Genomic DNA, 57,671 nt, shown 5'->3' with positions numbered 1-57,671 from the left:
CGTGGTGGCCGCGGCCGTGGTCGGCGGCGGCGCCCTCCTGCTGACCGGTACGGCGAACGCGGCCGGGGTCGCCGCCGCCTACACGAGGACGAGCGACTGGTCGACGGGCTACACCGCGCAGTACGTCGTCACCAACAACAGCGGCCGGACAGAGAAGACCTGGACGCTGGAGTTCGACCTGCCCGCCGGGGCGAAGCTCGGCTCCCTGTGGAACGCGGAGTCCAGCGTCAGCGGGCAGCACGTCACCGTCAAACCCGCGAAGTGGGACACCGACGGCCTGGCCGTGGGCAAGTCGGTCACCATCGGCTTCGTGGTCAACGGCACGGGCGACCCGACCGGCTGCCGCGTCGACGACGCGCAGTGCTCCGTCGACGGCGGCGCCACCCCGGAGCCGAGCGGCCGCCCGACCCAGACCCGGACCCCGGTCCCCAGCGCCACGCCGAGCCAGAGCGCCACCCCCACCCGGAGCGCGACCCCGACCCCCTCGCAGAGCACCGGCACCGGCACCGGCACCACCGCCTCGGCCGGCTTCGCCCCCTACGTGGACACCTCCCTCTACCCGGCCTTCGACCTTCTCGCCGCGGCCGACGCGACGGGCGTGAAGAACTTCAACCTCGCCTTCGTCACCGACGGCGGCGGCTGCACCCCCAAGTGGGGCGGCGTCACCGACCTCACCGGCGACGCGGTGGCCGCGCAGATAGGCGCGCTGCGCGCGAAGGGCGGCGACGTCCGGGTCTCCTTCGGCGGGGCCTCCGGCTCGGAGCTGGCCACCACCTGCTCCTCGGCGGACGCGCTGGCGGCGGCCTACGGCAAGGCCGTGGACGCCTTCAAGCTGACCAAGGTCGACTTCGACGTCGAGGGCGGCGCGCTGCCCGACACCGCGGCCAACACCCGCCGGGCCCAGGCCATCGCCAAGCTCCAGGCCCAGCACCCGGGCCTCGACGTCTCCTTCACCCTGCCGGTGATGCCCGAAGGACTGACCCAGGACGGCGTGAACCTCCTGTCCAACGCCAAGTCCAACGGCGTGCGGATCAACACCGTCAACATCATGGCGATGGACTACGGCGCCTCCTACAGCGGCGACATGGGCACCTACGCCGAGCAGGCCGCCACCGCCACCCAGGCCCAGATCAAGGGCGTGCTGGGGCTGTCCGACTCCGCCGCGTGGAAGACGGTCGCGGTCACCCCGATGATCGGCGTCAACGACGTCTCCTCCGAGGTCTTCAAGGTGGACGACGCCACCCAGCTCGTGAACTTCGCCAAGTCCAAGGGCCTCGGCTGGCTCTCCATGTGGTCCGCGACCCGTGACAAGCAGTGCGACGGCGGCGCCAAGCCCACCGCCGACGCCACCTGCAGCTCCATCACCCAGGACCGGTTCGCCTTCGCCAAGGCGTTCGGCGCCCTCGGCTGACCGGCGCCATCGAGCCTCACGCGCACGCGGCACGACGCGGGCGCGGCACCCCCTATCCAGGTGCCGCGCCCGCGCCGCCCCCCACGACCGGACGGTGGGTCAGGTCACCGGCCGGTCGGCCAGGGCTCCGGACGGCGCCGTCAGGCCGCCGGCTCCACCGCCGCCGGCAGCGCACCCGCCCGGGCCACCTCGCCGTACCAGCGGGCGCTCGACTTCGGGGTGCGCTCCAGCGTCGAGTAGTCCACGTACACCGCGCCGAACCGCTTGTCGTAGCCGTACGCCCACTCGAAGTTGTCCAGCAGGGACCACAGGTAGTAGCCGCGGACGTCGGCGCCGTCGGCGATGGCCCGGCGGACCGCCGCCAGGTGGCCGTGCAGATAGGCGATGCGCTCGGGGTCGTGCACCCGGCCGTCGGCGTCGGGCTTGTCGTCGTAGGCCGCGCCGTTCTCCGTGATGTACAGCGGCAGGCCCGGCGCCTCGCGCGAGTAGCGCATGATCAGCTCGTGCAGCCCGGTCGGGTCGATCGTCCAGCCCATCTCGGTGCGCTCGCCCGGCGTCTGGTGGAACAGCACGTCGCCGGCGGCCGGCCAGGGGGAGTGCTCACTGGCGCCGTGACCGTCCGCCCGGGGGCCCGTGGCCCTGCCGTCCGCCGCCGAGACCAGGACCGGCGTGTAGTAGTTCAGGCCCAGCGCGTCCAGCGGCGTCCTGATCGTGCGGAGGTCGCCGTCGAGCACGAACGACCAGTCGGTGACCGGGGCGGTCTCGGCGAACAGGGTCTCCGGGTAGGCGCCGTGCAGGACCGGGCCGTGGAAGACGCCGTTGGCCAGGTTGTCGATCCGCCGGGCCGCCGCCAGATCGTCCGGGCTCTGCGAGAACGGGCGAACCACCTGGGAGTTGAGGCTGAGCGCGAGCTGGTGGCCGGCCGGCAGCACCGAGCGCAGGGCCGCCGTGCCCAGGCCGTGCGCCAGGTTGAGGTGGTGGGCCGCGCGCAGGGCGGCCGCCGGATCGGTGCGCCCGGGAGCGTGCACGCCCGAGCCGTAGCCCAGGAAGGCGCTGCACCACGGCTCGTTGAGGGTGATCCACTGCTCCACCCGGTCCCCGAGCGCCTCCCCGACCAGCCGCGCGTACTCGGCGAACCGGTGGGCGGTGTCCCGCTCCGGCCAGCCGCCCGCGTCCTCCAGCTCCTGGGGCAGGTCCCAGTGGTAGAGGGTGATCGCCGGCTTGATGCCGTGCGCCAGCAGCTCGTCCACCAGGCGGCGGTAGAAGTCCAGGCCCGCCTGGACCGCCGGGCCCCGGCCGGTCGGCTGCACCCGGGACCAGGAGACGGAGAAGCGGTAGGCGGTCAGGCCCAGCTCCGCCATCAGCGCCACGTCGTCGCGGTAGCGGTGGTAGTGGTCGACGGCGATGTCACCGGTCTCACCGCCCGCCGTCCTGCCGGGGGTGTGGCTGAAGGTGTCCCAGATGGAAGGGGTTCGGCCGTCCTCCCGTACCGCGCCCTCGATCTGGTAAGCGGAGGTGGCGGCACCCCAGAGGAAGGCAGGGGGGAAGGTCGCGGTCGGCAAGGGCTCTGTCATGGAAGGACTCCCCGGATCGGCTGCGACCCATTGTGCATGGGAGCGCTCCCACGGGGAAGCCCTTTCCCCTCCCGATACGCGTTCTCACAGCTTGGGAGGCGACTCCGGGCGCCGCACAAGGGCAGCCGGTGTGCGGCCGGGAGCCGTCCCGGCGCGCCGCCCGAGCGGCGCGCGCACGACCCTGGGCCGTCCCGGAGACCGTCCCGGTGCGGAGCCTGGGGAGGGCGGGGACCGCAGCTCGCGGCCGGCTCGTGGTGAAGCCCCCGCGCGGTTCCGGTTCGCGGCCCGCCACCGGTTCCGGTTCCCGGCCCGAGGCGGGTTCCGGTCACCGGCCGGACGGCGCGCCGTCGACGTCGCCGAGGCAGTCGCCGGGGTTGTCGCCGAGGCCGTCGCCGGCGCCGCTCAGGCGGACTCCCGTACGACCAGCCGGGTCGGCAGGACCACCTCGCGGCGGCCGGCCCGTCCGGCGATCTCGTCCAGCAGCAGGTCCGCCATCGCGCGCCCCATCTCCTCCATCGGCTGGCGGACGCTGGTCAGCGGCGGGTCGACGTGCCGCGCCACGATCGAGTCGTCGAAGCCGACGACGGCCACGTCGTCCGGCACCCGCCGGCCCGCGGCGCGCAGTTCCAGCACCGCCCCGGAGGCCATCACGTCGGAGGCCGCGAACACCGCGTCCAGGCCGGGGCGCCGCCGCAGCAGCTCCCGCATCGCCGCGCGCCCGCCCTCCTCGGTGAAGTCGCCCTGCTCGATCAGCTCCTCGTCCACCGTGACCCCGGCGGCCCGCAGCGCCTCCCGGTAGCCGTCGAGCCGGGTCCGGGCGGCGTCCATGTCCAGCGGCCCGGTGATGGTGGCGACGGTGTGCCGTCCCCTGTCCAGCAGGTGCCGGACCGCGCTCCGGGCCCCGCCGTCGTTGTCCGCGCGGACGTGGCCGAGCGGTTCCGGATCGCCCCGCCGCCCGGCCAGCACGGTGGGCACGGACAGCTCGTCCAGCAGATCCGGCAGGGTGTCGTCGCGGTGGACCGCCACCATCAGCACGCCGTCCACCCGTTGGGCGGTCAGGTACGAGGCCAGGCGCCGGTGCTTCCGCTCGTCGCGCGCGAGCACCAGCAGCAACTGCATGCCGGCACGGGTCAGCCGGGCGGAGGCGCCCCGGATGATGCCCGAGAAGTACGGCTCGGCGAACAACCGGCTCTCGGCCTCCGGTACGACCAGCGCCACGGCGTCCGTACGGCGCGTCGCCAGGGAGCGCGCGGCGCGGTTGGGGACGTAGCCGAGTTCGGCGATCGCCTTCTCCACCGCGGCCCTCGACCGGTCGCTGACCTTCGGGGAGCCGTTGAGCACCCGGGAAACCGTGCCACGGCCGACACCGGCCCGAGCGGCCACGGCGTTCAGCGTCGGGCGCCGGACGCCGAGTGCTTCCGGCGGCTGGGCGTGGCTCATCGTTCACCTTCCGGTGTGCGGCAGGGGGTTGCCTCATTGTGACCCAGCGTCTTCGCCGGCCGACCGCCCTGTCCGGGCCGTAAGCCGGGCATGAGCGAAGATCACCACTGTGACCAGCGTGAATCCGTCGGGCGACGGGCCGGTGTCCAGACTGCGACAGGGGATTTCGTGACACGTTCACGTGACGTACGGGACACGCTCAGGCAACAACGCTGTTTTCAAGTCTTGACACCCGACCCCCACAGCAAGGAGTCTTCCGGCATGCCGCGTGGGAGCGGTCCCACGGAGGGGTCCGGGGGGTCGGCCCGCGCGGGTCAAAGCACTGATGGCCTTTCCCTCTACCTCGCACGACACACCGTTGACCAGCGCCTTTGCACTGCACACCGCGTGCTGTGAGCCGGCCGCTGCTCGAACTCGAGAGGGCAGGTCCGGATCGCCGACCCTTGGCGGTCTGTTTCCTGGGGTCCCGTTTCCCACCGGAACAAGGAGTAGTGGAATGCGCATCACCGGTACCGACGGCGGAGGCGGTCGCCGTCGCAGAGCGGCGGCCCTCGCCACCACGGTTCTGACGGCATCGGCCCTGCTGCTGACGGGTTGCAGCACCGACGACGGCTCGGACGCCTCCGGGTCCGACGGCTCGATCACCCTCACCGTGGCCGACTTCGGGCAGTTCGGCTACAAGGAGGCCGATCTGTTCGCCAAGTACCACAAGCTCCACCCGAACATCACGGTGAAGGAAGAGGTCACCGCCAACGAGCAGGACTACTACCCCAAGCTCCTTCAGCAGCTGAACACGGGCAGCGGCCTCGGAGACGTCACCGGTGTCGAGGTCGGCCGCATCAAGGAGGTCGTCGACACCCAGGCGGACAAGTTCGCCGACCTGAGCAAGTCGATCGACGTGAAGAACTGGGTGTCCTGGAAGGAGTCGCAGGCCACCACGAAGGACGGCAAGGTCATAGGCGCCGGCACCGACATCGGCCCGATGTCGCTGTGCTACCGCCGCGACCTGTTCGAGAAGGCGGGCCTGCCCACCGACCGCGAGGACGTGGCCAAGGCCATCGCGGGCGGCTGGGAGGACTACCTGAAGCTCGGCGAGCAGTACAAGAAGAAGGCGCCGTCCGGCACCTACTTCATGGACTCCGCGAGCGCCATGTTCAACGCGGTCGTCAGCTCCTCGGACAAGCAGTACTACGACACCAGCGGCAAGCCGGTCTACAAGGACAGCGCCTCCGTGCAGCAGGGCTGGAACCTGGCCGCGGAGGCCGCGTCGAAGAAGCTGACCCACGGTCTGCCGCAGTTCACCGACGCCTGGACGGCGGCGCTGCGCAAGGGCAGCGTGGCCACGGTCGCCTGCCCGGCCTGGATGGCCGGCCAGATCTCCACCAACTCCGGTGACGCCTACAAGGGCAAGTGGGACATCTCCCGCGCGCCCGGCTCCACGGCGGCCAACTGGGGCGGCTCCTTCCTCGCGGTCCCGCAGAGCGGGAAGCACGTCAAGGAGGCCACCGAGCTGGTCAAGTGGCTGACGGCGCCCGAGCAGCAGGCCGCCGTGTTCAAGGCGATCGGCGTCTTCCCGTCCAACAAGGGCGCCTACGAGCTGGCCGACGTGAAGAGCGCGAAGCTCCCGTACTTCAACGACGCGCCGATCGGTCAGATCTACGCCGACGAGGCCAAGTCCATCCCGCAGGCGGTGCTCGGCCCGAAGGACGCCACGATCAAGGACACGATCTCGACGCAGATCAACAACATGGAGCAGCGGGGCACCAAGCCCGCCGACGCATGGAAGGCCGCGACCGAGACGATCGACAAGGCGATCGGCTGACGCGCGCCGGGGCGGGCCGGTCCCTCGGACCGCCCGCCCCGCGCCCGCGCGTCCGGCCGGGTGCCGCTCCGCCGGTGCCGTGACCGCGAGGGCCCACCGGTCGAGGCCGACGGGCGCCGTCGCGGCGCCACCGGTTCGGCGCCGCCCGACGTCCGGCGCCGACGGCGGCGGACCCGCTCGCGGGTCCAGCCACGGCACCGGCCGGGCCGCCCCACCGGCGAGGCACCGGCCGGGCCACCGCACCGGGCGAGGCACCGACCGGGCCGCCGCATCGGTGAGGCACCGGCCGGGCCCCCGCCCGTAGTGCGGGACCGGCCCGGTAGCCGCACCGGCGGACGGGCTCGGGCGGCCCGGCTCCGGGAAACCGGCGCCGACGGCCCGGACCCAGCGGGCCCGCTCCCGCGGACCCGACCCGGTGACCCGGTTCCGGTGAACCGGCCCCCGGCGAACCGGCCTCGGTGAACCGCCCTCGGTGAACCGGCCCCCGCGCACTGGGGTCGCCGGCCGGGATCCGGGACGCCGGGCCCTGGCTGCCGGGCCGGCCGGCTCGGTACCGTACCGGCCGCCGTGGCGCGCGGACGGGGGCCGGCGCGCGGTCCGAGTGGACGCCCAGCCCGCCCCGTATCCGGCCGTAACCCTGCAGACAAGGACTCCTCCGTGGCAACAGCAACCCCCACCCGGGGCGCGTACAGCCCGCCGCCCGGCGGTTCCGGCGCCGTGCCGAACGGCCCCCGCTCGTGGCGCAGCCGCCTGTGGCGCTTCGACGACCTGGCGTCGCCGTACGCCTACATCGCGCCCTTCTTCCTGATCTTCGGGGCCTTCGGGCTCTATCCGCTCCTCTACACCGGCTGGATCGCCCTGCACCGGGTCGAGATGACCAGCCTCGGCCAGTCCGAGTGGGTCGGCTGGGACAACTTCGCCAAGATCCTCCAGGACTCGGAGTTCTGGACCGCGGTCTTCAACACCTTCGTCATCGGCGTCATATCGACCGTGCCCCAGCTCCTGGTGGCGCTGGGCCTCGCCCACCTGCTCAACTACAAGCTGCGCGCCAGCACGTTCTGGCGGACCCTCATCCTCACCCCGTACGCCACCTCGGTGGCGACCGCGGCCCTGGTCTTCGCCCTGGTCTTCCGGGCGGACGGCGGCATCCTCAACTGGGTGCTGCACTTCGCCGGCATCGGCAACATCGACTGGGGCAACGGCCACTGGACGTCCAAGATCGCCATCTCGGTCATCGTGATCTGGCGCTGGACCGGCTACAACGCCCTGATCTACCTGGCGGCCATGCAGGCCGTGCCGACCGACCTGTACGAGGCCGCCTCGATCGACGGCGCGTCGCGGTGGCAGCAGTTCCGCAAGGTGACGATCCCCTCGCTGCGGCCGACGATCCTGTTCACCATCGTCATCTCGACCATCGGCTCCATGCAGCTGTTCGGTGAGCCGCTGCTGCTGCAGGGCGGCACGCTGGGGTCCTTCGGCGGCAGCGAGCACCAGTACGAAACCCTCAGCATCTACCTCTTCAACTACGGCTGGAAGCTGGGTCACCTGGGTCCGGCCGCCGCCGTGGCCTGGGCGATGCTCGTCCTGCTGCTGCTGATCGCCCTGATCAACTGGATCGTCGGCCGGTTCGTGCGCAAGAGCGCGGCCTGACGGGAGCGACTTCGATGACCACGACCAGTCCCATCAAGACCGCGGCCGACCTCACCCCGGCCGGCCCGCCCGCCACCGGCGCCCGCGCCCGCCTCAAGCTCGGCGCCGGCCAGCAGCTCAAGGGCGGCCCCTTCACCTACGTCGCCCTCGTCGTCGTCGGCCTGGGCTCGATCTTCCCGCTGTACTGGACCCTGGTGGCCGCCTCGCACGACCAGCAGCGGGTGCTGGACAGCCCGCCGCCGCTGCTGCCGGGCGGCAGACTGTGGAGCAACCTCCAGGCCGCCTGGGAGCAGGCCCACCTGGGCACGGCGATCGTCAACAGCGTCATCGTGGCCGGCTGCATCACCGTGGCGACGCTGTTCTTCTGCACGCTGGCCGGGTACGCCTTCGCCAAGATGCGCTTCCGCGGCCGCGGCTTCCTGATGACCGCCGTCATCGCCACCCTGACCATCCCGCCGCAGCTCAGCGTCGTCCCGCTGTTCATGATGATGTCGGACATCGGCTGGGGCGGGAAGCTGGAGTCGGTGATCTTCCCGACCCTGGTCGGCGCCTTCGGCGTCTTCTTCATGCGCCAGTACCTGCTGGAGGCCCTGCCCTACGAGCTGGTCGAGGCGGCCAAGGTGGACGGCGCGACCAACTTCCGCATCGTGTGGAGCGTGGTCCTGCCCGTGGCCCGGCCCGCCATGATGGTGCTCGGGATGCTCACCTTCGTGCAGGCGTGGAACGACTTCTTCTGGCCCTTCCTCGCCCTGAACCAGCAGAACCCCACCATCCAGGTGGCGCTCGGCCAGCTCAGCGCGTCCTACACCCCCGACCAGAGCATCGTCATGGCCGGTGCGCTGATCAGCACGCTGCCGCTGCTGCTGGTCTTCGTGATCTTCGGCAAGCAGATCGTCGGGGGCATCATGTCGGGCGCCGTCAAGGGCTGACGGCACAGCCGTCCCGGGCAGCAGACCGACCTTTCCACACGCCACTTTGGGAGCGCTCTCACCATGACCGCTGTACGACCCGAGCCGACGACCCGGCCGGCCGCGGACCTCTCCTTCCCGCCCGGTTTCGTCTGGGGCACGGCCACCGCCGCCTACCAGGTCGAGGGCGCGGCCGCCGAGGACGGACGCACGCCCTCCATCTGGGACACCTTCAGCCACACGCCCGGCAAGGTGCGCAACGGCGACACCGGCGACATCGCCGCCGACCACTACCACCGGTACCGCGACGACGTGGCGCTGATGAAGGACCTCGGCCTCAAGGCGTACCGGTTCTCCGTCTCCTGGTCCCGGGTGCAGCCCACCGGACGGGGTCCGGCCGTCGAGCGCGGCCTGGACTTCTACCGCCGCCTCACCGACGAGCTGCTCGAGGCCGGCATCACCCCCGTGGCCACCCTCTACCACTGGGACCTGCCCCAGGAGCTGGAGGACGCGGGCGGCTGGCCGCAGCGGGACACCGCGCACCGCTTCGCCGAGTACGCCGAGGCGGTGGGCCGGGCCCTCGGGGACCGCGTCGGAGTGTGGACCACGCTCAACGAACCGTGGTGCTCGGCCTTCCTCGGCTACGGCTCCGGCGTGCACGCCCCCGGCCGCACCGACCCGGCCGCCACGCTGCGCGCCGCCCACCACCTCAACCTGGCGCACGGCCGGGCGGTCGGGGCGCTGCGCTCGGTCCTGCCCGGCTCCGCGCAGCTGTCCATCACCCTCAACCTGCACCAGGTGCGCCCGCTCACGGACGCCCCCGGCGACGTGGAGGCGGCCCGCCGCATCGACGCGGTCGGCAACCGGATCTTCACCGGCCCGATCCTCGACGGCGCCTACCCCGAGGACCTGCTCGCGGACACCGCCCGCATCGTCGACTGGGACGAGCTGGTGCACGCCGGGGACCTCGCCGAGATCTCCCGCCCGATCGACGTGCTCGGCGTCAACTACTACTCGCCGACCGTCGTCTCGCTGCCCGCCGACGGCGCCGGCGCCACCAAGAACGACGGCCACGGCGCCAGCGACCACTCGCCGTGGACGGGCGCCGAGGACGTCTCCTTCCACCTCGCCAACGACGAGCTGACGGCGATGAACTGGGCCATCGACGCCAACGGGCTGCACACCCTGCTGACCGGCACGGCGGCGGCGCACCCCGGGCTGCCCCTGATGGTCACCGAGAACGGCGCGGCCTTCGACGACTACGTCTCGCCCGAGGGGAAGGTGAACGACCCGCAGCGGATCGCCTACCTCCGAGGTCACCTGGAGGCGGTCCGGCGGGCCATCGCCGACGGCGTCGACGTGCGGGGCTACTTCCTGTGGTCGCTGCTGGACAACTTCGAGTGGTCCTACGGCTACTCCAAGCGGTTCGGCACCGTCTACGTCGACTACGGCACCCAGCGCCGCATCCCCAAGGCCAGCGCCCACTGGTACGCCGACGTCATCCGCCGCAACGCGCTGCCGGACGCCGACCCGCGGGTGTGACGTCCGCCCACGGCCGGGCCGGGGGAGCCGCCGCGACGGCGGCGGCGCCCCGGCGCCGCCGCGGCCGGCCCGCCCGCGCCCGCCGGGGCCGGGCTCCGCGGGCGCCGCGGGCGCGGGATGATGAGAGCGGGTGCTGTGGGATCTCGGTTACATTCCTGGCCGGACGGTAGCGGACAATCCCCCGGCCGGTCGGTTGTGAGCGGGAGGCGGAGACCATGCCAGTCAACGGAGAGCGGAGCCGGAGCAGTCGGCGGCCGACGCTGGAAGAGGTCGCCGCGCGTGCCGGTGTCGGCCGGGGCACGGTCTCACGGGTGATCAACGGCTCGCCCCGGGTGAGCGAGGCGACCCGCGCCGCCGTGGAGGCGGCCGTGGCGGAACTCGGCTACGTGCCCAACACCGCCGCGCGGGCCCTCGCGGCCAACCGCACCGACGCCATCGCGCTGGTGGTGCCGGAGCCGGAGACCCGCTTCTTCTCTGAGCCGTACTTCTCGGACATGCTGCGCGGTGTCGGCGCCGAACTCTCCGACAGCGAGATGCAGTTGCTGCTGATCTTCGCGGGCAGCGACCGGGAGCGGCAGCGGCTCGCGCAGTACCTGGCCGCCCACCGCGTCGACGGGGTCTTGCTGGTCTCCGTGCACGCCGACGACCCGCTGCCGGACATGCTCTCGCAGCTCGAGATCCCCGCGGTGATCAGCGGCCCCCGCTCGGCCGCCGAGACGCTGACCTCGGTGGACTCGGACAACTACGGCGGCGCCCGGTCCGCGGTGGAGCACCTGTTCTCCCGGGGCCGCCGCCGGATCGCCCACATCACCGGCCGCCTCGACGTCTACGGAGCCCAGCGCCGTGTCGACGGCTACCGCGACGCCCTGAGCGACGCGGGCCTGGCCGTGGACGAGGGCCTGATCGAGCCCGGCGACTTCACCGACGAGGGCGGCCGGCGCGCCATGACGACGCTGCTGGAGCGCCACCCCGACCTGGACGCGGTCTTCGCCGGCTCCGACGTCATGGCGGCGGGCGCCCGGCAGGTGCTGCGCGAGGCCGGCCGCAGCGTGCCCGGCGACGTGGCCCTGGTCGGCTACGACGACTCGGCCGTCGCCCGGCACATGGACCCGCCGCTGACCAGCGTCCGGCAACCGATCGAGGAGATGGGCCGCGCCATGATCGACCTGCTCCTCGCCGAGATCGCCGGCCGCCGCCCGGCGCCCTCCCGGGACCCGCGCCGACAGCATGCGGTCCTGCCCACGGAACTGGTGGAGCGGGCCTCGTCCTGATGTCCCGGCCCTCCGGGTGGCGGGCGACGCCGGTCATCCGCCACCCGGAGGGCGCACCGGGCGGGGTGGCGGGGACGGAGCGTGGACCCCGCGCAGAAACGAATCAGCCGGTGACCCGATCTCTCGATCAAGTCACCGGCTGACTACACAGGGTGAGTGACGGGACTCGAACCCGCGGCATCCTGGACCACAACCAGGTGCTCTACCAGCTGAGCTACACCCACCATGACCGGTGGTTCGGGGAGTTCATTCCCCGACCGGCCGAGAAGAAGTCTACAGGGTCCGAAGGGGTGCTCGCGCACGGGTTTCGCGCGCGTCCCGGCCGGACCCCCGGGCGCCGGTCCCGCGGTCCTACCGCGCCGGCAGGACGTGCTTGGCGGCGATCGCCTTCGCGGTGTCCGAGTCCGGTCCGGGCTGCGGGACGAAGATGGCCTCGCGGTAGTAGCGCAGCTCGGCGATCGACTCGCGGATGTCGGCGAGGGCGCGGTGGTTGCCGTTCTTCTCGGGGCTGTTGAAGTAGGCCCGGGGGTACCAGCGGCGGGCCAGCTCCTTGACCGAGGAGACGTCGACGATGCGGTAGTGGAGGTAGTCCTCCAGGGTGGGCATGTCGCGCAGCAGGAAGCCGCGGTCGGTGCCGACGGAGTTGCCGCACAGCGGGGCCTTGCCGGGCTCCTTGACGTGCTCGCGGACGTAGGCGAGGACCTGCGCCTCGGCGTCGGCCAGCGTGGTGCCGCCGGCCAGCTCCTCCAGCAGCCCGGACGCGGTGTGCATCTCGCGCACCACCTCCGGCATCGTCTCCAGGGCCGAGTCCGGCGGGCGGATGACGATGTCCACCCCCTCGCCGAGCACGTTCAGCTCGGAGTCGGTGACGAGGGCGGCCACCTCGATGAGCGCGTCGTCGGACAGCGAGAGGCCGGTCATCTCGCAGTCGATCCACACCATGCGATCGTTCATGAGTCTCACCTTACGGCGCGGCGCCCCGGGCCGGACCGGGCGTGCGGCGACCTTGTCGGTGTGCACGCAGAAGAACGACGGCGGAAGAGGGACGGAGCCGCAGCTCCGTCCCTCCCTTCGCGTCCTGCGCTCAGCTCCCGCTGCGCGGCCCCGGCAGCAGGCTCACCGCGCCCGCGGCCTGCCGGCGGCTCTGCATCGGCACCCCGCTCTCACGGTCCGGGTGCAGCACCGGCGACGGGTGGCCGACCGGCCCGGGGCCGGACAGGCCGGGCACGCCCGGTCCTGGCTGCACCGGCAGGTCCGCCTCGCCCTGCCGCTCGGCCTGCGGCCGGCGGGCCCGGTAGGCCGCGCGGTAGGCGGCCGGGGACGAGCCGAGCTGGCGGCGGAAGTGCCCGCGCAGCGCGACCGGGGAGCGGAAGCCGCAGCGGCCCGCCACCTCGTCCACGGAGTAGTCCGAAGTCTCCAGCAGCCGCTGCGCCTGCAGCACCCGCTGGGTGATCAGCCACTGCAGCGGCGCGCTGCCGGTGAGCGAGCGGAACCGGCGGTCGAACGTACGGCGGCTCATGTAGGCGCGTGCCGCCAGGGTCTCCACGTCGAACTGCTCGTGGAGGTGTTCCAGCGCCCAGGCGACGACCTCGGCGAGCGGGTCGGCGCCGATCTCCTCCGGTAAAGACCTGTCGAGGTAGCGCTCCTGGCCGCCCGAGCGGCGCGGCGGGACCACCAGGCGCCGGGCGAGCGCGCCGGCCGCCTCGTTGCCGTGGTCCGTGCGCACGATGTGCAGACAGAGATCGATTCCGGCCGCCGTGCCCGCCGACGTCAGGACGTCGCCGTCGTCGACGAACAGCTCTCTCGGATCCACGTGCACCGACGGATAGCGCTTGGCCAGCGTCGGCGCGTACATCCAGTGGGTGGTCGCCGGCCGGCCGTCCAGCAGGCCGGCCGCCGCGAGGACGAACGCGCCCGTGCACAGCCCGACGATGCGGGCGCCCTCCTCGTGCGCCCGGCGCAGTGCGTCGAGCGCCTCCTCCGGCGGCGGCGAGGTGATCGAACGCCAGGCCGGCACGACGACCGTCCCGGCCCGCGAGATCGCCTCCAGCCCATGTGGTGCGGTGAGTTCCAGGCCCCCCGTGGTCCGCAGCGGGCCCTCCTCGCCGGCGCTCACCAGCAGTCGGTAGCGCGGCACTCCGGCGTCCTGGCGGTCGATCCCGAACACCGAAAGCGGTATGGAACTCTCGAAGATGGGGCCGCCGCTGAACAGCAGCACCGCGACGATCTCCTTGCGGCGGCGCCCGGACAGTTTCCGGCCCGCGGCTTCCGGCGCGGCAGTGGAGTCGTGGCTCATCCTGCTAAGCCCCCCTCGGTGGTCGCGGCTCCTCGGTTGTGTCGCTCCTGCACGTTTCCCCTCGGTCCTGCACGAGTCCCCCGCCGTAAGACAGTCAAGATCGAATCTACTGGCTACCGCGGTCTGACGGTGGCCAGTTCGACACGCCGGACATTGTCGACATGACAACTTGGCGTGAAGCATTCGATCACGAAGCGTTGCACTCGTGGGGCGTGCAGGGAAGTGCGCCTTGTCGCAGTGGCCAAACCGCGTAGGGTGCGAGGGCCGGCCCGGACCCTTTCCGTGCAGGTGGAACGGGGGTTGGGGGGTGGTCGGGCCCCCTCCTGGGCGGTATCCGGAAGTTGGCCGAAAAGAAGCGCTCCAGGGTACGGAAACCGGTCAGTCGACCGGTGTCTCTCCTCTACTGTGACGCCCGCCTCTTTGCGCGGCGCAACGTTCGGACCGCCGCAGCAGCACCCGGCAGGCGGCCGTGACGGCGGCCAGCCCGAAGGCGGTGCCGGCCGCGCCCGCGAGCGAGGCGCCGTACCAGAGGAGGACCACGGGGACGAGGACGCAGCTGAAGGCCGCCCAGCGGATCACGTCGCTCGTGGTGTCCGGCGTGGGACGCGGGTCGGTGGTGGATCTCGGTCCGGGCAACTCGTACTCCCTGGGGCGGTGGCTCTCGGGGATCAACGCCCGTTCGATCCGTCGGTCACCGGCCGCTGCTCCGTTCATGCTGTGCAAACCGCCTGTACGAGGCAGCAACCATTGCGTTACGGGCGTGGCTCGTGCATGCTCCGGGGAACCCCCACGGACATCCGGGGGCCTCGCTTACGGAGCGTGCGCGGGAAATGCGCAGAGGAGGCTTGCCGCCGTACCCTTGGGGGTATGGGGTTGGGAAGACGAATCCCGGACACAGCTCCGCCGCTCGATGTCACTCCCGTCCACACAAGGATCTCTACGCCGAGACAGTCATGGCCGGTCACGAATTCTTCGAACCCGCGGACCGCAAGCGGCCCGTCGCCGATCCCACGGCGGCCGATCCCCTGGCGGCGCCAGAGCCACGCCCGCCCTGCGACCCCGCCTTCCTGCACGGTGTGGTCGTCGGCTTCGACGGCTCGACCTCCAGTGAGCGCGCCCTCGCCTACGCGATCGGCATGGCCCACCGCTCCGGCTCGGGCCTGATCATCGTCCACGTGGCCAACCGGCTGCCCACCACGGTGTGGGCCGGCTGCGAGCCGCCCGTGTTCGTGGACGTCCCGGACCACCGCACCGAGGTGCTCGGTCTCGAACTGGCCTGCGCGGACTACCTGGCCGAGGTGCCCTGGATCCTGGTCGAGCGCGGCGGCGACATCTGCCACGAACTCGAAGAGGTGGGGCGGGAGTACGAGGCCGACGCGATCGTGGTCGGCACCACCCACGGCATCGTGGGCCGGATCTTCGGCTCGGTGGCCGGGCGGCTCGCCCGGCGGGCGAAGCGGCCGGTCATCGTCATCCCCTGACGCCCGCCCGTCGCCGACGCTCCGTCAACTTCCTCCGTACAGCGCGAAACTACTCGCGCGTACAGGTATTTGTGCTCTTGTGAAGGGCATACATCGGTCATCACACCGAGGCGTGCCGCGGGCCGGCGGGTGACGGCCGCCGGCCGAGCACACAGCGGCACGAGAACGGACCCCCGCGTACGAGGTGGCAACGCGGGGGTCCGATTTCTGCGCCGTCGGGCGGGGAGCGGCTACTCCACCGTCACCGACTTGGCGAGGTTCCTCGGCTTGTCGATGTCCCGGCCCAGCGCCTTCGCCGTGTGGTAGGCGAGGAGCTGGAGCGGGATGCCCAGCAGGATCGGGTCCAGCTCGTCCTCGTTCTTCGGGACGACGATCGTCCGGTCGGCCTTCTCCTGCTCCCGGTGCGCCACCGCGAGGATCTTGCCGCTGCGGGCCTTGATCTCCTCCAGGGCCGCGCGGTTCTTCTCCAGCAGGTCGTCGTCGGGGACGATGGCGACCGTCGGCAGGGCCGGCTCGATGAGGGCCAGCGGGCCGTGCTTCAGCTCGGAGGCGGGGTAGGCCTCGGCGTGGATGTAGGAGACCTCCTTGAGCTTCAGGGAGGCCTCGCGGGCCACCGGGTAGCCCCGGACGCGGCCGATGAAGAGCATGGAGCGGGCATCGGCGTAGCTCTCCGCGAGCTGCCTGATGTCCTCCTCCTGCTTGAGGATCTCGGTGATCTGCTCCGGCAGCCGGCGCAGGCCCTCGATGATCCGCTTGCCGTCGCGGACCGAGAGGTCACGGGTGCGGCCGAGGTGCAGGGCGAGCAGGGCGAAGGCGACCGTGGTGTTGGTGAAGCACTTCGTGGAGACGACGCAGACCTCGGGGCCGGCGTGCACGTAGATGCCGCCGTCGGCCTCGCGGGCGATCGCGGAGCCCACCACGTTGACCACGCCGAGCACCCGGGCGCCCTTGCGCTTCAGCTCCTGCACGGCGGCGAGCACGTCGTACGTCTCACCGGACTGCGAGACGGCGACGTACAGCGTGTCGGGGTCCACGACCGCGTTGCGGTAGCGGAACTCGGAGGCCGGCTCGGCGTCGGCGGGGATGCGGGCCAGCTCCTCGATCATCTGGGCGCCGATCATGCCCGCGTGGTACGAGGTGCCGCAGCCGAGGATCTTCACCCGGCGGATCCGGCGCGCCTCGCGGGCGTCCAGGTTGAGGCCGCCCAGGTGCACGGTGGAGAACCGCTCGTCGATGCGGCCGCGCAGCACCCGGTCCACGGCGTCGGCCTGCTCGTGGATCTCCTTGTGCATGTAGGTGTCGTGGCCGCCCATGTCGTACGACGCCGCCTCCCACTCCACGGTGGTGGGCTCGGCGCTGGTGCGGGTGCCCTCCGTGGTGTAGGTGCGGAAGTCGTCGGCCTTGAGGGTGGCCATCTCGCCGTCGTCCAGCGTGACGATCTGCCGGGTGTGGGCGACCAGGGCGGCGATGTCCGACGCGACGAACATCTCCTTCTCGCCGATGCCGAGGACCACCGGGGAGCCGTTGCGGGCCACCACGATGCGGTCGTTGAAGTCGGCGTGCATCACGGCGATGCCGTACGTGCCCTCGACCAGCCGCAGGGTCTCGCGGACCTTGTCCTCCAGCTTCTCGGCCGTGGAACGGGCGATGAGGTGGGTGAGGACCTCGGTGTCGGTCTCGGAGAGGAACTCGACGCCGTCCGCCTCCAGCTTGCGGCGCAGGTCGGCGGCGTTGTCGATGATGCCGTTGTGCACGACGGCGACCTTGCTGTCGGCCGACATGTGCGGGTGGGCGTTCACGTCGGACGGGGCGCCGTGGGTGGCCCAGCGGGTGTGCGCTATGCCGGTGGTGCCCTTGAAGCGCGCCGGCACCTTGGCCTCCAGGTCGCGCACCCGGCCCTTGGCCTTGACCATCTTCAGTCCGGCCGTCTTCGGGGATGTGACGACGATGCCCGCCGAGTCGTAGCCGCGGTACTCCAGGCGCTGCAGACCCTCCAGGAGCAGCGGAGCCACGTCACGCTTGCCGATGTATCCGACAATTCCGCACATGTATAGGTATCTCTCAGTCTGGCGTCTCAGCCGTAGACCATGCGGCGCAGCTGCCTGAGCGTCAGCTCCGGCGGCGCCACCGCCCGGTATCTCAGGTCCGCCTCGATCCGGTCGAAGATCGCCGTGTTCGTCAGGCCCTGGGCCTGCAGCTCGCGGTGGCGGCGACGGACGTAGTCCTGCGTCGTCTCGTCGAAGTAGGCGAGCACGTCCTGCACCACCCGCAGCGCCTCGCCCCTGCTGAGGGGCGTGGAGCGCGTCAGGTGATCGACAAGTTCCTCGTGCACCCGGTAGATCCTGAGGTAAGAGCGCGAGTTTCGCAAGAATCCTGCCCGATTCCGGGCAGAGGACTGTTGGAAGTCTTATGGGGCTCTGTTTGCGGGCCGTCCATCCGGCGTCCTGCGCCTCGTTGCCGAAGGGGACGAGTTTCAGACGTCATGGACATTCCTCGTATGGGAGTACCCGAGAAGCTGGCCGCGCGCATGAGCATGGCCGAACAGCACGAGTACCTGCGCTCCAGGTTCTCCCGGCGCAACCTGATCAGGGGCGGCGCCGTCACCCTGGGCGCCGTCACCGGCGGCGCGTTCGTGACGGGCGCCACCGCCCAGGCCACCGTCCCCACCCGGCGCACCGCGCCCGCGGCCGGGCAGGTCGACGGCTCGCTGGTCGCCCCCTTCGGCCGCCACCTCGCCTGGGGCAACGACCCGCGCACCGAGGTCAGCGTCTCCTGGCAGGTCCCGGTCGCGGTGAAGAAGCCCTTCATCCGCGTCGGCGCCCACCCGTGGGACCTCTCCCGGCGGATCGACGCCGAGGTCCGCACCCTGTACACCCCGGCCGGCGTCGGCGCGAGCGGCGACCACACCCAGTACTACCTGCACGCCAAGCTCACCCACCTGCGCCCCGGCCGGACCTACTACTACGGCGTCGGCCACCAGGGCTTCGACCCGGCCGAGCCCCATCTGCTGGGCACCCTGGGCACCTTCACCACGGCCCCCGCCCACAAGGCCCCCTTCACCTTCACCGCCTTCGGCGACGAGGGCGTCGGCTACCACGGCCTGGCCAACAACGCCCTGATCCTCGGCCAGAACCCGGCCTTCCACCTGCACGCCGGCGACATCGCCTACGGCGACCCGGCCGGCCAGGGCAAGACCGCCGACACCGGCTTCGACTCGCGCACCTGGGACCAGTTCCTGCACCAGACCGAGTCGGTCGCCAAGCAGGTCCCCTGGATGCCCGCCTACGGCAACCACGACATGGAGGCCTGGTACTCGCCCAACGGCTACGGCGGCGAGGAGGCGCGCTGGACGCTCCCGGACAACGGCCCGGACCGCCGGAACCTGCCCGGCGTCTACTCCTTCGTCTACGGCAACACCGCGGTCATCTCGCTCGACGCCAACGACATCTCCTTCGAGATCCCGGCGAACCTGGGCATCTCGGGCGGAACGCAGACCACCTGGCTGGAGACCCAGCTCAAGAGGTACCGCGCCGCCGAGGACGTGGACTTCATCGTCGTCTTCTTCCACCACTGCGCCTACTGCACCTCCACCGCGCACGCCTCGGAGGGCGGTGTCCGCCAGGAGTGGGTGCCGCTGTTCGAGAAGTACACCGTGGACCTGGTCATCAACGGCCACAACCACCAGTACGAGCGCACCGACGTCATCAAGGCCGGCGAGGTCACCAGGAAGCTGCCGATCGGCGGCACCGCCTACCCCGAGACGGACGGCGTGGTGTACGTCACGGCCGGCGCGGCGGGCCGCAGCCTGTACGCCTTCTCCGCCCCCGACTCCTACGAGGGCAACGAGCACGAGGTGGACTCGGTCGCCTCCTTCGTCAACACCAAGGAGGGCAAGCGGAACGAGACGGTCACCTGGTCCCGGGTGCGCTACCTCGACTACTCCTTCCTGCGCGTGGACGTCACGCCCGCGGCGAAGGGCCGCCGGGCCACGCTGACGGTGTCGGGCATCGCCGAGACCGGCGCGCGCATCGACCACTTCACGGTGGCCCGCACGGCGAAGTAGGGCGGCCGGCCCGCCGCCGTTGGTCCGAACGCCGTCCCGCGGGGATGATGTGCGCGCGGCGGGGACTGATCCGGCGGATCTGCGGGAGAGTGGTCTTCACCACTCGTGAAGGGAGCGCATGTGAGACGGCATCACCGCACGACTCCCCGGCTGACCCGCGTCCTCGGATCGCTGCTGCTCGTCGCGGCGGCCGGCGCGACCACCGCCGGCGCGGCCCCGGCGCCATCGGCCGCGGCGCCGACCCCGCTGGCCCGGGTGGTCCCGGCGCCCGCCCAGGCACAGCCCGGCGGGCGCCCGTACCGCGTCACCTGGGCCACCGGCGTCCGGGTGGACGGCTCGGCCGAGGTCCGCCGGATCGGCGAGTACCTCGCCGGCATCCTGCGCCCGTCCACCGGTTACCGCGTGCCGGTCACCGAGCAGGGCAGCGGCGGCATCCGACTCCACCTCGCCGACGACGGGTTCGGCGCCGAGGGGTACCGGCTGACCAGCGGACCCGCCGGCGTCACCATCACCGCAGGCGCCCCCGCCGGCCTCTTCCACGGCGTCCAGACGCTGCGTCAGCTCCTCCCGGCGTCCGTGGAGCGCCGCAGCGTCCAGCCCGGCCCGTGGCGGATCGCCGGCGGCACCGTCGAGGACCGCCCGCGCTACGCGTACCGCGGCGCCATGCTGGACGTCGCCCGGCACTTCTTCACCGTCGGTCAGGTCAAGCGCTACATCGACCAGCTGGCCCTGTACAAGATCAACACCCTGCATCTGCACCTCAGCGACGACCAGGGCTGGCGGATCGCCGTCGACTCCTGGCCCCGCCTGACCACCTACGGCGGCTCCACCCAGGTCGGCGGCGGCAAGGGCGGCTACTTCACCAAGGCCGACTACCAGGAGATCGTCCGCTACGCCGCCTCCCGCTACCTGGAGGTGGTGCCCGAGATCGACATGCCGGGCCACACCAACGCGGCCCTCGCCTCCTACGCGCAGCTCAACTGCGACGGCACCGCGCCCCCGCTGTACACCGGCACCCAGGTCGGCTTCAGCTCGCTGTGCGTGCCCAAGCAGGTGACGTACGACTTCGTGGACGACGTGATCCGCGAACTGGCCGCGCTCACCCCCGGCCGCTACCTGCACATCGGCGGCGACGAGGCGCACTCCACCAGCCACGCCGACTACGTGAAGTTCGTCGACCGGGTGCAGCCGGTCGTCGCCAAGTACGGCAAGACGGTCATCGGCTGGCACCAGCTCACCGGCGCCACCCCCGCCAAGGGCGCCCTCGCCCAGTACTGGGGCGTGGAAGGCACCAGCGCGACGGAGAAGGCCCAGGTGGCGAAGGCCGCCCAGAACGGCACCGGGCTGATCCTCTCCCCGGCCGACCGGGTCTACCTCGACATGAAGTACACCGCGAGCACGCGGCTGGGCACCAAGTGGGCGGGCCTGGTGGAGGTGCGGCGCTCCTACGACTGGAACCCCGGCAGCTATCTGCCGGGCGCGCCGGCCTCGGCCGTCCGGGGCGTCGAGGCGCCGCTGTGGTCGGAGACCCTCACCAAGTCCTCCGACATCGAGTACATGGCCTTCCCGCGCCTGCCCGGAGCGGCGGAGCTCGGCTGGTCCCCGGCGGCCACCCACGACTGGGACGCCTACAAGGTCCGGCTCGCGGCCCAGGCCCCGCGCTGGGACGCCCTCGGGATGAGCTACTACAAGTCGCCGCAGGTCCCCTGGCCGGCGGGCTGAGCACAGCACGACGGGCGCCCCGCGGGACCGTACCGCGGGGCGCCCGTCGAGTCCTTGGGGGCGTCAGAACCCGGCGACCGGGTTGTCCAGGTGCCCCACGAGCTGGAGCGCGCCGGAGGGGTCGGCGAGGTCCACCATCTGCCGGTTGTCGCGGAGCTGGAGCCGGTTGAGGCAGGACAGCGCGAACCGGGGGGCGAACACGTCGTACCGCTCGAACCGGTGGGCCAGTTCGGGTGTCGCCCGCTGGTACTCGCGCGTGACCTCGGCCACCGTGCGCCAGAAGTCGTCCTCCGCCAGGATCCCCTCGGTGGCGAGGTTCGCCGCGAGGAACCGGAAGAAGCAGTCGAAGACGTCCGTGAAGACCGACAGCAGCCTGTGGTCCTCGGGCACCTCGACACGGATCCGCCGGACCTCGGGCGGCAGCACCGCGTCGGGGTCCATGACGACGATCTCCTCGGCGATGTCCTTGTAGATCGCGCGTTCCACCACGCCGTCCCGCAGGACCAGGATCACGTTCTCGCCGTGCGGCATGTACGCCAGGCCGTAGGCGTAGAAGCTGTGCAGCAGCGGGGTGAGATAGGCCCGCAGGTAGTGCCGCAGCCACTCGGCGGGCGGGAGGCCGGAGCGTTCGACCAGCGCGCCCGCGACGGAGGCGTCGGCGTCGTCGACGTGCAGCAGCGAGGCCATGGTGGCCAGTGACTCGCCCTCGCGCAGGGACGGCACCGGGCTCTCCCGCCAGAGCGCGGCCAGCATCTTCCGGTAGGGCGAGTAGCGGTCGGTGGCCCGCTCGTACTCCAGGTGCCGGTAGCCGACGGCCGCCCGCTCCCGGATGATCGACAGGCCCGTGGACCTCAGCACGGGATCGTTCTCGATGAGCTTCGCCAGCCAGTCGTTGATCGCCGGGGTCGCCTCCATGTAGGCGGCCGAAAGACCGCGCATGAAGCCCATGTTGAGGACGGACAGGGCCGTCTTCACGTAGTGCCGTCGCGGGTCGGAGGTGTTGAAGAAGGTCCGTATGGACTGCTGGGCCAGGTACTCGTCGTCGCCCTCGCCCAGGCACACCAGGTTCCGGCGGGCCACCTCGGCGGCGAAGGTGACGCTGAGCTTGTTCCACCACTGCCAGGGGTGCACCGGGACGAGCAGGTACGCGGCGGGGTCGAGCCCCTGGCCGGTGAGGGTGGCGCGGAAGCGCTCCAGGGTCTCCTCGCCCAGTTCCGCCCGCAGGAACGACTCGTACTCGATCCCGGCGCCCGCCGTGAACGCGGCCCGCGAGCGGTGCGCGGCCAGCCACACCAGCCGGACGGGGCTCGCGGTCTCCGGGGCGTACGCCAGGTACTCGTGGACGCCGAAGCCGAGCCGCCCGTTGTTGGCGACGAAGCAGGGGTGCCCCTCGGTCATCCCGGTCTCGATGTCCTGGAAGGAGCCGCGCGCCAGCTCCGCGGCGGTGACGCGGGGTTTGGCCAGCTTGTAGCAGGCGCTCGAGAGGGTGGAGGAGATCTCCTCCAGGTAGACCGGCAGGATCTCCTCGCTCAGCCCCAGGGAGTCCTTCAGCTCGATGCAGAAGTCCAGTGCTTCGAGCGGGAGTTCGGCGCCGTCGCGGTGCCGGGTGATGGACTCGGCGTCGACCTGCCAGTGGTCGAGGGCGCGGCGGACGGCGGCGAACCGGTACCGGGTGAGCCCGTCGTCGCTGCGGACGACGTAGCGGTCGCCGTCCTCCTCGGGGCTGAGCAGCCGCTCGTGGGCGAACTCCGCGAGGGCCTTGCGCACCAGCAGCCGGTTGGCCCGCTCCCAGCGCTCGGGGGTCAGGTGGGCGACGGTGTCGGCGAGGCTCACGCGGACACCGCCTTCAGGAACCGCTCCCGCGTGCAGAAGCTCAGCAACGCCTTCTTCTCCGGCTTCCGGATCACGCGCTCGGGCACGAACCCGACCGCCTCGTTGAGGGCGTGCACCGCCTTGTTGTCCACATCGGGCTCGACCACGACCCGCATCGTCGCCGGGTCCTCGAAGAGGTGCGTCATCACGGCGGTGATGACGGCCCGGGTGAAGCCGTGCACAGGGGTGCCGGTGGGGGCGACGAGGAAGTGCATGCCGACGTCACCCGGCCGCGGCTCGTACAGCCCGACCAGCTCGCGGTGGGCCGGGTCGTACTTCTCCATCAGGAAGACGGGCTCCCCGTCGCGCAGCCCGAGCAGGGCGTGGTGGTGCTCGTCCGCCGCGATCTCCAGGTAGGCCCGCTCGACGTCCTGCGGCCTCGCGTCCCGCATCATCCAGAACGCCGCCTTGGGGTGCGTGACCCAGCCGTGCAGCAGGCCGGCGTCGGCCGCCGGGTCGAGCGGCCGGAGGGTGAAGGTGAGGTTCTCGCTGGTCATACGGCGAACTCCTGGAAGGCGATGCTCTTCTCGACCGGGTAGTACTCCGTGCCGAGCAGTTCACGGATGATGTAGGCGTTCCGGTACGCGCCCATGCCCAGGTCGGGGCTGGTGACGCTGTGCGTGTGGACGCCGGCGTTCTGCAGGAAGACGCCGCGGCCGGTGACGTCGATGGCGTAGTTGCGGGCGACGTCGAAGCGGCCGTGGCCGTCGTAGCGCAGGCGGTCGCGCACCGGTTCGAGGAAGGCCGGCGGCCGGTAGTGGTAGCCGGTGGCCAGCACCAGGCCCTCGGAGCGGATCTCGAAGTCCTTGTCCTGCTCGTCCTGGTGGAAGCCGAGCGTGTACGCGCCGTCCTCGTGGCGGGCCGTGGTCAGCGTGGAGTTGGTGAGCAGCCGGGTGGGCACCGGTCGGTCGCCGCTCTCCACGTCCTTCTGGTAGAGCAGGTCGAAGATCGAGTCGATCAGGTCCGAGTTGATGCCCTTGAACAGGCCCTTCTGCTGCTTCTCCAGCCGGTAGCGGGTCTCCTCGGGCAGTGCGCGGAAGTAGTCGATGTAGTCCGGGGACGTCATCTCCAGGGTCAGCTTGGTGTACTCCAGCGGGAAGAACCTGGGGGAGCGGGTGACCCAGTTGAGCTCGTAGCCGTGCACGTCGATCTCGGCGAGCAGCTCGTGGTAGATCTCGGCCGCGCTCTGGCCGCTGCCGACGATCGTGACGGACCGGCGGGCCTGCAGGTCGGCCTTGCGGTGCAGGTACTGCGAGGTGTGGACGACGTCGTCGCCGAGGTCCCGGCAGGCCTCGGGGACGAACGGGACCGTGCCCGTGCCGAGGACCAGGTGCCGGGCGCGGAACGTCTCGCCGGCCGCGGTGCGCACGGTGTACAGCTCGTCCTCGTGACGCACCTCGGTGACCGTGGTGCCGAAGCGGACGCTGCCGAGTCTGCCGGCCGCCCAGCGGCAGTAGTCGTCGTACTCGACGCGCAGCGGGTAGAAGTTCTCCCGGATGTAGAACGGGTACAGCCGGCCTTTCTCCTTGAGGTAGTTGAGGAAGGAGTACGGCGAGGTGGGGTCGGCCAGGGTGACCAGGTCCGACATGAACGGGGTCTGCAGGTGGGCGCCGTCCAGGAACATGCCGGCGTGCCACTCGAAGTCGGGCTTGGAGTCCAGGAAGACCCCGTTGAGTTCGGCGATCGGCTCGGTCAGGCAGGCGAGGCCCAGGTTGAAGGGGCCGAGCCCGATCCCCACGAAGTCGTAGGGGGCCGTCGGGGCTTCAGGACGCGCGGTCAAGGGACTCTCCCAGGTACTGCTCGGCGTGGCCGGCGATCAGGTCCAGGACGGCCGCGATGTCGGCCGCCGTCGTCTCGGGGTTGAGCAGGGTGAACTTCAGGTAGTGGCGGCCGCCGACCTCGGTGCCCGCGACCACCGCGTCACCGGAGGCGAACAGGGCCTTGCGGGCGTACAGGTTGGCGCGGTCGATCTCGGCGGGGTCGGTGGCCGCCGCCGGGACGTAGCGGAAGACCAGGGTGGAAAGGGCGGGTTCGACGACGACGTCGTAGCGGGGGTCGCCGGCCAGCAGCCGCCAGCCCTCCCGGGCCAGTTCGCAGACCTCGTCGAAGAGCTGCCCGATGCCGTCCGCGCCCATGGTGCGCAGCGTCAGCCACAGCTTGAGGGCGTCGAAACGGCGGGTGGTCTGCAGGGACTTGTCGACCTGGTTGGGGATGCGCTCCCGCACCATGCGGCGGGGGTTGAGGTACTCCGCGTGGTAGGTGGCGTGCCGCAGCGTGGCCGCGTCCCGGACCAGCACGGCGGAGGAACTCACCGGCTGGAAGAAGGACTTGTGGTAGTCGACGGTCACCGAGTCGGCGCGCTCGATGCCGTCGATGCGGTTCCGGTGCTTCAGCGAGGCGAGCAGCCCGCAGCCGTAGGCCGCGTCCACGTGCATCCACACGCCGAACTCGGCGCACAGCTCGGCGATCTCGGGGAGCGGGTCGATGGAGCCGAAGTCCGTGGTGCCGGCGGTCGCGACGACCGCCATGGGCACCAGGCCGTCCTGGGCGCAGCGCTCCAGCTCGTGGGCGAGCGCCACGGTCTGCATCCGCCTGTCGTGGTCGACGGGGACGGTGACGACGGAGTCCGGGCCCAGGCCGAGCAGTTTCGCGGACTTGCGGACGCTGAAGTGACTCGCCTCGGAGGCGAAGATCCGCAGTTCTGCGAAGCTGTCGCTCTTGGCCTCCTCCCGGGCCAGCAGCAGCGCCTGAAGGTTGGACTGGGTGCCGCCGGAGGTGAACACGCCGTCGGCGCCCGGACCGAGGCCGATGCGGGCGGCCGTCCAGTCGACGAGCCTGCGCTCGATGAGGGTGCCGCCGGCCGACTGGTCCCAGGTGTCCAGGGAGGAGTTGACGGCGGAGAGCACCGCTTCGCCGAGCACCGCCGGGATGACCACCGGGCAGTTGAGGTGGGCGAGGTAGCGGGGGTGGTGGAAGTACACCGCGTCGCGGAGGTAGACCTCCTCCAGCTCGTCCAGTACCGCGGCGGTGTCGCCGAGCGGCCGGTCGAGGTCGATGCCGTCGATCCGGGGGGCGAGGCCGTCGACGGTGACGCCGGTGAACGGCTTTTCGGTGGTGGCGAGTCTGGCCGCCACCCGCTCGACTCCTTCGGTCACGGAGCGGCGGTAGTGCTCCGCTGTGAGGCCATTGAGCAGGTGCGAGCGCATGTGGGGGCCCTCCGAGGGGACTGTCCGGCCTGAGGTTTAACTTAGGTTAGCCTAACCTAAGTTCTCCGGATCGGGGTACGCCTCTGCCGTGACCGGGGCCACTTCAGGGAGAGTTGCTCCGCCGTGCGCAGCGTCCCGCGGTTCACGCAGCCCTGCACCAGTAGCCCCCGCTCTCGGCTTCGCGCGAGCGGGGGCTGCGGCCGTCGCCACGGGCGTTGCTGAGGCTGCCGTTCAGGAAGAAGGCGGCTAGCTGACCTTCTTGGCCTTCTCCAGCGCCTCGGCCAGGCCGGTGAGCAGCGGCACGCACTTGTCGTAGGACAGGATCGGCTCGGGGGAGCGGGCGATGACCTGGCCCGCCTTGACCGCGGGCAGTTTCCTCCAGGTGGCCTTGGTGATGTCGGCCGGCTGGATGGCGGAGGTGCGGTCGTCCATCATGATGATGTCGGCCCGGTACTTGTCGACGTTCTCCCAGCTCAGCGACTCGTACCAGCCGCCGCCCTGCTTCTTGGCGCTCTCCGGGGGCTCGACGAAACGCACGCCGAGGGCCTTGAAGTACTCCAGGTCGATGGAGAGGTTGGTGCCGGAGACGTAGAAGAGCTGGTCGCTCGCGGAGCCGGCCATCACCTTGATGCCGGGCTTGGCCTTGGCGGCGGCGCGCAGCCGGGCCGAGGCCTCCTCGAACCGCTTCCTGGCGTCCGTCGCCTTCGCGGCCTTCATGTCCGCGCCCAGCGACTCGGCCAGCTTCCACATGCGTTCGAGCGGCTGGGTGAGCTGACGGTCGTAGACCGAGACGCCGACGCTGGGCGCGAGCTGGGCGATCTTCTTCTTCGACTCCTCGGGGACGTACCAGAGGGTGCCGGCGTCGTCGAACATGGTGCTGATGAGCAGGTCGGGCGCGAGGGCCGCGTACTTCTCGATGTTGAACTGGCCCCAGGTGTTGCCGAGAATCGTCACCTTGCTGACGTCCATGTCGCCGGCCTGGACGTCGGCCTTGCCCGCGGTGGTCTTCGTCGGGCCGAAGACGCCCTTGACCTGGATGCCGTAGTCGTACAGCGCGGCGGCTGCGCCGGTGAACGCGACGATGTCCGCGGGGACCGCGTCCAGCTTCACCGTGGTGCCGCGGTCGTCCGTGAAGCTCCAGGAGCCGGACCTGCCGCCCTTGGCCTGCCCTTCGGACCCCGCGTCCCCGCCCTTGTCGTCACCGCAGGCCGCGAGCGCGGCGCCGAGGCCGAGGACACCGCCCGCGGCGAGCAGGCCGCGGCGGGTGAAGTGGGTGGAACGGGCATGCGACATGGGTATGGCTGCTTTCGACCGGGGCGTGACCGCCCGCCGGACAGTTCGAAGGTAGGTTAGCCTAACCTCACTGAATGTCCAGGGGGCGGGGTCCGCCGCCGACACCCCGTCAGCAGCGCGAACGCGGGGCGCCGGACGGACGGGTCCGCCCGGCGCCCCGCGTTCCCGGGAGCGGCGGGGCCGTCAGCCGATCAGCCCCAACTCGCGGGCCACCAGCATCCGCTGCACCTCGCTGGTGCCCTCGCCGATCTCCAGGATCTTGGAGTCGCGCCACATCCGGGCCACCGGGTACTCGTTCATGAAGCCGTAGCCGCCGTGCACCTGGGTGGCGTCGCGGGCGTTGTCCACGGCGACGGTGGAGGAGTACAGCTTGGCCATCGCCGCCTCCTTCTTGAAGGGTTCGCCGGCCACCAGCCGGTAGGCGGCGTCGCGCCAGGCCAGACGGGCGGTGTGGGCCTTCATCTCCATGTCGGCGATCTTGAACTGGATGGCCTGGTTGGCGCCGATCGGCCGGCCGAAGGCGTGGCGCTCCTTGGCGTACTTCACCGACTCGTCCACACAGCCCTGGGCCAGGCCGGTGGCGAGCGCCGCGATGGCGATGCGGCCCTCGTCGAGGATGCGCAGGAACTGCGCGTAGCCCCGGCCCTCCTCGCCGAGCAGGTTGGCGGCGGGCACCCGGACGTCCTGGAAGGACAGTTCACGGGTGTCGGAGGCGTTCCAGCCGACCTTGGAGTAGGGCGCGGCGACGGTGAAGCCGGGCGTGCCGGACGGCACCATGATGGCCGAGATCAGCGGCCGGCCGTCCGGCTTGCGGCCGGTGACGGCGGTGACCGTCACCAGGCCGGTGATGTCGGTGCCCGAGTTGGTGATGAAGCACTTCGTGCCGTTGATCACCCACTCGTCCGTGTCCGGGTCGAGGCGGGCCGTGGTGCGGGTGGCGCCGGCGTCGCTGCCGCCGTCCGGCTCGGTGAGGCCGAAGGCGCCCAGCATCTCGCCGGAGCACAGCCGGGGGAGCCACTCGCGCTTCTGCTCCTCGGTGCCGAAGAGGTGGACCGGCATCGCGCCGAGCGAGACACCCGCCTCGAGCGTGATGGCCACCGAGGAGTCGACCCGGGCCAGCTCCTCCAGGGCGATGCCGAGCGCCAGGTAGTCGCCGCCCATGCCGCCGTACTCCTCCGGGAACGGCAGCCCGAACAGGCCCATGCGGCCCATCTCGCGGACGATCTCGTACGGGAACTCGTGCCGCTCGTAGAAGTCGCCGATCTTCGGCGCCACCACGTCGTGCGCGAACTCCTCCACCGTGCGTCGGAGTTCCTCCAGCTCGGGGCTGAGACGGTGGTCCATGCTGATCACTGATCCTTGTGGGAGAGAGCGCGGACGGTACGGGACGGGCTCGGTCGGCCCAGCTGTTCGGCCATCCACACGCTGGTGGCGGTCAGACGGTCGAGGTCGACCCCGGTCTCGATGCCGAGGCCGTGCAGCATCCAGACGAGGTCTTCGGTGGCGAGATTGCCGGTGGCGGACTTCGCGTACGGGCAGCCGCCGAGGCCGCCGGCGGACGCGTCGACCGTCGTCACACCGTGCTCCAGGGCCGCGTAGGTGTTCGCGAGCGCCTGGCCGTAGGTGTCGTGGAAGTGGACGCCGAGCACGTTCGTCGGCACGCCCTCCTCGTTCAGCAGCGCGAGCAGTTCGAGGACATGGCCCGGGGTGGCCACGCCGATGGTGTCGCCGAGGCTCAGCTCGTCGCAGCCCATGTCGCGCAGCGCCCGGCAGACGCGGACCACCTGGTGGAGCGGGACGGCCCCCTCCCAGGGGTCGCCGAAGCACATCGACACGTAGCCGCGCACGTGTGCGCCGGCGTCCTTCGCCTGCCGCACCACCGGTTCGAACACGGCCAGCGACTCGTCCACGGTGCGGTTGAGGTTGGCCTTGGCGAAGGACTCCGTGGCACTGGCGAACACCGCGATCCGGCGGGCGCCGAGCGCGAGGGCCCGCTCCAGGCCGCGCTGGTTCGGCACCAGCACCGGCAGCTCGACGCCGAGGTCCGAGACGAGCGGGAACAGCTGCTCGGCGTCGGCGAGCTGGGGCACCCACTTGGGGTGCACGAAGCTGGTCGCCTCGACGGTCGTCAGGCCGGCGCCGGCCAGGCGGCGGATGAACTCCGCCTTCACCGCCGTCGGCACGGAGGTCTTCTCGTTCTGCAGCCCGTCGCGCGCGCCGACCTCGTGGATCCGCACCCGCGAGGGCAGGTCCTGGGCCGGTACCACCATGGGCAGCCGTTCGGCGCTCACCTACGCCTCCTCCTTGGGTGCGATGACGGCCAGCACCTGGTCCATGGCGACCGTGGAGCCGGGGGTCACGTCCAGTTCGGCGACCGTGCCCGCGTGCGGGGCGGAGACGACGTGCTCCATCTTCATCGCCTCGACCACCAGCAGGCTCTGCCCGGCCGTGACCTCGTCGCCGACGGCGACCTTCACCACCGTCACCGTGCCCGGCATGGGCGCGGTGAGCGAGTCGGCGCCCGCGTGCGCCGACCGGCTCAGGGAGGCCTCCACCGGGTCGTGGTCGCGCACCTGCCAGGCGTCGCCTTCGCGGCCGAGCCAGTCACCGGCCCGGCGGAAGGTGTGCCGGACGCCGTCGAGGGTGACGGACACCCGGTCGCCGGTGACGGTGTGGGAGCCGCGCGGGGTGTACGCGACCGGTTCCTGCGCACGCAGGTGGACGACCGGCCGCCGGGGCGTGCCGCCCAGACGCCAGCCGCTCGGCACCGAGAAGGGGTCGACCCAGCCGTCGCCGGCCGGCCGCAGCGCCTCGAGCCGTACGGCCGCCGCCGCCTCGTACACCTCCTCCGGCACGTCCCCGGGGACCAGCTCGTCGACCACCCGCTCCACCAGACCGGTGTCCAGCTCGCCGGCCACCACCGCCGGGTGCGCCAGCAGCCGCCGCAGGAAGCCCGCGTTGGTCTGCACGCCCAGCGTGACGGTCTCGGCGAGCGCGGAGCGCAGCCTGCGCAGCGCCGTCTCCCGGTCGGGGCCGTAGGCGATCACCTTGGACAGCATCGGGTCGTAGAGGCTGCCCACCTCGGTGCCCTCGCTGAGCCCCGAGTCCGTGCGCACGCCGTCGCCCTGGGGCTCGTGCAGCAGCCGCACCGTGCCGCCGGAGGGCAGGAAGCCGCGCGCCGGGTCCTCGGCGCAGATCCGGGCCTCCACCGCGTGCCCGGTCAGCCGGACGTCCTCCTGCGCGAAGCCCAGCCGCTCACCGGCCGCCACCCGCAGCTGCCACTCCACCAGGTCAAGCCCGGTGACGAGCTCCGTGACCGGGTGCTCCACCTGGAGGCGGGTGTTCATCTCCATGAAGTAGTACGACGAGGGGTCGCCGCCCGGCACGATGAACTCCACCGTGCCCGCGCCCCGGTAGCCGCAGCTGCGGGCCGCCTGCACGGCGGCCTCGCCCATCGCGGCCCGGGTGGCCTCGTCCAGGAGCACGCTCGGCGCCTCCTCGATGATCTTCTGGTGCCGCCGCTGCAGCGAGCACTCGCGCTCGCCGAGGTGGACGACGTTGCCGTGCCCGTCGGCCAGCACCTGGATCTCGATGTGCCGGGGGCGGTCGACCCACCGCTCCACCAGCAGGGTGTCGTCGCCGAAGGAGGCGCGGGCCTCGCGGCGGGCGGCCGCGATCTCCTCCTCCAGCACGGCGATGTCCCGCACCAGCCGCATGCCCTTTCCGCCGCCGCCCGCCGAGGGCTTGAGCAGCACGGGCGTGCCGATCTCGCGGGCGGCGTCCGCCAGTTCGGCGTCCGTGAGGCCGCTGCCGCTGGAGCCCGGCACGACCGGCACCCCGGCCGCCTTCACCGTCTCCTTGGCGCGGATCTTGTCGCCCATGAGGGCGATCGCGTCCGCGGGCGGGCCGATGAAGACCAGCCCCGCCTCCTCGCAGGCACGCGCGAACCCGGCGTTCTCGGCGAGGAAGCCGTAGCCGGGGTGGACGGCCTGGGCGCCGGTGCGGGCGGCGGCCTCCAGCAGCCGCTCCACCGACAGATAGCTCTCGGCCGCGGACGGCGGGCCGATCCGGACCGCCGTGTCGGCCTCCCGGACGTGCCGCGCGTCGGCGTCGGCGTCGGAGAAGACCGCCACCGAGCGGACGCCCAGCGAGCGCAGCGTACGGATGACGCGTACGGCGATCTCGCCCCGGTTGGCCACCAGCACTGTGTCGAACACGGTTCCCCTCCTCACATCCGGAAGACGCCGAACTGGGGGTCTCCCAGCGGCGCGTTGGCGCAGGCCGTCAGGGCGAGTCCCAGCACCTGACGGGTCTCCATCGGGTCGATCACGCCGTCGTCCCACAGGCGGGCGGTGGCGTAGTAGGCGTTGCCCTGGCTCTCGTACTGGGCGCGGATCGGGGCCTTGAAGGCCTCCTCGTCGTCGGCGGGCCACTGCTCGCCGCGTGCCTGCATCTGGTCCCGCTTGACCGTGGCGAGCACGGAGGCGGCCTGCTCGCCGCCCATGACGGAGATCTTGGCGTTGGGCCACATCCACAGGAAGCGGGGGGAGTAGGCCCGGCCGCACATGGAGTAGTTGCCGGCGCCGTACGAACCGCCGACCACGACGGTCAGCTTCGGCACGCGCGTGCAGGCCACCGCCGTGACCATCTTGGCGCCGTGCTTGGCGATGCCGCCGGCCTCGTAGTCCCGGCCGACCATGAAGCCGGAGATGTTCTGCAGGAACAGCAGCGGGATGCCGCGCTGGTCGCACAGCTCGATGAAGTGGGCGCCCTTCTGGGCGGACTCCGAGAACAGGATGCCGTTGTTGGCGACGATCCCGACCGGGTGGCCGTGGATCCGGGCGAAGCCGGTGACCAGGGTCTGCCCGAACTCGGCCTTGAACTCGGCGAACCGCGAGCCGTCGACCACGCGCGCGATGATCTCGCGCACGTCGTAGGGAGTGCGGGAGTCCACCGGGACGGCGCCGTACAGCCCGGCCGGGTCGACCTTGGGCTCCACGGCCGGGGTGACCTCCCAGGGGAGGGACCGCCGCGCGGGCAGCGTGGCGACGATGTTGCGCACGATCCGCAGGGCGTGCGCGTCGTCCTCGGCGAGGTGGTCGGTGACCCCGGAGATCCGGGAGTGCACCTCGCCGCCGCCCAGCTCCTCGGCGGTCACGACCTCGCCGGTGGCCGCCTTCACCAGCGGCGGTCCGCCCAGGAAGATCGTGCCCTGGTTGCGGACGATCACCGCCTCGTCGCTCATCGCGGGCACGTAGGCCCCGCCGGCCGTGCAGGAGCCGAGGACGGCCGCGATCTGCGGGATGCCGGCGCCGGACATCCGCGCCTGGTTGTAGAAGATGCGCCCGAAGTGCTCGCGATCCGGGAACACCTCGTCCTGCATCGGCAGGAACGCTCCGCCGGAGTCGACGAGGTAGACGCAGGGCAGCCGGTTGTCGAGGGCGACCTCCTGCGCGCGCAGGTGCTTCTTCACCGTCATCGGGTAGTACGTGCCGCCCTTGACGGTGGCGTCGTTCGCGACGATCACGCACTCGCGCCCGCTGACCCGGCCGATCCCGGCGATCACGCCGGCGGCCGGTGCCTGCCCGTCGTACATCCCGTCGGCCGCGAGGGGAGCCAGCTCCAGGAACGGCGAGCCCGGGTCGAGCAGTGTGTCCACCCGGTCCCGCGGCAGCAGTTTGCCGCGCGCGGTGTGCCGGGCCCGCGCCTTCTCGCCCCCGCCGAGCGCGGCGGCGGCCAGTTTGCCGCGCAGTTCCCCGGCGAGTGCGAGATGAGCCTCTTCATTGGCCCGCCAGGCCTCCGACGCGGGATCGGCCGCGCTGTGAAGCTCCGGTGCCTCTTGCATTCTTGCGGTCCCCTCACCCAGTGGTGACTGTTAATGAGCGTTAACCATCTCGCTCAGGTTAACGACCGCTAACCTCGCTGTCTAGAATTACCGGCATGGCCACCAGAACCGACGCCCCCACCCGCCGCGAGCAGATCCTCAAGGAGGCCGCCCGGCTCTTCGCCGAGCGCGGCTTCCACGGCGTCGGGGTGGACGAGATAGGCGCCGCGGTCGGCATCAGCGGCCCCGGCCTGTACCGCCACTTCCCGGGCAAGGACGCGATGCTCGCGGAGCTGCTGGTCGGCATCAGCGGCCGGCTGCTGACCGGCGCCAAGCGCCGCCTGGCCGAGGCCGACGGGGAGACCGGGGCGCCGCGGGTCCTCGATTCGCTCATCGAGGGCCACATCGACTTCGCCCTCGACGACCGCCCCCTGATCACCCTGCACGACCGCGAGCTGGACCGGCTGCGCGACAGCGACCGCAAGCTGGTGCGGCAGCTGCAGCGGCAGTACGTGGAGCTGTGGGTCGAGGTGGTGCGCGAGGTCTACCCCGGGCTGACCGAGCCCAGCGCCCGCTCGGCGGTCCACTCGGTCTTCGGGCTGCTCAACTCCACCCCGCACCTCGGCCGCGCCGGCACCCTGCCGGGCCGCGCCGCCACGGCGGCCCTGCTGCACCGGATGGCCCGCGGGGCCTTCGGGGCGGCCGGAGCGGCCGAGGGCTGAGGCCCGGGGGCGCCGCCCGGCCCGCGGGTGGTCAAGGTCACCCTGGACGGCTGAACGTACCCGCCAGTATCTTGGGCTCTGAGCAAGCGCTTAGACATGCCCGAATGTCATGCCGAGGTACGTGGAGGTGGCGGTCGTGCGCCGTACGGTGTTCAACGAGGATCACGAGGCGTTCCGGGAGACCCTTCGCGCCTTCATCGAGGCCGAGGTCGTCCCCGTCTACGACGAGTGGTTCGCCGCCGGCCAGGCGCCGCGCGACTTCTACTACAAGCTCGGCGAGCTGGGCATCTTCGGGATCAACGTGCCCGAGGAGTTCGGCGGCGCCGGTATGGACAGCCACAAGTTCGAGGCCGTCCTCTACGAGGAGACCGCCCGCGCCGGCGTGCAGTTCGGTGGCTCCGGCGTGCACGTGCTGCTCGCCCTGCCGTACATCAAGATGCTGGCCACGGACGAGCAGAAGAAGCGCTACCTGCCGAAGTTCGTCACCGGCGAGGAGATGTGGGCCATCGCGATGACCGAGCCGGGCACCGGCTCCGACCTCGCGGGCATGAAGACCACCGCCAAGCTCTCCGAGGACGGCACGCACTACGTCCTCAACGGCGCCAAGACCTTCATCACCGGCGGTGTGCACGCCGACAAGGTGATCGTCTGCGCCCGGACCTCCGCGCCGACCGCCGAGGACCGCCGCCACGGCATCTCCCTGTTCGCCGTGGACACCAAGTCCGAGGGCTACTCCATCGGCCGCAAGCTGGACAAGCTGGGCCTGCGCACCTCCGACACCGCCGAACTGGCCTTCGTCGACGTCAAGGTGCCCGTCGAGGACCTGCTCGGCGAGGAGAACAAGGGCTTCTACTACCTCGGCCACAACCTGGCCTCCGAGCGCTGGGGCATCGCCTTCGGCGCCTACGCCCAGGCCAAGGCCGCCGTCCGGTTCGCCAAGCAGTACGTCCAGGAGCGCACCGTCTTCGGCAAGCCGGTCGCCCACTTCCAGAACACCAAGTTCGAGCTGGCCGCGTGCCAGGCCGAGGTGGACGCCGCCGAGGCCGTCGCCGACCGCGCGACCGAGGCCCTGGACGCCGGCGAGCTGACCCCCGCCGAGGCGGCCTCCGCCAAGCTCTTCTGCACCGAGGTCGCGCACCGCGTCATCGACCGCTGCCTCCAGCTCCACGGCGGCTACGGCTACATGAACGAGTACCCGATCGCCCGCCTGTACGCGGACAACCGCGTCAACCGCATCTACGGCGGCACCAGCGAGATCATGAAGACGATCATCGCCAAGGACATGGGCCTGTAAGGTCCCCGCAATCACCGGCGGGTACAACCACCCCATGAGCCAGGCACTCCAGGACCTCCTCGATCTGCTCGACCTCGAGCAGATCGAGGAGGACATCTTCCGCGGCCGGTCCCGCTCCGCGGTCGTGCCCCGCGTCTTCGGCGGGCAGGTCGCGGCGCAGGCGCTGGTCGCCGCGGGGCGCACGGTCCCCGGCGACCGGCAGGCCCACTCCCTGCACGCGTACTTCCTGCGGCCGGGCGACCCCGGCGCGCCGATCGTCTACAGCGTCGACCGCATCCGCGACGGCCGGTCCTTCACCACCCGGCGGGTGGTCGCCGTGCAGCACGGCAAGCCGATCTTCCACCTCTCGGCGTCCTTCCAGACGTACGAGGAGGGGCTCGACCACCAGAGCGCCATGCCGGCCGCGCCCGACCCGGCCGCGCTGCCCACCTCCCAGGAGCGGATGCGCGGCTACGCCCATCTCGCGCCCGAGGTCGTGGAGCGCTTCCTCGAGGCCCGTGAGGCGATCGACCTGCGCTACGTGGACGAGCCGCCGTACGGCAGGTTCGGCGAGCCGCGCGAACCGCACTCCCAGGTGTGGTTCCGCACCAACGGCAAGCTCGACGACGACCCTCTGCTGCACGTCGTACTCGCCACCTACGTCTCCGACATGACCCTCCTCGACTCCGTGCTGCTCGCGCACGGCCGGGGCGGCTGGGCGGTCGGGGACGTCGTCGGGGCGTCCCTGGACCACGCGATGTGGTTCCACCGGCCCTTCCGCGCCGACGAGTGGCTGCTGTACGACCAGGAGTCGCCGTCCGCGCACGGCGGCCGGGGCCTCGGCCAGGCCCGTATCTACACCCAGGACGGCCGGCTGGCCATCTCGGTCATCCAGGAGGGCGTCGTCCGCGTCCCCCGCTGAACCGGACCGCGAGCGGCTCCGGCGTTGTCCGGGGCCGCAGTTCGGGGCGGTGGGCGCGGGCGGCGCCGCGGTTCGCCGCGCCCGCCGCCGGGGGCGGACGGCCCCCGAAAACCTTTTTCGGAATGGGCGGCAAATAGTTGCCTGCTCAAAGTGACGTGTGACACATGGGGGACTAGGCTCTGGAGTGAAGCCGCAGTGCACGGCATGCCCGGTCGGCGAGGTCGCGGGACCATCGGACCTCAGCCGCGGCACCCGGGGACGCGATGGCGTACGGGTGGGCCGCAGGCGCCGGCAAGGTGACGCACGTCGTGGTCCACACGCTGCGACGACCTCCCGACCGCCCCGCTCTTCCCCTTGATCCGCGGCGGCGGCCATCCACCCAGGGATGGAAGGTATTTCCCATGCGAGCACAGCGCACGAGGCGCCTTGTCGCCCTGTCCGCCACTGGCCTGCTGCTGGCCGGCGGAGCAGCGATCGGCACGGCGGGCACCGCCTCGGCCTCTGACCACAGCGACCACGGCTCCTACAGCCACAGCCGGGACTGGGGAGACAACGACCACTCCAACCACCACAACCGGTGGTGGAACGACGATGACGACGACTACGGCTATGGCGACCACGGCGGCTATGGCGGTGACCATGGCGGCTATGGCGGCGACCACGGTGGCTATGGCGGTGACCATGGCGGCTATGGCGGCGACCACGGTGGCTACGGCGGTGACCACGGTGGCTACGGTGGCGACCACGGTGGCTACGGTGGCGACCACGGTGGCGACCACGGCGGTGGCGGCGGTGGCTACGGGGGTCGCTGAACCGGCCACCTCCTGAGATGAGGATGTGCGGCTCCGGCCACGGAGCCGCACATTCGCCGTGCCGCCCGGAGGGAGCTAGTCGAGGCCCGCCCCCGCCAGCAGATACGCCGTCATGGGGTCGTAGTGGCGCGGGCTGACCACGTGGTCGTCGAGCGGCACCGTCACCTGCACGGTTCCCTCGGACTCGGCGAGGAAGAGCGCCGGGTCGTTGCAGTCGGCGTACCCGACGGAGTCGACGCCGTGCTGTCCGGCGTACCCGGCCCAGCCGTGGTCGGCGACCACCAGGTCCGGCAGCGGGCGCCCCTCGCGCTCAAGTCCGGTCAGGATGGCCCGCATCGGCTCACCGGAGTGCGTGTGCCACAGGGTCGCGCCGTGCTCCAGGACGGCCACGTCCGCGAACTGCATGACGTAACCTTCGTCCGTCTGCAGCCCGTCCGGGATGACCACGATCTCGCAGCCGGCGGCGCGCAACGCCGCGGCCGTGGCCCGGTGCACGTCGAGCAGACCGCCCGGGTGACCGGTGGCGAACAGCACCCGCTGGCGTCCCTCGGCGGCCTTGCGCAGCCGGGCGGCCAGCCGGTCCAGCGCGTCGACGGTCAGCTCGGGGTCGATGGTGTCCTGCCCGTACCGGTACTCGGGGTCGTCGTTCACGCCCACCCGCTCGGCCATCACCGCGAGCACGTCCTGCTCGTCCGCCCAGCGGCCGCCCAGTTCCAGCCCCAGCCAGAAGTTGCGCTCGCCGTTGGCCAGCCTGCGGTAGTGGGAGAGGTTGTTCTCGCGGGGCGTGGCGACGTCCCCCGCGATACGGGTCCTCACCAGATGGTCGACGAGCTGGGCGCGGCTGGGTGTCCCGGGTATCGGCATGCCTCCCATTGTGAGGGCAGCCGGCCGGACGCGTCCTCGCCGTACCGCAGGCTGGGACCCGGATCACCGGGTCTCCCCGCAACACCCGGCCCCGGCGGCCCCGCTCAGCCCTGCCGCAGCGCGAACCACAGCTCCATGCGCACGTCCGCGTCGTCCAGGTCGGCGTCCAACAGCGCGGCGCAGCGGGCGATCCGCTGCCGCACCGTGTTGCGGTGCACGCCGAGCGCCACCGCCGTGCGGTCCCAACTGCCGTGCAGCGAAAGCCAGGTGCGCAGCGTCTCGGCCAGCGCGGGTTGGGCGCCGAGCGGCCCGAGGAGCGCACGGGCGTGCGCCTGGGCGTCCGCCCTGGGCACCAGTTCCGCCAGGCCCGGCCGGGCCCCGTGCCGGACCAGCGGGACGCGGGTGGCGCGGGCGCGGGCGAGCGCGCGGGCCGCCTGGCCGTCGGCGGCGGGCCACTCGCCGGGGCCGGCGGCCGCGCTGACCCCGAGGGTCCAGCCCGGCTGCGGCACGGGCTCCCGCTCGGCGGGCGCCAGCACCCGCACCACGTCCCGGCCCACGTCCACCAGCGGCGATCCGAGGGCGGCGCCCAGCGCGGAGGCGGCCACGGCGTCCGGCGACTGGGCCTCCGGCCGGGCGTGCACGACGATCCAGCGGCCGTCCCCGAGCAGCGGCGCGACCTCCTCAGGGGACGAACCGAGCAGCAGCCGTACGAGCGCGGCGGACCGGGCCGCGCCCGACCCGCTCTGGTGCTCGCCGGTCAGCAGGGAGAGCAGTACGGCGGCGACGGAGGCGATGGTGTGGTCTCCGGGCCCGCGCTGCCCGGAGGCCACCCCGAGCACGAACCCCTCACCGGCCCCGAGGGCGTAGGCGGCGAGGTGGGTGTCACCGAGGGTGTCGGTGGCCGAGGAGGGGGCCGGCCGGGGCAGGGACGCGGGCACGGGGGCGGCGGACGCGGCGGCGCCCCCCAAGGGGGCACGCCCGGGCCCCGAGACGCCGGCCGCGTCGGCGCCCGGCGCGGCGAAGCCGGGCTCACCCGGCGCGGGACCGCCCACGCCGGATGTCCTGGGGCTACCGGCGCCACCGGCCCTGGGCCCCCCGGCCCCACCGTCCCTGGCGGCCCCGGTCCCGGGACCCCCGGCGCCACCGGCTCTGGCGCCTCCGGTACCGGGCCCCCCGGCGCCAGGCGCACCCGCCGTGCCGGACCGGGGCACGGCGGGCAGGCCGGGCGCGCCGGCCGTGCCCCTGTCCGGTTCCGGGGGGCGTGGGCCGGTCGGGCGGACGACCTGCGTCAGTTTCGACAGGGCCGCGCGCACCTCGTCGGGCACCGTGCGGCCGGCCTGCGCGATGCCGGTGCCGTCCGGGCCGAAGAGAATCGCGTGGCCACCCAGGCGCTGGGCGAGCTGGCGCAGCACCGAGGGCACCGGGTCCGGACGGGAGGCCGCCGCGGCGAGGCTCTGCTGGGCGTCGGTCACGCGGCGCAGCTCGGCCAGCCGGGCCTGGGCCATGAGCTGCCAGACCGCGCGGGCCACCCCCGAGAAGGTCGTCCGAGGCGGCACCTCCAGCAGCGGGAGTCCCTGCGCGTCGCAGGCCGCGACCAGGGCGGGCGGCACGGTGTCGTGCACGGGGGCCACGCCGAAGCCGAGGGCCGCGCCGCCCGCCGCCACGACCCGGGATACGTAGTCGTCGAACCTGCCCGCCTCCGCCCCCTGCGGGATGTGCACCCCGGCCGTCAGCAGCAGCTCGCCGCCCAGCAGGTACGGGTAGGGGTCGGCCATCTCCGAGGTGTGCGCGCCGTGGATCACCAGGGCCGGGCCGGCCGGGCCCGCGATCTGGCGCAGGGCGAGGTCCTCCCGGGCCAGCAGGGCCGAGAGCGCGACCGGCGGGGTCGGCGGGACGGCCGGGGCGACCGGTTCCGGCATGGTGTGCGTTCCCTCCATCCAGCCCCGTGCATATGGATGAAACGTACACTTCGCAGTCGCTTTCCGGCCACCTAGTGTCAAGTCAGTCCGGCAGCCGCGGGTACGGGCGGATGTCCCCGCGAACCGCTGCCGTCACGTCCCCGTTGCAACCGCACGACACGCCACCGGATGTGCGCGAAGGAGGGCCCCACATGGCCGTCGACTACACAGTGATCGTCGTCTATCTCGCCGGCATGCTGGCCATGGGCTGGTGGGGCATGCGCCGCGCCAAGTCCAAGAGCGAGTTCCTGGTGGCCGGCCGGCGCCTCGGGCCCGCCATGTACTCCGGCACCATGGCCGCGATCGTCCTCGGCGGCGCGTCCACCATCGGCGGCGTCGGCCTCGGCTACCAGTACGGCCTCTCCGGCGCGTGGATGGTCTTCACCATCGGCCTCGGCCTGCTGGCCCTGTCCGTCTTCTTCTCGGCGCGCATCGCCCGGCTGAAGGTCTACACGGTCTCCGAGATGCTGGACCTCAGGTACGGCGGCCGCGCGGGCGTGATCTCCGGCCTGGTCATGTGGGCCTACACCCTCATGCTGGCGGTGACGTCGACCATCGCGTACGCCACCATCTTCGACGTCCTCTTCGACATGAACCGCACCGTCGCGATCATCATCGGCGGCTCGATCGTCGTCGCGTACTCGACGCTGGGCGGCATGTGGTCGATCACTCTCACCGACATGGTGCAGTTCGTCGTGAAGACGATCGGTGTGCTCCTGCTGCTCCTGCCCATCGCGGTGGTCAAGGCGGGCGGCTTCTCCGAGATGAAGGCCAAGCTGCCCACCTCGTACTTCGACCCGCTGGGCATCGGCGGCGAGACGATCTTCACCTACGTGCTGATCTACACCTTCGGCATGCTGATCGGCCAGGACATCTGGCAGCGCGTGTTCACCGCCCGCGGTGACCGGACCGCCAAGTGGGGCGGCACGGTCGCCGGCACCTACTGCCTGGCCTACGCGCTCGCCGGCGCCGTGATCGGCACGGCCGCCAAGGTGCTGTACCCCAAGCTGGGCAGCCCGGACGACGCGTTCGCCACCATCGTCAAGGACGAACTGCCCATCGGCGTGCGCGGACTGGTGCTGGCCGCCGCCCTCGCCGCCGTGATGTCGACCTCCTCCGGCGCCCTGATCGCCTGCGCCACCGTCGCCAACAACGACATCTGGTCGCGGCTGCGGGGCGTGGTCAGGTCCTCCGGCGAGGAGCACGACGAGGTCCGGGGCAACCGGGTCTTCATCCTGGTCATGGGCCTCGCGGTGATCGGCACCGCGATCGCCCTGAACAACGTCGTCGAGGCCCTGACGGTCGCCTACAACCTCCTCGTCGGCGGTCTGCTCGTGCCCATCCTCGGCGGCCTGCTGTGGAAGCGCGGCACCGCGCAGGGCGCGCTGGCCTCCGTGGCCGTCGGCGGCCTCGCCGTGATCGGCCTGATGGCCGGCTACGGCATCCTCGCCAACGAGCCCGTCTACTACGGACTGCTCGCCTCCCTCGTCGTCTACGTCGCAGTCTCCCTGGCGACCCGGCCCACCGACGAGGCCGTCCTCGCCGCCTGGCGGGAACGCCTCGCGGGACGCACCCCCGAACTCGTGTCCGAACCGGTAGCGGCTCACCAGTAGAGTCGTAGGAAAAGCAGCACAAGCGTGATGAAGCGCTGGAAAGAAGGCAATTGACCATGAGCAGCAACGAGACGCCCCGCGGCCCCGTCGACTCCTCCCGCGTCCCGCGGTACGCCGGCCCCGCGACCTTCGCCCGGCTGCCCCGCCTGGACGAGGTCGGCGCCGCCGACGTCGCCGTGGTGGGCGTGCCGTTCGACTCCGGCGTCTCGTACCGGCCGGGCGCCCGCTTCGGCGGCAACGCCATCCGCGAGGCGTCCCGGCTGCTGCGCCCGTACAACCCGGCGCAGGACGCCTCCCCCTTCGCCCTCGCGCAGGTCGCGGACGGCGGCGACATCGCCGTGAACCCGTTCAACATCAACGAGGCCGTGGAGACCATCGAGGCCGCCGCGGACGACCTGCTGGGCACCGGCGCCCGCCTGATGACCCTCGGCGGCGACCACACCATCGCGCTGCCGCTGCTGCGCTCGGTGGCGAAGAAGCACGGCCCGGTGGCCCTGCTCCACTTCGACGCCCACCTGGACACCTGGGACACCTACTTCGGCGCCGAGTACACCCACGGCACCCCGTTCCGCCGCGCGGTGGAGGAGGGCATCCTCGACACCGAGGCGCTCTCCCACGTCGGCACCCGCGGCCCGCTGTACGGCAAGCAGGACCTCACCGACGACGAGAAGATGGGCTTCGGCATCGTCACCTCGGCGGACGTCTACCGCCGGGGCGCCGACGAGGTGGCCGACCAGCTCCGCCAGCGCATCGGCGACCGCCCGCTGTACATCTCCATCGACATCGACTGCCTGGACCCGGCCCACGCGCCCGGCACCGGCACCCCGGAGGCGGGCGGCATGACCTCCCGCGAGCTGCTGGAGATCCTGCGCGGGCTCGCCTCCTGCAACCTGGTGTCGGCGGACGTCGTGGAGGTGGCCCCCGCGTACGACCACGCGGAGATCACCTCGGTGGCGGCCTCCCACACGGCCTACGAACTGACCACCATCATGAGCCGCCAGATCGCGGCGGCCCGGAAGGACGCGTAAGCGAAGTGACTCACGACCACGACCTGGTGCTCCGCCCGACCGAGGCACAGATCTCGACCGCGCTGAACCCTCCCCCCGGGCGCACGGGCGGAGACCTGGTCGTGGAGACCCTGGCCGGGCTGGGCGCGACCACCGTCTTCGGCCTGCCCGGCCAGCACGCCCTCGGCATGTTCGACGCCCTGCGCCGCTCGTCCCTGCGCTACGTCGGCCTGCGGGTGGAGAACAACGCCGGTTTCGCGGCGGACGCGTACGGCCGGGTCACCGGTGAGGCGGCCCCGCTGCTGCTCTCCACCGGCCCGGGCGCGCTGACCTCGCTGGCCGCGCTCCAGGAGGCGGCCGCCGCCTCCGCCCCGGTGCTGGCGATCAGCAGCCAGATCCCGACCGCCGGGCTGGGCGGCGGGCGCCACGGCTACCTGCACGAACTCCCCGACCAGTCGGCCTCGTTCCGGGGCGTGGTCAAGTCGGTGCACACCGTCCGCACCCAGTCGCAGATTCCGTCGGCGATCGCCGAGGCGTGGCGGTCGGCGCTCACCGCTCCCCACGGCCCGGTGTGGGTGGAGATCCCCCAGGACGTGCTGCTCTCCGAGACCCCGCTGCCGGTGGTGACGGCGATGGACGCCACCCCCGACGACCTCCTCCCGCGCCCCGAACTCACCGCGGTCGCCGCCGACCTGCTGTCCCGCGCGGCCCGGCCGGCGATCATCGCGGGCGGCGGAGTCGTACGGGCCGACGCGTCCGGGAAGCTGAAGGCGCTGGCGGAGAAGCTGGACGCCCCGGTGGTGACGACCTTCGGCGGCAAGGGCGCCTTCCCCTGGGAGCATCCCCTCTCCCTGCGGTCCTGGCTGGAGGACCGTCACACCACCGACTTCCTGGAGGACGCCGACGTCCTCCTCGTGGTCGGCTCCGGCCTCGGTGAACTCTCCTCGAACTACCACACGTTCAGGCCCCGCGGCCGGGTGATCCAGATCGAGGCCGACCTCGGCAAACTGGAGTCCAACCACCCGGCCCTCGGCATCCACGCGGACGCCCGCCTCGCCCTCCAGGCCCTGCTGGAGACGGTGGAGGACCGTGACGACGAGTCGGCGCCGCAGCGGGTGCGGGACCTGCTGGCCAAGGTCGCGGACCGTATCGCCGCCCAGGAACTCACCCTGGAGCAGGACGTGCTGGCCGCCGTCCGCCGCGCCCTGCCGACCGGCTCCCCGTCCTTCTGGGACATGACGATCCTGGCCTACTGGGCCTGGTCGGCGTTCGACCCCCGGGGCACGAACACCATGCACTCAGCCCAGGGCGCCGGCGGTCTCGGCTACGGTTTCCCGGCGGCACTCGGCGCGGCGGCGGCCGACCCCACCCGCCCGGTCCTCGCGGTCTCCGGCGACGGCGGCGCCCTCTACTCGATCGCCGAACTGGCCACGGCCCGCCAGTACGACCTGCCGGTCACCTGGCTGATCGTCGACGACGGCGGCTACGGCATCCTGCGCGAGTACATGACCGACGCCTTCGGCCAGGCCACGGCGACGGAACTGGCCCGCCCGGACTACGTGGCCCTGGCCGAGTCCTTCGGCGTCCCGGGCGTGCGCACCACCCCGGAGACCCTGGAGGCGGACCTGGCGAAGGCGCTGGCGTCGCCCGGCCCGTCGGTGGTGGTCCTGCCGGCGGTGCTGCGGATGTTCGCGCCGACCCATCTGAGCTGACCGGCCGCGCCGGACGCCGGACGGCGGTGGACCTCCCCGCGCGGGGTGAGGCCCACCGCCGTCGCGCGTCTACCAGATCGCGTCGACCCACTCCGGGTGGTCGATGAACGGGTTGCGGTTGTGCTGGTAGGTGTCGTAGATGACCTGGTTGCGCTTCTCCTCGAAGGCGCTTGGCGGGTCCTCGTCGTTCCACTGCTTGAGGACGGACAGCTTGCCGATGTACGGGTTGCTGCCGTTGTCGACCTTTTCGTTGGGCTCCAGGTCGGCGAAGCCGTCGCCCCCGTCGTAGCGGACCGCCATGTAGAGGATCATGCGGGCCACGTCGCCCTTGTCCGCGTCGCGCGGCTCGAAGGAGTCGGAGTCGGTGAGGCTGCCGCCCCCGCCGCTGACCGCGCTGCCGCCGTTGTCGAAGTCCTTGTTGCCGCGGACGCTGTTGACCTGGACGTCCGCGGGGCGCAGGTGGTGCAGGTCGGTGCCGGGGCCGGTCACCTCGCCGAAGTCGCCGTGCGACTTGGCCCACACGTGCTCGCGGTTCCAGTCACCGGTGCTGCCGCCGCTCAGGGACTTGGCCCGCGAGACGCCGCTGTAGAGCAGGATCACGTTGTTGCTGTTGTTCGGGTCCTGGTCGGTGACCTTCAGCGCGTTCCAGACCGCCGAGTACGAGATCTTGCTCTGGCTGCTGATGATGGTGTGCAGCGAGGACTTGAGGCTCGCGCCCGTCTTGCCGACGGCGTTCTTGTAGTACGTGCTGTCGTACGAGGTCGTCGTCGCGCTCGCCGGGGCGGCGACCGCCGTGGGCAGGGTGAGCCCGACGAGCAGGGCCGAGACGGCCAGTGCCGGAGTCTTCCAACGGTGTACGTGCGTCACGGTCATGTGGGGGCCGATCTACGCGGGTTGATTGAGCGGACAACCGGAGCGTGACATGGGCATGCAGTAGTGGTGGTGAAGCGGAGGTGACCGTTGTGTGTCGGAACCCGGTAAGTCGCCGGGGGTAACGGTCATTTGACGCGGCGGTGGGTGGCGTGCCGACCGGGGTGACCGCCCGGCTGGCGCGATGGAGACCGGGACGGACTGCGGCTCCCGGTCCGGCCGGGCGAGGTGGCGCAGCACGGCAGGTGCCGCGAACAGGGTGCCGGACTAGATGAGTTGCCCTTCCGTCCGCGGCATGAGGGGAGTGTTGCCGCACCCGTGACCGACCCCACGTACAACCGTCACCCGTCCCGGTGAGTCAACGCATGCATGACTCCCCGCACATCCATACGCGCCGGAGCGCTCGCGGTCGCCCTCGGCACCGCGGTGCTCATACCGGCCGTCGCCGCCGGCCCGGCCGCCGCGGCGACCGCGCCCACCGTCAGCTGCACGTCCGCCAAGGCGGGCCTGGCCGCCAAGCTGAAGAAGGACATCACCGCGGCCCTGGCCAACCGCAAGGGCACCGTCGCGATCGGTCTGTACGACCGGTCCACCAAGACCACCTGCACCCTGCGCGCCACCACCGCCTACGACTCGGCCAGCACCGTCAAGGTCACCGTCCTCGCCACGCTGCTGTGGGACGCCAAGAAGCACAACCGGTACCTGACCGACCGTGAGGCCTCGCTCGCCAAGGCCATGATCACCAAGTCGGACAACAACGCGACCAGCACGCTCTGGAAGCAGCTCGGCATGACGAAGATCAAGGGCTTCCTGTCCGCCGCAGGGATGACGAGGACGGTCCCGGGCGCGAACGGCTACTGGGGCCTGACCCAGGAGAACGTCACCGACGAGCAGAAGCTGCTCAAGCTCCTCACGGCCAGGAACAGCGTGCTGAGCGACAACTCCCGCGCCTACATCCTCAAGCTCATGAACCAGGTCGTCTCCTCGCAGCGCTGGGGCACCCCGGCCGGAGCGCCGTCCACGGTCACGGTGCACGTCAAGAACGGCTGGCTGCAGCGCTCCACGCACGGCTGGCGGGTGCACAGCCTCGGCACCTTCGACGGCGGCGGCCACGACTACATGATGTCCGTGCTGACGCACGGCAACAGCACCATGAGCTACGGCGTCACCACCATCCAGAACGTCGCCAAGGCGATCCACAAGGACCTGGTGCCGACCACGTCCGGCGTCACCCGCTACACCCCGACCAGCACCCCGAGCGAGGCGCACGTCGCGGTGCCGCCGCAGGGCTGAGACGGCTACGTCACCCCCGGTGACGACTCGGCGCCCGGCCCCGTTTTGTTGCAGGGGGATGAAATCCGCACGCCCCGGCGTTGGTGCCTTCCGGTAGAGCAGGACGACAGGAAGGCACCGGCGTGGCAGCGCAACGGGGATGGGCACGGCGGCTGGCGGGTTACGCCTGGCGGTATCCGAAGGACGTCGTCCTGGCCCTCGGCTCCTCCCTCGGTGGCATGGCCGTCATGGCCGTCGTCCCGCTGTTCACCAAGGTGATCATCGACGACGTGATCGGCGCCCACACCCGCTCCATGGCGGTGTGGGCCGGCGCCCTGCTCGGCGCGGCCGTCCTGGTCTACGTCTTCACCTTCGTCCGCCGCTACTACGGCGGACGGCTCGCCCTCGACGTCCAGCACGACCTGCGGACCGAGATGTACGGCACGATCACCCGCCTCGACGGCCGCCGCCAGGACGAGCTGTCCACCGGCCAGGTGGTCGGCCGGGCCACCAGCGACCTCCAGCTCATCCAGGGCCTGCTCTTCATGCTCCCGATGACCATCGGAAACGTGCTGCTCTTCGTGATGTCCCTGGTGATCATGGCGTGGCTGTCGCTGCCGCTGACCCTGGTCGCCCTGGCCGTGGCCCCGGCCCTGTACGCGATCGCCAAGCGCAGCCGCAGCAAGCTCCACCCCGCCACCTGGTACGCCCAGGCGCAGGCCGCCGCCGTGGCCGGCGTGGTGGACGGCGCGGTGAGCGGCGTCCGGGTGGTCAAGGGCTTCGGGCAGGAGGAGCAGGAGACCGGGAAGCTGCGCGAGGTGGGCCGCAGGCTCTTCGCGGGGCGGCTGCGCACCGTCCGGCTGAACAGCAGGTTCACCCCGGCCCTGCAGGCGGTGCCCGCCCTCGGCCAGGTCGCCATGCTCGCCCTCGGCGGCTGGCTGGCCGTGCGCGGGCACATCACCCTCGGCACCTTCGTCGCCTTCTCCACCTACCTCGCCCAGCTCGTCGGCCCGGTCCGCATGCTCGCCGTGGTCCTCACCGTCGGGCAGCAGGCCCGGGCCGGCACCGAGCGCGTGCTGGAGCTGATCGACACCGAGCCGACCCTCCGGGAGGGCACGAAGACCCTGCCGGCCGACGCGCCCGCGACCGTCGAGTTCGACGACGTGTCGTTCGGCTACGACCAGGGGCGTCCCGTCCTCGACGGCCTCAGCTTCGAGATCCGGCCCGGCGAGACCCTGGCCGTGGTCGGCTCCTCCGGCTCGGGCAAGTCCACCGTCTCGCTGCTGCTGCCGCGCTTCTACGACGTCACCCGGGGCGCCGTCCTGATCGGCGGGCACGACGTGCGCGAGCTGACCCTCGACTCGCTCAGGGCCGCGATCGGCCTGGTGCCCGAGGACTCGTTCCTGTTCTCCGACACCGTCGGCGCGAACATCGCCTACGGCCGCCCGGACGCCACCCGGGAGGAGATCGAGGCCGCCGCCCGCGCCGCCCAGGCCGACCGGTTCATCTCCGAGCTGCCCGAGGGCTACGACACCAAGGTCGGCGAGCACGGCCTGACCCTCTCCGGCGGCCAGCGCCAGCGCGTCGCGCTCGCCCGCGCCCTGCTGACCGACCCGCGCCTGCTGGTCCTGGACGACGCCACCTCCGCCGTGGACGCCCGCGTCGAGCACGAGATCCACGAGGCGCTCAAGCACGTGATGGAGGGCCGCACCACCCTGCTCATCGCGCACCGCCGCTCCACCCTGAACCTCGCCGACCGCATCGCCGTCCTGGACGGCGGCCGGCTCGCCGACCTCGGCACCCACGAGGAACTGCAGGAGCGCTGCGCCCTGTACCGCCGGCTGCTGACCGACCCCGACGAGCTGGGCGGCGTCTCCCCGGGGCACACCGGCCCCGCCGAGCCGCAGGAGGACACCAGCCTGCGCGAGGAGCTGGACGCCGAGTTCGACGCCGAGCGCGGCATCACCCCCCGGCTGTGGACGGGTGAGCGCCGGCCCAGGGACGCGGCCATGGCGGGCACCCCCGCCACCCCCGAGCTCCTCGCCCAGGTCGAGGCGCTGCCCCCGGCCACCGACACCCCCGACGTCGACGAGGCCCGCGCGGTGCGCGCCGAGGCGTCCTACGGACTGCGCCGCCTGCTGCACGGCTTCGGCCTGCCGCTGCTGGTCAGCCTGCTGCTGGTCGCCGTGGACGCCGGCGCCGGCCTGCTGCTGCCGGTGCTGATCCGGCACGGCATCGACCAGGGCGTGAGCCGGATGGCCCTGGGCGCGGTGTGGGCGGCCTCGCTGCTGGGCCTGCTCACCGTACTGGTGCAGTGGGCCGCGCAGGTCGGCGAGACCCGGATGACCGGCCGCACCGGTGAGCGCGTGCTGTACGCCCTGCGGCTGAAGATCTTCGCCCAGCTCCAGCGGCTCGGCCTCGACTACTACGAGCGCGAGCTGACCGGCCGGATCATGACCCGGATGACGACGGACGTCGACGCCCTCTCCACCTTCCTGCAGACCGGCCTGGTCACGGCGTTCGTCTCGGTCGTCACCTTCTTCGGCATCATGGCCGCCCTGCTGGTGATCGACGTGCAGCTCGCCCTGGTCGTCTTCGCCACCCTGCCCCCGCTGGTCGTCGCCACCTTCTTCTTCCGCCGGGCCAGCGTGAAGGCGTACGAACTGGCCCGTGAACGGGTCTCGCTGGTCAACGCGGACCTGCAGGAGTCGGTGGCCGGGCTCAGGATCGTGCAGGCGTTCCGCCGCGAGCCGGACGGCGCCCGCCGGTTCGCCGCGCGCAGCGACAGCTACCGCGCCGCCCGCATCCGCGGCCAGTGGCTGATCTCGGTCTACTTCCCCTTCGTCCAGCTCCTGTCCTCGGTCGCCGCGGCCGCCGTGCTGATCACCGGCGCCGGCCGGGTGGAGGCGGCCACCCTGACCACGGGCGCGCTGGTGGCGTACCTGCTCTACATCGACCTGTTCTTCGCCCCGGTCCAGCAGCTCTCCCAGGTCTTCGACGGCTACCAGCAGGCCACCGTCTCCCTCGGCCGCATCCAGGAACTGCTGCGCGAGCCGACCTCCACCGGCGCCGCCGAGGAGCCCCGCGAGGTCGGCTCCCTGCGCGGCGACATCGCCTTCGAGGACGTGCACTTCGCCTACGGCGCCGACGAGGAGGCGCTGACCGGCATCGACCTGACGATCCCGGCCGGGCAGACGGTCGCCTTCGTCGGCGAGACGGGCGCCGGCAAGTCGACCCTGGTGAAGCTGGTGGCCCGGTTCTACGACCCCACCTCCGGCCGGGTCACGGCCGACGGCACGGACCTGCGCACCCTGGACCTGACCTCGTACCGGCACCGCCTCGGAGTGGTCCCGCAGGAGGCGTACCTCTTCCCGGGCACCGTCCGGGACGCCATCGCCTACGGCCGTCCCGAGGCCACCGACGCCGAGGTCGAGGCGGCGGCGCGGGCGGTCGGCGCGCACGAGATGATCGCCACGCTCGACGGCGGCTACCTGCACGAGGTCGCCGAGCGCGGCCGCAACCTCTCGGCCGGCCAGCGCCAGCTCATCGCGCTCGCCCGGGCCGAACTGGTCGACCCGGACGTGCTGCTCCTCGACGAGGCCACGGCCGCCCTCGACCTGGCCACCGAGGCCCAGGTCAACCAGGCCACCGACCGGCTGGCGGGCCGCCGCACCACACTGGTGGTCGCGCACCGGCTGACCACGGCGGCGCGCGCCGACCGGGTGGTGGTGATGGACCACGGCCGGGTGGTGGAGGACGGCACCCACGACGAGCTGCTGGCCCTCGACGGCCGGTACGCGGAGCTATGGCGGACGTTCGTCGGCCGCTCCGAGCCGGAGGAGCCGGTCGGCGCCACCCGCTGAACACCCGGCGCACGGCCGCCCCGGGCGGCCGTGCAACCATCCGGCACGCGCGGCGCGTCCGTACATCAGTACGGTCGTCGGTGACGTATACCGGGGACGTACGACCGCGGTACGGGGAGGGACGACGATGGACTGTGGTGCGATACGCCGGCGTCTGGCGCTCGGCGCGGCCGCGCTGGCCGCCTCCGGCGCGCTGGCCCTCGCGGTGCCCGGCTCCGCCCAGGCGGCCCCGGCCGGCTCCTGCGCCGGACACGAGATACGCACCCTGCCCTTCGACTCCGGTGTCGTGCACGTCTACAAGCGCAACGGCTACGTCTGCGCCGTCACCGTCGCCCGGCACCCCGGCGCCCGGCGCGCGATGTCCGTCAGCGTCCAGGCCCGGGGCAACCGGCCGGTCGTGGACGCGGGCCGGTTCCGGCACCACGCCGGCCCGGTGACCGTGCACGCCGGGCAGCGCTGCGTGTGGGTGCGGGGCTCGGTGGGACGCGACTCGGTCAGCTCCGGCTGGATCCTGTGCTGAACCGCCCCGGCCCGCGGCCCGCCTGACCCCCGGGCCGCGCGAATATCAGCCTCGCAACGGCCGCGTAAGCCGCGGATCCGTGCAAACCGTACAACCCCCTCTGGTGTCACGGCAGTTGCTCCGCTAGCTTCCGGCGCACATCTGTCTCACAGGGGAGAGTGCGCATGCGCAAGGCGCTCAGATGGCTGCTGGCGCTCACGGTGTTCATAGGCACGCTGAGCACAGCGGGCGCGGCCACCGCCGCCCAGTCCGAGCCCGACATCAAGGACCGGCTCCTGGCGATACCCGGCATGAGCCTGGTCCAGGAGAAGCCGTACCCCGGCTACCGGTACTTCGTCCTGAACTTCACGCAGCCGGTCGACCACCGGCACCCGTCCAAGGGCACCTTCCAGCAGCGGATCACCGTGCTGCACAAGGACACCAGCCGCCCGACGGTCTTCTACACCGGCGGCTACAACGTCTCCACGACCCCGTCCCGCCGGGAGCCCACCCAGATCGTGGACGGCAACCAGGTCTCCCTGGAGTACCGCTTCTTCACGCCGTCCCGGCCGGCCCCGGCCGACTGGTCCAAGCTGGACATCTGGCAGGCGGCCAGCGACCAGCACCGGGTCTACCAGGCCCTGAAGCCGATCTACTCCGCCAACTGGCTGGCCACCGGCGGCTCCAAGGGCGGCATGACGGCCACCTACTTCGAGCGCTTCTACCCGAGCGACATGGACGGCGTGGTCGCCTACGTCGCCCCCAACGACGTGGTGAACAAGGAGGACTCGGCCTACGACCGGTTCTTCGCGGGCGTCGGCACCAAGGAGTGCCGGGACCGGCTCAACGCCGTCCAGCGGGAGGCGCTGGTGCGCCGCGAGCCGCTGGAGAAGCGGTACGCGCAGTACGCCGCCGACAACGGCTACACCTTCGACACCATCGGCGGCCTGGACAAGGCCTACGAGGCGGTCGTCCTCGACTACGTCTGGGGCTTCTGGCAGTACAGCCTGCTGAAGGACTGCGGCACCATCCCCGCCGACGCGGCGACCGCGACCGACGACGCGATCTGGGACTCGGTCGACGCCATCTCCGGCTTCTCCGCCTACACCGACCAGGGCCTGGAGACGTACACGCCGTACTACTACCAGGCGGGCACCCAGCTCGGCGCCCCCACCATCCACTTCCCGTACATCGAGAAGAAGCTGATCCGCTACGGCTACCAGCCGCCCCGCAACTTCGTGCCCCGCTCCATCCCGATGCGCTTCCAGCCGGACGCGATGCGGGACGTGGACACCTGGGTCAGGCAGCACGCCCGGCACATGCTCTTCGTCTACGGCGAGAACGACCCGTGGGGCTCGGAGCGCTTCCGGCTCGGCGCGGGCTCCCGTGACTCGTACGTCTTCACCGCCCCCGGCATGAACCACGGGGCCAACGTGGCGGGCCTGGTGCCCGACCAGAAGGCGCTGGCCACGGCCCGCATCCTGGAGTGGGCGGGCGTCGCGCCGGCGGCGGTCAAGGCCGACCCGTCCGCGGCCCGGCCGCTGGCCCGCCACGACGCGCGGCTGGACGTGCGGGACGTGGAGCGCGAGCCCGCGCTGCGCCCCTGAACCGACCCTGCTGGATCCGCCCCACCCGCCGCCCCACGTGACGTCCCCGGGACGCCGCGTGGGGCGGAACCCGTTCCGGCCCTGGGCCGTCCGGCCCCATCCCGGCTTCCTGTGCGTTCCCTTGACGGAAAGAAACTTCCCGGATATTGGTGGCTCCTTGGAAGTTTCCTTCAGCGGTTCTCCTCCGGAAGGAGCACGCGTGCACGACAGCAGCACGGCAAGCACGGGAAACACCCCGCGGCCGTCCAGACGGGCCGTTCTCGCCGCCACCGCGGGCATCACGGCCGCGCTGACCGTACCGGCCACCGCCCACGCCGCCGCCTCCGGCGACGCCAGGCTGCGCGCCCTCATCTCCCGCATGTCGCTGGAGGAGAAGGTCGGCCAGCTCTTCGTGATGCGGGTCTACGGCCACTCCGCCACCGCCCCCGACCAGGCCGACGTCGACGCCAACCTCGCGGAGATCGGCGTCCGCACGGCCGCCGAGCTGATCGCGAAGTACCGGGTCGGCGGCATCATCTACTTCACCTGGGCGCACAACACCCGCGACCCGCACCAGATCGCCGACCTGTCCAACGGCATCCAGCGGGTCTCCCTCGGACAGCCCCGCGGCCTGCCGGTGCTGATCGCCACCGACCAGGAGCACGGCATCGTGTGCCGGGTGGGCGAGCCGGCCACGCTGTTCCCGGGCGCGATGGCCATCGGCGCGGGCGGCCGCACCGCCGACGCCCACACCCTCGGCCGCCTCTCCGGCGCCGAACTGCGCGCGATGGGCATCAACCAGGACTACAGCCCCGACGCCGACGTGAACGTCAACCCGGCCAACCCGGTCATCGGCGTACGGTCCTTCGGCGCCGACCCGCAGGCGGTGGCCCGGCTGGTGGCCGCCGAGGTGAAGGGCTATCAGGCCTCCGGGGTCGCGGCCACCGCCAAGCACTTCCCCGGGCACGGCGACACCGCCGTCGACAGCCACACCGGCTTCCCGGTCATCACGCACAGCCGGGAGCTGTGGGAGCGGCTGGACGCGGTGCCCTTCCGGGCGGCGATCGCGGCGGGCATCGACTCGATCATGACCGCCCACCTGCAGTTCCCGGCGCTCGACGACTCCGGCGACCCGGCCACCCTCTCCTCCCCGATCCTCACCGGCATCCTGCGCGGCGAACTCGGCTACGACGGGGTCGTGGTCACCGACTCGCTCGGCATGGAGGGCGTGCGCTCCAAGTACGGCGACGACCGGGTGCCGGTGCTCGCCCTGAAGGCGGGCGTCGACCAGTTGCTCAACCCGCCGTCGCTGGACGTGGCCTGGCACGCCGTCCTCAAGGCCGTCCAGGACGGCGAGCTGACCGAGGCCCGCCTGGACGAATCGATCCTGCGCATCCTGCGGCTGAAGGCCGGACTCGGCCTCCTCGACCGGGCGCCCTACGTCACCGCGGCCGGCGTCGACCGGACGGTGGGCACGAAGGCCCATCTGGCCGCCGCCGACCGGATCGCGGAGCGCACCACGACCCTGCTCGTCAACGAGGACCACGTCCTGCCGTTCGACCGCCGCGCCGGCTCCAGAGTCCTCGTCGTCGGCGCCGACCCGGCCTCCCCGTCCGGCACCACCGGTCCGCCCACCACGGTGCTCGCGGCCGCCCTCACCGAGCTGGGCTTCACCGCCACCGCCCTGTCCACCGGCACCGCGCCCTCCGCCGCCACCGTCGCCAAGGCGGTGACGGCCGCGCGGGACGCCGACGCGGTGGTCGTGGCCACGTACAACGTGACGGCGGGCAGCAGCCAGCGGACCCTGGTGGAGCAGTTGCTCGCCACCGGGAAACCGGTGGTGGCCGTCGCCGTCCGCAACCCCTACGACGTCGCCCAGCTCCCCGCCGTCAAGGGGTTCCTGGCGACCTACTCCTGGACCGACGTGGAACTGCGCGCCGCCGCACGGGTGATCGCCGGCCGGGTGAAGCCGCACGGCAGGCTCCCGGTGCCGGTGCAGCGGGCGGACGACCCGGCGCAGGTGCTGTACCCGCTGGGACACGGACTGACGTACTAGGCCGACGAGGCGTACGGCCGTACGCCTCGTGGCAGGGGCCGGACGCCCGCGACGGACGGGCGGACGGCGCCCGCGCGCCGGGCCCGGCACGCTTCAGGCCCGGTCCTCGTCCGGTGCGGCCCCTGTCCGGGGGCCGCACCGGACGACGGACGTCCGCAGGAGACCGGCTGCCGCCCCGGGACGGTGCCGTGCCGTGCCGCTCACGGCGTGTCCGGCACGGTGAGGTCCCGTGTGCCCGCCCGCAGTTCCGGCGTCGCCGCCGCGACCGCCGCCACCGCGAGGACGCACAGCAGGCCGCCGCTGACCAGAGCGGCCGCCCCCGAGGTGAAGCCCGCGAGCAGCCCGCCGCGCACGTTGCCGAGGCTGGGCCCCGCCTGGCCGACGATCTGCTCGGCCGCCGTGACCCGGCCGAGCAGCGCGTCCGGTGTGCGGGTCTGCACGATCGTGGAGCGGGAGACGACCGCGGTGGCGTCCGCCGCCCCGGCGAGCACGAGCAGGGCGAGCCCGGCCCAGGGGCTGGTCGACAGCCCGAACACCACCAGGGCCGCGCCCCAGGTGCCGGAGGCGCACAGCATCACCGTGCCCGGCCGCCCGAGCCGGGTCAGCGAGCCGGACAGGGCCGTCGCCGAGACCCCGCCCACCGCCAGGGCCGACAGGAACAGGCCCAGGGTGCGCGGGTCGTCGCCGAACCGCTCGGCGTTGACCAGCGGGAACAGGCTGACCGGGAAGGACAGCACGGTGGCGGCCAGGTCCGTGATCAGCGCGCCCCGCACCACCCGGTGCCGGGCCAGGAAGCGCAGCCCGTCCAGCACCCCGTGCAGCCCCGCCCGCGACGGCTCGCCCTCCGGCGGCAGCGGGGGCAGCCCGAAGGCGCCGTAGAAGGCGACCCCGAAGCTGAGGGCGTCCAGCAGGTAGCAGGTGCCGATGCCGAACCGGCCCAGCAGCACACCGGCCAGGGCGGGGCCGAGCAGCATCATCGACTGACCGGTGACGGCGTTCAGGGCGAGCCCGGCGCCCACCTGCCCCGGGGGCAGCAGCCGGGGCAGGAACACCCCGGCCGCCGGGGCGCCGAGCGCGCCGAAGGCCGACTGCCCGGCGACCAGCGCGAGCAGCGCCGGCACCGGGACGTGCCCGGTGAACCCCTGCACGGCCAGCAGCAGCGAGCAGACGGCCTGGCCCACGGTGGCCGCCAGATAGACCCGGCGCCGGTCCGCCCGGTCCACCCAGGCGCCCGCGAACAGCCCGAACACCACCAGCGGCAGCGCCTGCGCCAGCCCGACCGCGCCGGTCCACGCCGTGCTGCGGGTCATGTCCCACACCTGGTACATGACCGTCACCGAGGTCATGAACCCGCCGAGCAGGGACACGGTCCGGCCGATCAGCAACCGCCGGAAGACGGGCGAGGTGCGCAGCGGCGTCACGTCGACGAGGGAACGGCTGAGACTCATGAGCGCGGGAGGGAGCGCGCGGCCTGCGGATTCACCGGGGGAGGCTAGCCGCCCGCGACCGCCCCGGCCACCGAATAAACCCGGGCCGGGAACGGCCGAACTATGGGCCCGGCTCGGCTAGTGGACCCGGCCCCAGCCGTGGGCCCGGTCCGGACCGGCGCGGGCGCTCGGGCCCTGGGTGAAGGGCCGGGCGTCCCGCGCGGGGCCGGGCGCGGGGGTCGGTCAGGCGGCCTCGCCCAGCAGGCGTGCGAGGTGGTCGCGGCCCGCGTCGAGGAGGCCGGGGAGCGGGGCGGCGGACTCGTGCCAGCGCTTCTCGTACTCCCAGCACAGCCAGCCGTCCCAGCCGTTGCGGCACAGGACGTCCACGCACTCGGTGAGCGGCAGCACGCCCGCGCCGAGCGGCAGCGGGGCGCTCTCCTCGGCCGAGGCGATGTCCTTGACCTGGACGTAGCCGAGGTGCGGGGCGAGCGCCGCGTAGCTGTCGGCGGGCTGCTCACCGCCCAGCCAGGTGTGCATCACGTCCCACAGCGCGCCCACCTGCCGGTGCCCGACCGGACCCAGCACACGGATCACGTCGGCGCCGGTGCGGTGCGAGTCGTGGGTCTCCAGCAGGATCCGGACGCCGAGCGCGGCGGCGTCCTCGGCGGCGGCGCCGAGCCTCCGGGCGGCGAGGGCGTCGGACTCCTCGCGGGGCCGGTCCGGATCGGCGCCGGGGAAGACCCGTACGAACGGGGCGCCCAGATCGTGGGCGAGTTGCAGGAGCTGCCGGATCTCGTCGAGGACGGGAGCGTCGTCGCCGGGCGCGGCGACGCGCGTGTATCCGGCCAGGCCGAGCAGTTCGATCCCGGCCGCCTTGAACTGCGCGGCCGTCTCGGCCCGCTCGGCGGGGGACAGACCGGGGTGCACGGGCTCCTCGGGATGGGCGCGCAGTTCCACACCGTGGTAACCGTGCGCGTTCGCGAGCGCCAGGACGTCGGGCACGGAGAGCCCAGGGACACCGAGAGTGGAGAACGCCAGCTTCATGCTCGGACCCTACTCGTCAGGTGCCCGCTCCGCGCAGATCCAACCGCCAGTCCTGGCCGACCAGATCCTGGCCGAAGGAACGGTGCGGCTTCTCGGCGACGAGCACGAAGCCGTGCCGCTGGTAGATGCGCCGGGCGCCGCTGAGCACGTCGTTCGTCCACAGCACCAGGTCCCGGTAGCCGGCCTCGCGCGCGAAGCCGATGACGGCGCTCACCAGCCGGTCACCGATCCCGTGCCCGCGCGCGGAGGGCTCGACGAGTAGCAGCCGCAGCCGCGCGGTGGCCGGGTCCGTCTCCCGCACGCACATCACGCACCCCACCGGCCGGCCGTCCAGCTCGGCGATCCACACCCGCTCCAGCCGCGGGTCGTGGTCCTCGGCGAAGTCGGCGACGATGCGCGCCACCAGTCCCTCGTACTCGACGTCCCACCCGTACTCGGCCGCGTACAGGGCGCCGTTGCGCTGCACGATCCAGCCCAGCTCCCCGGGCAACGGCCCCCTCAGCACGCCCCCGGCCTCATCAAACCCACCCGAACTCACAACCCCGACCCTAACGACCCCCCCGACCCCACCCCCTCAGACACCCCGCACAACCCAACCCCGCGAGCAGCAAGCAGGGGCGCGGGGAACTGCGCGATCAACCCCCACCCACCCGCACCCGCCCGCCCCCCTCAAACACCCCGCACAACCCAACCCCGCGAGCAGCAAGCAGGGGCGCGGGGAACTGCGCGATCAACCCCCACCCACCCGCACCCGCCCGCCCCCCTCAAACACCCCGCACAACCCAACCCCGCGAGC

Annotated in this window: 41 protein-coding genes, 1 tRNA gene and 3 pseudogenes (1 of these 45 running past the window's edge); 21 read left to right on the top strand and 24 right to left on the bottom strand. The window is 72.1% G+C overall.

All coding sequences use genetic code 11. The features are described from left to right. A protein-coding gene (locus TNCT1_RS32395) for a cellulose binding domain-containing protein (protein WP_143639300.1) crosses the window boundary here: on the top strand, nucleotides 1–1,411 show its 3' portion. The gene continues 50 nt to the left of window position 1, outside the view; 1,411 of the gene's 1,461 nt are visible here — the last part of the coding sequence; its start codon lies off the left edge, out of view; the stop codon is at nucleotides 1,409–1,411. A 140-nt stretch (nucleotides 1,412–1,551) separates the two neighbouring features. On the opposite strand, the gene TNCT1_RS32390 is transcribed toward TNCT1_RS32395, so the two are convergent. Next, nucleotides 1,552–2,985, bottom strand: coding sequence for a GH1 family beta-glucosidase (locus TNCT1_RS32390; protein WP_143639289.1), 1,434 nt, complete (start codon nucleotides 2,983–2,985; stop codon nucleotides 1,552–1,554). 402 nt (nucleotides 2,986–3,387) lie between these two features. Then, nucleotides 3,388–4,425, bottom strand: a complete 1,038-nt coding sequence (locus tag TNCT1_RS32385; RefSeq protein ID WP_143639287.1) for a LacI family DNA-binding transcriptional regulator — start codon at nucleotides 4,423–4,425, stop codon at nucleotides 3,388–3,390. A gap of 496 nt (nucleotides 4,426–4,921) precedes the next feature. Here TNCT1_RS32385 and TNCT1_RS32380 point away from each other — a divergent pair, with 496 nt between their 5' ends. The 5 genes from TNCT1_RS32380 (at nucleotide 4,922) to TNCT1_RS32360 (ending at nucleotide 11,618) form a co-directional block, all read left to right on the top strand. Then, nucleotides 4,922–6,247: an ABC transporter substrate-binding protein gene (locus TNCT1_RS32380; RefSeq protein ID WP_143639285.1), complete on the top strand. Its 1,326-nt coding sequence runs from the start codon at nucleotides 4,922–4,924 to the stop codon at nucleotides 6,245–6,247. Nucleotides 6,248–6,904: 657 nt separating this feature from the next. Then, nucleotides 6,905–7,897, top strand: coding sequence for a carbohydrate ABC transporter permease (locus tag TNCT1_RS32375; protein WP_143639283.1), 993 nt, complete (start codon nucleotides 6,905–6,907; stop codon nucleotides 7,895–7,897). Between the two features lie 14 nt (nucleotides 7,898–7,911). Next, complete coding sequence (locus TNCT1_RS32370; RefSeq protein WP_143639281.1) at nucleotides 7,912–8,826, top strand: carbohydrate ABC transporter permease; 915 nt, start codon at nucleotides 7,912–7,914, stop codon at nucleotides 8,824–8,826. A 63-nt stretch (nucleotides 8,827–8,889) separates the two neighbouring features. Then, the gene (locus TNCT1_RS32365) at nucleotides 8,890–10,347 is read left to right on the top strand and encodes a GH1 family beta-glucosidase (RefSeq protein WP_143639278.1); all 1,458 of its coding nucleotides are present in this window, start codon (nucleotides 8,890–8,892) and stop codon (nucleotides 10,345–10,347) included. A gap of 215 nt (nucleotides 10,348–10,562) precedes the next feature. Continuing rightward, entirely contained in the window at nucleotides 10,563–11,618 is a 1,056-nt protein-coding gene (locus tag TNCT1_RS32360) for a LacI family DNA-binding transcriptional regulator (protein ID WP_143639276.1), read from the top strand. Between the two features lie 151 nt (nucleotides 11,619–11,769). Here TNCT1_RS32360 and TNCT1_RS32355 read toward each other — a convergent pair. The 4 genes from TNCT1_RS32355 to TNCT1_RS32340 form a co-directional block, all read right to left on the bottom strand. Beyond that, nucleotides 11,770–11,842 (bottom strand) — tRNA-His (locus TNCT1_RS32355). A 127-nt stretch (nucleotides 11,843–11,969) separates the two neighbouring features. Continuing rightward, entirely contained in the window at nucleotides 11,970–12,572 is a 603-nt protein-coding gene (orn, locus tag TNCT1_RS32350; RefSeq protein WP_143639274.1) for an oligoribonuclease, read from the bottom strand. 130 nt (nucleotides 12,573–12,702) lie between these two features. After that, the gene (locus TNCT1_RS32345) at nucleotides 12,703–13,914 is read right to left on the bottom strand and encodes a helix-turn-helix domain-containing protein (RefSeq protein ID WP_143639272.1); all 1,212 of its coding nucleotides are present in this window, start codon (nucleotides 13,912–13,914) and stop codon (nucleotides 12,703–12,705) included. 378 nt (nucleotides 13,915–14,292) lie between these two features. After that, complete coding sequence (locus TNCT1_RS32340; protein WP_174266529.1) at nucleotides 14,293–14,550, bottom strand: hypothetical protein; 258 nt, start codon at nucleotides 14,548–14,550, stop codon at nucleotides 14,293–14,295. 317 nt (nucleotides 14,551–14,867) lie between these two features. On the opposite strand from TNCT1_RS32340, the gene TNCT1_RS32335 reads away from it, so the two are divergent. After that, a complete protein-coding gene (locus TNCT1_RS32335) occupies nucleotides 14,868–15,395 on the top strand; it encodes a universal stress protein (RefSeq protein ID WP_143639270.1) in 528 nt (175 codons plus the stop codon). Nucleotides 15,396–15,625: 230 nt separating this feature from the next. On the opposite strand, the gene glmS is transcribed toward TNCT1_RS32335, so the two are convergent. Beyond that, nucleotides 15,626–17,443, bottom strand: coding sequence for a glutamine--fructose-6-phosphate transaminase (isomerizing) (gene glmS / locus TNCT1_RS32330; RefSeq protein WP_143639268.1), 1,818 nt, complete (start codon nucleotides 17,441–17,443; stop codon nucleotides 15,626–15,628). Nucleotides 17,444–17,469: 26 nt separating this feature from the next. After that, nucleotides 17,470–17,727: a hypothetical protein gene (locus tag TNCT1_RS32325; protein ID WP_143639265.1), complete on the bottom strand. Its 258-nt coding sequence runs from the start codon at nucleotides 17,725–17,727 to the stop codon at nucleotides 17,470–17,472. A 165-nt stretch (nucleotides 17,728–17,892) separates the two neighbouring features. Between TNCT1_RS32325 and TNCT1_RS32320 the strand changes: the two genes are divergently transcribed. Beyond that, on the top strand, nucleotides 17,893–19,458 hold the full coding sequence (locus TNCT1_RS32320) for a metallophosphoesterase family protein (protein WP_174266528.1): 1,566 nt from the start codon (nucleotides 17,893–17,895) through the stop codon (nucleotides 19,456–19,458). A gap of 120 nt (nucleotides 19,459–19,578) precedes the next feature. Then, nucleotides 19,579–21,180 carry a beta-N-acetylhexosaminidase gene (locus tag TNCT1_RS32315; RefSeq protein WP_143639261.1) on the top strand — a complete coding sequence of 534 codons (1,602 nt, stop codon included), beginning with the start codon at nucleotides 19,579–19,581 and terminating at the stop codon, nucleotides 21,178–21,180. A 63-nt stretch (nucleotides 21,181–21,243) separates the two neighbouring features. Here TNCT1_RS32315 and TNCT1_RS32310 read toward each other — a convergent pair whose 3' ends face one another. The 9 genes from TNCT1_RS32310 to TNCT1_RS32270 all read right to left on the bottom strand — a co-directional run bounded on the left by TNCT1_RS32310 (nucleotide 21,244) and on the right by TNCT1_RS32270 (nucleotide 33,396). After that, nucleotides 21,244–23,013: an IucA/IucC family siderophore biosynthesis protein gene (locus TNCT1_RS32310; protein WP_143639258.1), complete on the bottom strand. Its 1,770-nt coding sequence runs from the start codon at nucleotides 23,011–23,013 to the stop codon at nucleotides 21,244–21,246. Further along, nucleotides 23,010–23,549, bottom strand: coding sequence for a GNAT family N-acetyltransferase (locus TNCT1_RS32305; RefSeq protein WP_143639256.1), 540 nt, complete (start codon nucleotides 23,547–23,549; stop codon nucleotides 23,010–23,012). Before TNCT1_RS32305 ends, TNCT1_RS32310 begins: the two co-directional genes overlap by 4 nt. Next, on the bottom strand, nucleotides 23,546–24,832 hold the full coding sequence (locus tag TNCT1_RS32300) for a lysine N(6)-hydroxylase/L-ornithine N(5)-oxygenase family protein (RefSeq protein WP_143639254.1): 1,287 nt from the start codon (nucleotides 24,830–24,832) through the stop codon (nucleotides 23,546–23,548). Before TNCT1_RS32300 ends, TNCT1_RS32305 begins: the two co-directional genes overlap by 4 nt. After that, complete coding sequence (desA, locus tag TNCT1_RS32295; RefSeq protein WP_143639252.1) at nucleotides 24,816–26,258, bottom strand: lysine decarboxylase DesA; 1,443 nt, start codon at nucleotides 26,256–26,258, stop codon at nucleotides 24,816–24,818. The genes TNCT1_RS32300 and desA overlap by 17 nt, the downstream gene beginning before the upstream one ends. Nucleotides 26,259–26,504: 246 nt before the next feature. Then, nucleotides 26,505–27,551, bottom strand: coding sequence for an ABC transporter substrate-binding protein (locus TNCT1_RS32290; RefSeq protein ID WP_143639250.1), 1,047 nt, complete (start codon nucleotides 27,549–27,551; stop codon nucleotides 26,505–26,507). Nucleotides 27,552–27,734: 183 nt separating this feature from the next. Further along, nucleotides 27,735–28,895 (bottom strand): acyl-CoA dehydrogenase family protein, encoded by a 1,161-nt coding sequence (locus TNCT1_RS32285; RefSeq protein WP_143639248.1) that lies wholly within the window; start codon nucleotides 28,893–28,895, stop codon nucleotides 27,735–27,737. Between the two features lie 5 nt (nucleotides 28,896–28,900). Beyond that, nucleotides 28,901–29,821 (bottom strand): hydroxymethylglutaryl-CoA lyase, encoded by a 921-nt coding sequence (locus TNCT1_RS32280; protein ID WP_174266531.1) that lies wholly within the window; start codon nucleotides 29,819–29,821, stop codon nucleotides 28,901–28,903. 21 nt (nucleotides 29,822–29,842) lie between these two features. Beyond that, nucleotides 29,843–31,768 (bottom strand): acetyl/propionyl/methylcrotonyl-CoA carboxylase subunit alpha, encoded by a 1,926-nt coding sequence (locus tag TNCT1_RS32275; RefSeq protein ID WP_143639244.1) that lies wholly within the window; start codon nucleotides 31,766–31,768, stop codon nucleotides 29,843–29,845. An 11-nt stretch (nucleotides 31,769–31,779) separates the two neighbouring features. Then, nucleotides 31,780–33,396: a carboxyl transferase domain-containing protein gene (locus tag TNCT1_RS32270; protein ID WP_143639242.1), complete on the bottom strand. Its 1,617-nt coding sequence runs from the start codon at nucleotides 33,394–33,396 to the stop codon at nucleotides 31,780–31,782. A gap of 95 nt (nucleotides 33,397–33,491) precedes the next feature. Between TNCT1_RS32270 and TNCT1_RS32265 the strand changes: the two genes are divergently transcribed. The 4 genes from TNCT1_RS32265 (at nucleotide 33,492) to TNCT1_RS36050 (ending at nucleotide 37,104) form a co-directional block, all read left to right on the top strand. Continuing rightward, on the top strand, nucleotides 33,492–34,097 hold the full coding sequence (locus TNCT1_RS32265) for a TetR/AcrR family transcriptional regulator (RefSeq protein WP_143639240.1): 606 nt from the start codon (nucleotides 33,492–33,494) through the stop codon (nucleotides 34,095–34,097). A 136-nt stretch (nucleotides 34,098–34,233) separates the two neighbouring features. Further along, on the top strand, nucleotides 34,234–35,391 hold the full coding sequence (locus TNCT1_RS32260; RefSeq protein ID WP_143639371.1) for an acyl-CoA dehydrogenase family protein: 1,158 nt from the start codon (nucleotides 34,234–34,236) through the stop codon (nucleotides 35,389–35,391). Between the two features lie 34 nt (nucleotides 35,392–35,425). After that, complete coding sequence (gene tesB / locus TNCT1_RS32255) at nucleotides 35,426–36,292, top strand: acyl-CoA thioesterase II (RefSeq protein WP_143639238.1); 867 nt, start codon at nucleotides 35,426–35,428, stop codon at nucleotides 36,290–36,292. A 401-nt stretch (nucleotides 36,293–36,693) separates the two neighbouring features. After that, nucleotides 36,694–37,104 (top strand): hypothetical protein, encoded by a 411-nt coding sequence (locus TNCT1_RS36050; RefSeq protein ID WP_160160447.1) that lies wholly within the window; start codon nucleotides 36,694–36,696, stop codon nucleotides 37,102–37,104. A 75-nt stretch (nucleotides 37,105–37,179) separates the two neighbouring features. Here TNCT1_RS36050 and TNCT1_RS32245 read toward each other — a convergent pair whose 3' ends face one another. From TNCT1_RS32245 to TNCT1_RS37025, 3 genes and pseudogenes are all read right to left on the bottom strand, one after another. After that, nucleotides 37,180–37,968, bottom strand: coding sequence for a phosphatase (locus tag TNCT1_RS32245; RefSeq protein WP_143639236.1), 789 nt, complete (start codon nucleotides 37,966–37,968; stop codon nucleotides 37,180–37,182). 104 nt (nucleotides 37,969–38,072) lie between these two features. Continuing rightward, nucleotides 38,073–38,312: pseudogene (locus TNCT1_RS37030) on the bottom strand (helix-turn-helix domain-containing protein); the annotation flags it as partial. A gap of 1,224 nt (nucleotides 38,313–39,536) precedes the next feature. After that, a pseudogene (locus TNCT1_RS37025) lies at nucleotides 39,537–39,887 on the bottom strand (PucR family transcriptional regulator ligand-binding domain-containing protein); the annotation flags it as partial. Between the two features lie 191 nt (nucleotides 39,888–40,078). On the opposite strand from TNCT1_RS37025, the gene TNCT1_RS32235 reads away from it, so the two are divergent. From TNCT1_RS32235 to TNCT1_RS32225, 3 genes are read left to right on the top strand one after another with little or no spacing between them, the layout of a single operon-like run. Further along, the gene (locus tag TNCT1_RS32235; RefSeq protein WP_143639232.1) at nucleotides 40,079–41,539 is read left to right on the top strand and encodes a sodium:solute symporter; all 1,461 of its coding nucleotides are present in this window, start codon (nucleotides 40,079–40,081) and stop codon (nucleotides 41,537–41,539) included. A gap of 56 nt (nucleotides 41,540–41,595) precedes the next feature. Next, nucleotides 41,596–42,567 carry an agmatinase gene (speB, locus tag TNCT1_RS32230; protein WP_143639230.1) on the top strand — a complete coding sequence of 324 codons (972 nt, stop codon included), beginning with the start codon at nucleotides 41,596–41,598 and terminating at the stop codon, nucleotides 42,565–42,567. Between the two features lie 5 nt (nucleotides 42,568–42,572). Further along, complete coding sequence (locus TNCT1_RS32225) at nucleotides 42,573–44,258, top strand: thiamine pyrophosphate-binding protein (protein ID WP_143639228.1); 1,686 nt, start codon at nucleotides 42,573–42,575, stop codon at nucleotides 44,256–44,258. A gap of 69 nt (nucleotides 44,259–44,327) precedes the next feature. Here TNCT1_RS32225 and TNCT1_RS32220 read toward each other — a convergent pair whose 3' ends face one another. Beyond that, entirely contained in the window at nucleotides 44,328–45,131 is an 804-nt protein-coding gene (locus tag TNCT1_RS32220) for an endonuclease I family protein (protein WP_143639226.1), read from the bottom strand. 366 nt (nucleotides 45,132–45,497) lie between these two features. Between TNCT1_RS32220 and TNCT1_RS32215 the strand changes: the two genes are divergently transcribed. From TNCT1_RS32215 to TNCT1_RS32195, 5 genes are all read left to right on the top strand, one after another. Then, nucleotides 45,498–46,421, top strand: coding sequence for a serine hydrolase (locus TNCT1_RS32215; protein ID WP_143639224.1), 924 nt, complete (start codon nucleotides 45,498–45,500; stop codon nucleotides 46,419–46,421). 122 nt (nucleotides 46,422–46,543) lie between these two features. Further along, nucleotides 46,544–50,263, top strand: coding sequence for an ABC transporter ATP-binding protein (locus TNCT1_RS32210; protein WP_143639223.1), 3,720 nt, complete (start codon nucleotides 46,544–46,546; stop codon nucleotides 50,261–50,263). 127 nt (nucleotides 50,264–50,390) lie between these two features. After that, on the top strand, nucleotides 50,391–50,783 hold the full coding sequence (locus TNCT1_RS32205) for a hypothetical protein (protein WP_143639221.1): 393 nt from the start codon (nucleotides 50,391–50,393) through the stop codon (nucleotides 50,781–50,783). A gap of 164 nt (nucleotides 50,784–50,947) precedes the next feature. Further along, a complete protein-coding gene (locus TNCT1_RS32200; protein WP_143639219.1) occupies nucleotides 50,948–52,369 on the top strand; it encodes a S28 family serine protease in 1,422 nt (473 codons plus the stop codon). A gap of 199 nt (nucleotides 52,370–52,568) precedes the next feature. Next, nucleotides 52,569–54,404 (top strand): glycoside hydrolase family 3 protein, encoded by a 1,836-nt coding sequence (locus TNCT1_RS32195; protein WP_143639217.1) that lies wholly within the window; start codon nucleotides 52,569–52,571, stop codon nucleotides 54,402–54,404. Nucleotides 54,405–54,604: 200 nt separating this feature from the next. On the opposite strand, the gene TNCT1_RS32190 is transcribed toward TNCT1_RS32195, so the two are convergent. From TNCT1_RS32190 to TNCT1_RS32180, 3 genes and pseudogenes are all read right to left on the bottom strand, one after another. Then, entirely contained in the window at nucleotides 54,605–55,852 is a 1,248-nt protein-coding gene (locus TNCT1_RS32190) for an MFS transporter (protein WP_143639215.1), read from the bottom strand. 222 nt (nucleotides 55,853–56,074) lie between these two features. Next, nucleotides 56,075–56,875, bottom strand: a complete 801-nt coding sequence (locus tag TNCT1_RS32185) for a sugar phosphate isomerase/epimerase (RefSeq protein WP_143639213.1) — start codon at nucleotides 56,873–56,875, stop codon at nucleotides 56,075–56,077. A gap of 16 nt (nucleotides 56,876–56,891) precedes the next feature. Next, nucleotides 56,892–57,380: pseudogene (locus tag TNCT1_RS32180) on the bottom strand (GNAT family N-acetyltransferase); the annotation flags it as partial. Nucleotides 57,381–57,671 lie beyond the last annotated feature (291 nt).

Origin of the sequence: Streptomyces sp. 1-11 (assembly GCF_007176755.1) — a bacterium.
GTDB lineage: Bacteria > Actinomycetota > Actinomycetes > Streptomycetales > Streptomycetaceae > Streptomyces.
The sequence above is the reverse complement of the archived record's forward strand: the minus strand, read 5'-3'. Positions and strand labels throughout refer to the sequence as shown.

Excerpts from the sequence above, each read along its gene's own strand:
- TNCT1_RS32390 (WP_143639289.1), bottom strand. The coding sequence starts at position 2,985 with ATGACAGAGCCCTTGCCGACCGCGACCTTCCCCCCTGCCTTCCTCTGG.
- TNCT1_RS32385 (WP_143639287.1), bottom strand. The coding sequence starts at position 4,425 with ATGAGCCACGCCCAGCCGCCGGAAGCACTCGGCGTCCGGCGCCCGACG.
- TNCT1_RS32380 (WP_143639285.1), top strand. The coding sequence starts at position 4,922 with ATGCGCATCACCGGTACCGACGGCGGAGGCGGTCGCCGTCGCAGAGCG.
- TNCT1_RS32370 (WP_143639281.1), top strand. The coding sequence starts at position 7,912 with ATGACCACGACCAGTCCCATCAAGACCGCGGCCGACCTCACCCCGGCC.
- TNCT1_RS32365 (WP_143639278.1), top strand. The coding sequence starts at position 8,890 with ATGACCGCTGTACGACCCGAGCCGACGACCCGGCCGGCCGCGGACCTC.
- TNCT1_RS32360 (WP_143639276.1), top strand. The coding sequence starts at position 10,563 with ATGCCAGTCAACGGAGAGCGGAGCCGGAGCAGTCGGCGGCCGACGCTG.
- orn (WP_143639274.1), bottom strand. The coding sequence starts at position 12,572 with ATGAACGATCGCATGGTGTGGATCGACTGCGAGATGACCGGCCTCTCG.
- TNCT1_RS32345 (WP_143639272.1), bottom strand. The coding sequence starts at position 13,914 with ATGAGCCACGACTCCACTGCCGCGCCGGAAGCCGCGGGCCGGAAACTG.
- TNCT1_RS32335 (WP_143639270.1), top strand. The coding sequence starts at position 14,868 with ATGGCCGGTCACGAATTCTTCGAACCCGCGGACCGCAAGCGGCCCGTC.
- glmS (WP_143639268.1), bottom strand. The coding sequence starts at position 17,443 with ATGTGCGGAATTGTCGGATACATCGGCAAGCGTGACGTGGCTCCGCTG.
- TNCT1_RS32320 (WP_174266528.1), top strand. The coding sequence starts at position 17,893 with ATGGGAGTACCCGAGAAGCTGGCCGCGCGCATGAGCATGGCCGAACAG.
- TNCT1_RS32305 (WP_143639256.1), bottom strand. The coding sequence starts at position 23,549 with ATGACCAGCGAGAACCTCACCTTCACCCTCCGGCCGCTCGACCCGGCG.
- desA (WP_143639252.1), bottom strand. The coding sequence starts at position 26,258 with ATGCGCTCGCACCTGCTCAATGGCCTCACAGCGGAGCACTACCGCCGC.
- TNCT1_RS32290 (WP_143639250.1), bottom strand. The coding sequence starts at position 27,551 with ATGTCGCATGCCCGTTCCACCCACTTCACCCGCCGCGGCCTGCTCGCC.
- TNCT1_RS32285 (WP_143639248.1), bottom strand. The coding sequence starts at position 28,895 with ATGGACCACCGTCTCAGCCCCGAGCTGGAGGAACTCCGACGCACGGTG.
- TNCT1_RS32280 (WP_174266531.1), bottom strand. The coding sequence starts at position 29,821 with ATGGTGGTACCGGCCCAGGACCTGCCCTCGCGGGTGCGGATCCACGAG.
- TNCT1_RS32270 (WP_143639242.1), bottom strand. The coding sequence starts at position 33,396 with ATGCAAGAGGCACCGGAGCTTCACAGCGCGGCCGATCCCGCGTCGGAG.
- TNCT1_RS32265 (WP_143639240.1), top strand. The coding sequence starts at position 33,492 with ATGGCCACCAGAACCGACGCCCCCACCCGCCGCGAGCAGATCCTCAAG.
- tesB (WP_143639238.1), top strand. The coding sequence starts at position 35,426 with ATGAGCCAGGCACTCCAGGACCTCCTCGATCTGCTCGACCTCGAGCAG.
- TNCT1_RS36050 (WP_160160447.1), top strand. The coding sequence starts at position 36,694 with ATGCGAGCACAGCGCACGAGGCGCCTTGTCGCCCTGTCCGCCACTGGC.
- TNCT1_RS32245 (WP_143639236.1), bottom strand. The coding sequence starts at position 37,968 with ATGCCGATACCCGGGACACCCAGCCGCGCCCAGCTCGTCGACCATCTG.
- TNCT1_RS32235 (WP_143639232.1), top strand. The coding sequence starts at position 40,079 with ATGGCCGTCGACTACACAGTGATCGTCGTCTATCTCGCCGGCATGCTG.
- speB (WP_143639230.1), top strand. The coding sequence starts at position 41,596 with ATGAGCAGCAACGAGACGCCCCGCGGCCCCGTCGACTCCTCCCGCGTC.
- TNCT1_RS32220 (WP_143639226.1), bottom strand. The coding sequence starts at position 45,131 with ATGACCGTGACGCACGTACACCGTTGGAAGACTCCGGCACTGGCCGTC.
- TNCT1_RS32215 (WP_143639224.1), top strand. The coding sequence starts at position 45,498 with ATGACTCCCCGCACATCCATACGCGCCGGAGCGCTCGCGGTCGCCCTC.
- TNCT1_RS32205 (WP_143639221.1), top strand. The coding sequence starts at position 50,391 with ATGGACTGTGGTGCGATACGCCGGCGTCTGGCGCTCGGCGCGGCCGCG.
- TNCT1_RS32200 (WP_143639219.1), top strand. The coding sequence starts at position 50,948 with ATGCGCAAGGCGCTCAGATGGCTGCTGGCGCTCACGGTGTTCATAGGC.
- TNCT1_RS32190 (WP_143639215.1), bottom strand. The coding sequence starts at position 55,852 with ATGAGTCTCAGCCGTTCCCTCGTCGACGTGACGCCGCTGCGCACCTCG.
- TNCT1_RS32185 (WP_143639213.1), bottom strand. The coding sequence starts at position 56,875 with ATGAAGCTGGCGTTCTCCACTCTCGGTGTCCCTGGGCTCTCCGTGCCC.